This is a genomic window from Lentilitoribacter sp. JB5-8, from assembly GCF_055693385.1.
Map to the genome: position 1 here is coordinate 3,107,712 of NZ_CM146332.1, position 57,671 is coordinate 3,165,382.

The 57,671-nt window shown below is 45.0% G+C and carries 53 protein-coding genes, 1 tRNA gene, 1 other RNA gene and 3 pseudogenes (2 of these 58 cut by a window edge); 30 read left to right on the top strand and 28 right to left on the bottom strand.

The genetic code is table 11. The features are described 5' to 3' along the window. On the top strand, positions 1 to 2,317 hold the 3' portion of the coding sequence (locus tag ACZ1GZ_RS15165; RefSeq protein ID WP_472665727.1) for an AsmA family protein. It extends 1,460 nt beyond the left edge of the window; the window shows 2,317 of its 3,777 coding nt (coding positions 1,461-3,777); its start codon lies beyond the left edge, outside the window; its stop codon occupies positions 2,315 to 2,317. A 26-nt stretch (positions 2,318 to 2,343) separates the two neighbouring features. On the opposite strand, the gene ACZ1GZ_RS15170 is transcribed toward ACZ1GZ_RS15165, so the two are convergent. The 3 genes from ACZ1GZ_RS15170 to ssrA form a co-directional block, all read right to left on the bottom strand. Further along, positions 2,344 to 2,535 carry a DUF4169 family protein gene (locus tag ACZ1GZ_RS15170; RefSeq protein ID WP_472665728.1) on the bottom strand — a complete coding sequence of 64 codons (192 nt, stop codon included), beginning with the start codon at positions 2,533 to 2,535 and terminating at the stop codon, positions 2,344 to 2,346. 9 nt (positions 2,536 to 2,544) lie between these two features. Beyond that, a complete protein-coding gene (locus tag ACZ1GZ_RS15175; protein WP_472665729.1) occupies positions 2,545 to 3,081 on the bottom strand; it encodes an SspB family protein in 537 nt (178 codons plus the stop codon). 137 nt (positions 3,082 to 3,218) lie between these two features. Further along, positions 3,219 to 3,584: a transfer-messenger RNA gene (gene ssrA, locus ACZ1GZ_RS15180) on the bottom strand. A gap of 143 nt (positions 3,585 to 3,727) precedes the next feature. Here ssrA and ACZ1GZ_RS15185 point away from each other — a divergent pair. The 8 genes and pseudogenes from ACZ1GZ_RS15185 (at position 3,728) to ACZ1GZ_RS15220 (ending at position 9,714) form a co-directional block, all read left to right on the top strand. Further along, entirely contained in the window at positions 3,728 to 4,039 is a 312-nt protein-coding gene (locus ACZ1GZ_RS15185; protein ID WP_472665730.1) for a DUF2853 family protein, read from the top strand. 165 nt (positions 4,040 to 4,204) lie between these two features. Then, positions 4,205 to 4,998, top strand: a pseudogene (locus tag ACZ1GZ_RS15190) (thymidylate synthase). Next, positions 4,995 to 5,321, top strand: coding sequence for a hypothetical protein (locus ACZ1GZ_RS15195; protein WP_472665731.1), 327 nt, complete (start codon positions 4,995 to 4,997; stop codon positions 5,319 to 5,321). Before ACZ1GZ_RS15190 ends, ACZ1GZ_RS15195 begins: the two are co-directional and overlap by 4 nt. Next, entirely contained in the window at positions 5,314 to 5,832 is a 519-nt protein-coding gene (locus ACZ1GZ_RS15200) for a dihydrofolate reductase (RefSeq protein ID WP_472665732.1), read from the top strand. Before ACZ1GZ_RS15195 ends, ACZ1GZ_RS15200 begins: the two co-directional genes overlap by 8 nt. 120 nt (positions 5,833 to 5,952) lie before the next feature. Then, positions 5,953 to 7,059, top strand: coding sequence for an FtsH protease activity modulator HflK (hflK, locus tag ACZ1GZ_RS15205; protein ID WP_472665733.1), 1,107 nt, complete (start codon positions 5,953 to 5,955; stop codon positions 7,057 to 7,059). Between the two features lie 2 nt (positions 7,060 to 7,061). Next, positions 7,062 to 7,970: a protease modulator HflC gene (gene hflC, locus ACZ1GZ_RS15210; protein WP_472665734.1), complete on the top strand. Its 909-nt coding sequence runs from the start codon at positions 7,062 to 7,064 to the stop codon at positions 7,968 to 7,970. A gap of 15 nt (positions 7,971 to 7,985) precedes the next feature. Further along, positions 7,986 to 8,171: a DUF2065 domain-containing protein gene (locus tag ACZ1GZ_RS15215; protein WP_472665735.1), complete on the top strand. Its 186-nt coding sequence runs from the start codon at positions 7,986 to 7,988 to the stop codon at positions 8,169 to 8,171. Between the two features lie 67 nt (positions 8,172 to 8,238). Then, complete coding sequence (locus ACZ1GZ_RS15220) at positions 8,239 to 9,714, top strand: Do family serine endopeptidase (RefSeq protein ID WP_472665736.1); 1,476 nt, start codon at positions 8,239 to 8,241, stop codon at positions 9,712 to 9,714. 2 nt (positions 9,715 to 9,716) lie between these two features. Here ACZ1GZ_RS15220 and serB read toward each other — a convergent pair whose 3' ends face one another. Then, on the bottom strand, positions 9,717 to 10,604 hold the full coding sequence (gene serB / locus ACZ1GZ_RS15225) for a phosphoserine phosphatase SerB (protein ID WP_472665737.1): 888 nt from the start codon (positions 10,602 to 10,604) through the stop codon (positions 9,717 to 9,719). On the opposite strand from serB, the gene miaA reads away from it, so the two are divergent. Then, positions 10,603 to 11,505, top strand: coding sequence for a tRNA (adenosine(37)-N6)-dimethylallyltransferase MiaA (gene miaA, locus ACZ1GZ_RS15230; protein WP_472665738.1), 903 nt, complete (start codon positions 10,603 to 10,605; stop codon positions 11,503 to 11,505). The two genes, serB and miaA, sit on opposite strands and share 2 nt — an antisense overlap. Here miaA and ACZ1GZ_RS15235 read toward each other — a convergent pair whose 3' ends face one another. Beyond that, a complete protein-coding gene (locus tag ACZ1GZ_RS15235; RefSeq protein WP_472665739.1) occupies positions 11,506 to 13,425 on the bottom strand; it encodes an ATP-binding protein in 1,920 nt (639 codons plus the stop codon). It abuts the gene before it with no gap. A gap of 352 nt (positions 13,426 to 13,777) precedes the next feature. Between ACZ1GZ_RS15235 and ACZ1GZ_RS15240 the strand changes: the two are divergent. The 8 genes and pseudogenes from ACZ1GZ_RS15240 to ACZ1GZ_RS15275 all read left to right on the top strand — a co-directional run bounded on the left by ACZ1GZ_RS15240 (position 13,778) and on the right by ACZ1GZ_RS15275 (position 23,928). Continuing rightward, positions 13,778 to 15,534: pseudogene (locus ACZ1GZ_RS15240) on the top strand (acetolactate synthase 3 large subunit). 16 nt (positions 15,535 to 15,550) lie between these two features. Further along, positions 15,551 to 16,132 (top strand): acetolactate synthase small subunit, encoded by a 582-nt coding sequence (gene ilvN, locus ACZ1GZ_RS15245; RefSeq protein WP_472668324.1) that lies wholly within the window; start codon positions 15,551 to 15,553, stop codon positions 16,130 to 16,132. Positions 16,133 to 16,143: 11 nt separating this feature from the next. Further along, positions 16,144 to 16,950, top strand: coding sequence for a mechanosensitive ion channel family protein (locus ACZ1GZ_RS15250; protein ID WP_472665740.1), 807 nt, complete (start codon positions 16,144 to 16,146; stop codon positions 16,948 to 16,950). 68 nt (positions 16,951 to 17,018) lie between these two features. After that, the gene (locus ACZ1GZ_RS15255; protein WP_472665741.1) at positions 17,019 to 18,146 is read left to right on the top strand and encodes an ATP-dependent DNA helicase; all 1,128 of its coding nucleotides are present in this window, start codon (positions 17,019 to 17,021) and stop codon (positions 18,144 to 18,146) included. A gap of 34 nt (positions 18,147 to 18,180) precedes the next feature. After that, positions 18,181 to 18,912, top strand: coding sequence for a DUF2259 domain-containing protein (locus ACZ1GZ_RS15260; RefSeq protein WP_472665742.1), 732 nt, complete (start codon positions 18,181 to 18,183; stop codon positions 18,910 to 18,912). 87 nt (positions 18,913 to 18,999) lie between these two features. Next, the gene (locus ACZ1GZ_RS15265; RefSeq protein WP_472665743.1) at positions 19,000 to 20,271 is read left to right on the top strand and encodes a DUF3422 family protein; all 1,272 of its coding nucleotides are present in this window, start codon (positions 19,000 to 19,002) and stop codon (positions 20,269 to 20,271) included. A 58-nt stretch (positions 20,272 to 20,329) separates the two neighbouring features. Further along, on the top strand, positions 20,330 to 22,786 hold the full coding sequence (locus ACZ1GZ_RS15270; protein WP_472665744.1) for an ATP-dependent helicase: 2,457 nt from the start codon (positions 20,330 to 20,332) through the stop codon (positions 22,784 to 22,786). 110 nt (positions 22,787 to 22,896) lie between these two features. Next, complete coding sequence (locus ACZ1GZ_RS15275) at positions 22,897 to 23,928, top strand: Fe(3+) ABC transporter substrate-binding protein (protein WP_472665745.1); 1,032 nt, start codon at positions 22,897 to 22,899, stop codon at positions 23,926 to 23,928. Positions 23,929 to 24,292: 364 nt separating this feature from the next. On the opposite strand, the gene ACZ1GZ_RS15280 is transcribed toward ACZ1GZ_RS15275, so the two are convergent. Beyond that, the gene (locus ACZ1GZ_RS15280) at positions 24,293 to 24,673 is read right to left on the bottom strand and encodes a hypothetical protein (RefSeq protein WP_472665746.1); all 381 of its coding nucleotides are present in this window, start codon (positions 24,671 to 24,673) and stop codon (positions 24,293 to 24,295) included. A 97-nt stretch (positions 24,674 to 24,770) separates the two neighbouring features. Here ACZ1GZ_RS15280 and ACZ1GZ_RS15285 point away from each other — a divergent pair, with 97 nt between their 5' ends. Together ACZ1GZ_RS15285 and ACZ1GZ_RS15290 are read left to right on the top strand one after the other, a co-directional pair. Beyond that, the gene (locus tag ACZ1GZ_RS15285) at positions 24,771 to 25,625 is read left to right on the top strand and encodes a LysR family transcriptional regulator (RefSeq protein ID WP_472665747.1); all 855 of its coding nucleotides are present in this window, start codon (positions 24,771 to 24,773) and stop codon (positions 25,623 to 25,625) included. Positions 25,626 to 25,781: 156 nt separating this feature from the next. After that, on the top strand, positions 25,782 to 26,660 hold the full coding sequence (locus tag ACZ1GZ_RS15290) for an AraC family transcriptional regulator (RefSeq protein WP_472665748.1): 879 nt from the start codon (positions 25,782 to 25,784) through the stop codon (positions 26,658 to 26,660). Positions 26,661 to 26,805: 145 nt separating this feature from the next. On the opposite strand, the gene ACZ1GZ_RS15295 is transcribed toward ACZ1GZ_RS15290, so the two are convergent. Then, positions 26,806 to 27,321 carry an AAA family ATPase gene (locus ACZ1GZ_RS15295; RefSeq protein ID WP_472668325.1) on the bottom strand — a complete coding sequence of 172 codons (516 nt, stop codon included), beginning with the start codon at positions 27,319 to 27,321 and terminating at the stop codon, positions 26,806 to 26,808. Positions 27,322 to 27,404: 83 nt separating this feature from the next. Next, positions 27,405 to 29,027: an ABC transporter permease gene (locus ACZ1GZ_RS15300; RefSeq protein WP_472665749.1), complete on the bottom strand. Its 1,623-nt coding sequence runs from the start codon at positions 29,025 to 29,027 to the stop codon at positions 27,405 to 27,407. A gap of 155 nt (positions 29,028 to 29,182) precedes the next feature. On the opposite strand from ACZ1GZ_RS15300, the gene ACZ1GZ_RS15305 reads away from it, so the two are divergent. Continuing rightward, on the top strand, positions 29,183 to 29,518 hold the full coding sequence (locus tag ACZ1GZ_RS15305) for a protein tyrosine phosphatase family protein (RefSeq protein WP_472665750.1): 336 nt from the start codon (positions 29,183 to 29,185) through the stop codon (positions 29,516 to 29,518). A gap of 4 nt (positions 29,519 to 29,522) precedes the next feature. On the opposite strand, the gene ACZ1GZ_RS15310 is transcribed toward ACZ1GZ_RS15305, so the two are convergent. Together ACZ1GZ_RS15310 and ACZ1GZ_RS15315 are read right to left on the bottom strand one after the other, a co-directional pair. Continuing rightward, positions 29,523 to 30,038, bottom strand: a complete 516-nt coding sequence (locus ACZ1GZ_RS15310; RefSeq protein ID WP_472665751.1) for a hypothetical protein — start codon at positions 30,036 to 30,038, stop codon at positions 29,523 to 29,525. A gap of 9 nt (positions 30,039 to 30,047) precedes the next feature. Next, positions 30,048 to 30,950, bottom strand: coding sequence for a hypothetical protein (locus ACZ1GZ_RS15315; RefSeq protein WP_472665752.1), 903 nt, complete (start codon positions 30,948 to 30,950; stop codon positions 30,048 to 30,050). Positions 30,951 to 31,112: 162 nt separating this feature from the next. Between ACZ1GZ_RS15315 and uvrB the strand changes: the two are divergent. Continuing rightward, positions 31,113 to 33,593 (top strand): annotated as a pseudogene (uvrB, locus tag ACZ1GZ_RS15320) (excinuclease ABC subunit UvrB); the annotation flags it as partial. A 14-nt stretch (positions 33,594 to 33,607) separates the two neighbouring features. Here uvrB and ACZ1GZ_RS15325 read toward each other — a convergent pair. Beyond that, on the bottom strand, positions 33,608 to 33,757 hold the full coding sequence (locus ACZ1GZ_RS15325) for a hypothetical protein (protein ID WP_472665753.1): 150 nt from the start codon (positions 33,755 to 33,757) through the stop codon (positions 33,608 to 33,610). Between the two features lie 270 nt (positions 33,758 to 34,027). Here ACZ1GZ_RS15325 and ACZ1GZ_RS15330 point away from each other — a divergent pair, with 270 nt between their 5' ends. Together ACZ1GZ_RS15330 and ACZ1GZ_RS15335 are read left to right on the top strand one after the other, a co-directional pair. After that, positions 34,028 to 34,546, top strand: a complete 519-nt coding sequence (locus ACZ1GZ_RS15330) for an RNA polymerase sigma factor (RefSeq protein WP_472665754.1) — start codon at positions 34,028 to 34,030, stop codon at positions 34,544 to 34,546. Then, positions 34,543 to 35,295, top strand: coding sequence for an anti-sigma factor family protein (locus tag ACZ1GZ_RS15335; RefSeq protein WP_472665755.1), 753 nt, complete (start codon positions 34,543 to 34,545; stop codon positions 35,293 to 35,295). The genes ACZ1GZ_RS15330 and ACZ1GZ_RS15335 overlap by 4 nt, the downstream gene beginning before the upstream one ends. A gap of 32 nt (positions 35,296 to 35,327) precedes the next feature. Here ACZ1GZ_RS15335 and ACZ1GZ_RS15340 read toward each other — a convergent pair. Further along, positions 35,328 to 35,404 (bottom strand) — tRNA-Ile (locus ACZ1GZ_RS15340). 152 nt (positions 35,405 to 35,556) lie between these two features. Between ACZ1GZ_RS15340 and ACZ1GZ_RS15345 the strand changes: the two genes are divergently transcribed. Continuing rightward, positions 35,557 to 36,285, top strand: coding sequence for an SIMPL domain-containing protein (locus ACZ1GZ_RS15345; protein WP_472665756.1), 729 nt, complete (start codon positions 35,557 to 35,559; stop codon positions 36,283 to 36,285). Between the two features lie 53 nt (positions 36,286 to 36,338). Here the strand turns inward: ACZ1GZ_RS15345 and ACZ1GZ_RS15350 are convergent, their stop codons facing one another. The 3 genes from ACZ1GZ_RS15350 to ACZ1GZ_RS15360 all read right to left on the bottom strand — a co-directional run bounded on the left by ACZ1GZ_RS15350 (position 36,339) and on the right by ACZ1GZ_RS15360 (position 37,861). Beyond that, positions 36,339 to 36,713: a hypothetical protein gene (locus ACZ1GZ_RS15350; RefSeq protein WP_472665757.1), complete on the bottom strand. Its 375-nt coding sequence runs from the start codon at positions 36,711 to 36,713 to the stop codon at positions 36,339 to 36,341. Between the two features lie 104 nt (positions 36,714 to 36,817). Beyond that, complete coding sequence (locus tag ACZ1GZ_RS15355) at positions 36,818 to 37,240, bottom strand: secondary thiamine-phosphate synthase enzyme YjbQ (RefSeq protein ID WP_472668326.1); 423 nt, start codon at positions 37,238 to 37,240, stop codon at positions 36,818 to 36,820. A gap of 3 nt (positions 37,241 to 37,243) precedes the next feature. Then, entirely contained in the window at positions 37,244 to 37,861 is a 618-nt protein-coding gene (locus ACZ1GZ_RS15360) for a glutathione S-transferase (RefSeq protein WP_472665758.1), read from the bottom strand. Between the two features lie 216 nt (positions 37,862 to 38,077). On the opposite strand from ACZ1GZ_RS15360, the gene ACZ1GZ_RS15365 reads away from it, so the two are divergent. Together ACZ1GZ_RS15365 and ACZ1GZ_RS15370 are read left to right on the top strand one after the other, a co-directional pair. Beyond that, complete coding sequence (locus tag ACZ1GZ_RS15365; protein WP_472665759.1) at positions 38,078 to 38,674, top strand: SCO family protein; 597 nt, start codon at positions 38,078 to 38,080, stop codon at positions 38,672 to 38,674. Positions 38,675 to 38,838: 164 nt separating this feature from the next. After that, complete coding sequence (locus ACZ1GZ_RS15370) at positions 38,839 to 39,726, top strand: 50S ribosomal protein L11 methyltransferase (RefSeq protein WP_472665760.1); 888 nt, start codon at positions 38,839 to 38,841, stop codon at positions 39,724 to 39,726. 67 nt (positions 39,727 to 39,793) lie between these two features. On the opposite strand, the gene ACZ1GZ_RS15375 is transcribed toward ACZ1GZ_RS15370, so the two are convergent. Further along, entirely contained in the window at positions 39,794 to 39,967 is a 174-nt protein-coding gene (locus ACZ1GZ_RS15375; protein WP_472665761.1) for a hypothetical protein, read from the bottom strand. 181 nt (positions 39,968 to 40,148) lie between these two features. On the opposite strand from ACZ1GZ_RS15375, the gene ACZ1GZ_RS15380 reads away from it, so the two are divergent. Next, the gene (locus ACZ1GZ_RS15380; RefSeq protein WP_472665762.1) at positions 40,149 to 41,987 is read left to right on the top strand and encodes an aminopeptidase P family protein; all 1,839 of its coding nucleotides are present in this window, start codon (positions 40,149 to 40,151) and stop codon (positions 41,985 to 41,987) included. Here ACZ1GZ_RS15380 and ACZ1GZ_RS15385 read toward each other — a convergent pair. Further along, the gene (locus ACZ1GZ_RS15385) at positions 41,984 to 42,301 is read right to left on the bottom strand and encodes an AzlD family protein (RefSeq protein WP_472665763.1); all 318 of its coding nucleotides are present in this window, start codon (positions 42,299 to 42,301) and stop codon (positions 41,984 to 41,986) included. The two genes, ACZ1GZ_RS15380 and ACZ1GZ_RS15385, sit on opposite strands and share 4 nt — an antisense overlap. Continuing rightward, complete coding sequence (locus ACZ1GZ_RS15390) at positions 42,298 to 43,014, bottom strand: AzlC family ABC transporter permease (RefSeq protein WP_472665764.1); 717 nt, start codon at positions 43,012 to 43,014, stop codon at positions 42,298 to 42,300. The genes ACZ1GZ_RS15385 and ACZ1GZ_RS15390 overlap by 4 nt, the downstream gene beginning before the upstream one ends. A 118-nt stretch (positions 43,015 to 43,132) precedes the next feature. On the opposite strand from ACZ1GZ_RS15390, the gene ACZ1GZ_RS15395 reads away from it, so the two are divergent. Continuing rightward, positions 43,133 to 43,852 (top strand): SDR family NAD(P)-dependent oxidoreductase, encoded by a 720-nt coding sequence (locus ACZ1GZ_RS15395; RefSeq protein ID WP_472665765.1) that lies wholly within the window; start codon positions 43,133 to 43,135, stop codon positions 43,850 to 43,852. 2 nt (positions 43,853 to 43,854) lie between these two features. Here the strand turns inward: ACZ1GZ_RS15395 and ligA are convergent, their stop codons facing one another. From ligA to ACZ1GZ_RS15435, 8 genes are all read right to left on the bottom strand, one after another. Next, positions 43,855 to 45,975 (bottom strand): NAD-dependent DNA ligase LigA, encoded by a 2,121-nt coding sequence (gene ligA, locus ACZ1GZ_RS15400; RefSeq protein ID WP_472665766.1) that lies wholly within the window; start codon positions 45,973 to 45,975, stop codon positions 43,855 to 43,857. 3 nt (positions 45,976 to 45,978) lie between these two features. After that, entirely contained in the window at positions 45,979 to 47,652 is a 1,674-nt protein-coding gene (gene recN / locus ACZ1GZ_RS15405; RefSeq protein ID WP_472665767.1) for a DNA repair protein RecN, read from the bottom strand. Positions 47,653 to 47,666: 14 nt separating this feature from the next. After that, complete coding sequence (locus ACZ1GZ_RS15410) at positions 47,667 to 48,533, bottom strand: outer membrane protein assembly factor BamD (RefSeq protein ID WP_472668327.1); 867 nt, start codon at positions 48,531 to 48,533, stop codon at positions 47,667 to 47,669. 172 nt (positions 48,534 to 48,705) lie between these two features. Continuing rightward, entirely contained in the window at positions 48,706 to 49,659 is a 954-nt protein-coding gene (lpxC, locus tag ACZ1GZ_RS15415; RefSeq protein ID WP_472665768.1) for a UDP-3-O-acyl-N-acetylglucosamine deacetylase, read from the bottom strand. Positions 49,660 to 49,921: 262 nt separating this feature from the next. Then, positions 49,922 to 51,646, bottom strand: coding sequence for a cell division protein FtsZ (gene ftsZ / locus ACZ1GZ_RS15420; protein WP_472665769.1), 1,725 nt, complete (start codon positions 51,644 to 51,646; stop codon positions 49,922 to 49,924). A 64-nt stretch (positions 51,647 to 51,710) separates the two neighbouring features. After that, positions 51,711 to 53,039: a cell division protein FtsA gene (gene ftsA, locus ACZ1GZ_RS15425; RefSeq protein ID WP_472665770.1), complete on the bottom strand. Its 1,329-nt coding sequence runs from the start codon at positions 53,037 to 53,039 to the stop codon at positions 51,711 to 51,713. Further along, positions 53,036 to 53,968 (bottom strand): cell division protein FtsQ/DivIB, encoded by a 933-nt coding sequence (locus ACZ1GZ_RS15430; protein WP_472665771.1) that lies wholly within the window; start codon positions 53,966 to 53,968, stop codon positions 53,036 to 53,038. Before ACZ1GZ_RS15430 ends, ftsA begins: the two co-directional genes overlap by 4 nt. After that, positions 53,956 to 54,882 (bottom strand): D-alanine--D-alanine ligase, encoded by a 927-nt coding sequence (locus ACZ1GZ_RS15435; protein ID WP_472665772.1) that lies wholly within the window; start codon positions 54,880 to 54,882, stop codon positions 53,956 to 53,958. Before ACZ1GZ_RS15435 ends, ACZ1GZ_RS15430 begins: the two co-directional genes overlap by 13 nt. A gap of 168 nt (positions 54,883 to 55,050) precedes the next feature. Here ACZ1GZ_RS15435 and ACZ1GZ_RS15440 point away from each other — a divergent pair, with 168 nt between their 5' ends. After that, entirely contained in the window at positions 55,051 to 55,938 is an 888-nt protein-coding gene (locus ACZ1GZ_RS15440; RefSeq protein ID WP_472665773.1) for a LysR substrate-binding domain-containing protein, read from the top strand. Between the two features lie 7 nt (positions 55,939 to 55,945). Here the strand turns inward: ACZ1GZ_RS15440 and murB are convergent, their stop codons facing one another. After that, on the bottom strand, positions 55,946 to 56,917 hold the full coding sequence (gene murB / locus ACZ1GZ_RS15445; protein ID WP_472665774.1) for a UDP-N-acetylmuramate dehydrogenase: 972 nt from the start codon (positions 56,915 to 56,917) through the stop codon (positions 55,946 to 55,948). A gap of 1 nt (position 56,918) precedes the next feature. Further along, positions 56,919 to 57,671: the 3' portion of a UDP-N-acetylmuramate--L-alanine ligase gene (murC, locus tag ACZ1GZ_RS15450; RefSeq protein ID WP_472665775.1), read on the bottom strand. It continues 657 nt past the right edge of the window; only the last 753 of its 1,410 coding nucleotides appear in the window; its start codon lies off the right edge, out of view — the gene reads right to left on this strand; its stop codon occupies positions 56,919 to 56,921.

Sequence of the window (57,671 nt, forward strand, 5' to 3'; positions counted from 1 at the left end):
CCCATCTATTTCGATAGGGCTGAATGGCAGCGAACTTGATCTCAACAAACTCAACGCGCTGTTGCAGATGGCAAGCCTTGATCAGGATATCGATAATAGCGGCGGTTTATTCGGCCACAACATTATCGCCCAGCTCAACACGGATGTTTTACGATTTGGGAAATATACAGCACAAGATGTGAAGATTATCGCAAGCTGGGAAGATAAAGACCTCACGCTGGATTCAGTTCGTTTCGGAGACTTTTCTGGCATTTCAGGAACCTTAAACGGCACATTAAACGATCTTGATCAATCACCAAAAGGCGCAATAACATTTAATGCAAATGCCAAAGAGGCAGGTGGTATTTTCACCTTACTCAAAGATTTTATTGATGATCCAGAAGTTCTAAAAAGATTCGAGAAAAACAGGTCATCTTTTGGTAATTTGTCATTGTCTGGCGAACTCAGCATTAGCAACAACAATACCCCGGAATTTAAAGCCGCCGGTAAAATTGGCCAATCAGAGTTTGATCTTCGGGCCAATGGCCAAACACTGCTTCCAACGGTGTTTAAAAATGCATCATCGCCCTTTGCCATCAACCTAAATGCTAACAACCCGCAAAGCCAAATCTTACTGGCTCAAATGGGTTTTGATGTCTTACCGTTTGATTTTGAAGAGGCTGCGAATTTAAACCTTAAAATCTCAAGAGGTTTTGATGAAGACTTGGATCTTGATGCAAAATTTAGATCAGGTTCAACCAATATTGATCTGGATGGCTTTATCGATTTACCAAGCACGCAAAACCAGGATGAACCCAAAGGTGTTTTAAACCTAGACATCACCTCCGGCGATATTGAACCTTTGTTATTAACCCTTGGGCAAAACCTTCCCGGCATCGGCTCAGGTCAACCACTTGAATTAAACGCAGCACTCATCGTTGATAACAATTCAATCGAGTTCAACGATCTTGTAGGTAATGCAAGCGGCAACAAGTTTTCAGGCACGCTTGTCGCTGACAGAACTAGTTTGGCACCAAAATTTAAGGGCGAATTATCAATTGATAAAGTTGATACCGAATGGCTCTATGAGCTTGCACTTGGCGTTCAATTTTTAAACTTAGTCGATACAAGCTGGAGCACAACGAGTTTCCTACCCCCTTATGAAACCGCACCAATTTCAGAATTAAACTTAAAGTTAGATGAACTCACATTGCCAGACTTACAAAGCGTGAAAAATGTAACGGCAGACATTAGGACAGAGGCCGGCATTATTGAAATTGAGAGCATTAATGGCTCGTGGTTAAATGGTGATCTTAGCGGCAATTTGTCAATTTCAAATCCCGATGGCAAAGCTTTTGTTAGCCTGGACACAATCATCATGGGTGCAGATGTTGCACCATTAAATTGGCGCAATGAAAACAATGATCCGTTCATTGATGGAACAATCGATATTACAGGTAATCTGGAAGGAACTGGAACTAATTTAACGGAAGTTATCAGTTCTATGAACGGTGGTGGATTGTATAATCTGTCAGACGTTTCAGTGAATGCATTTCAGCCAAATATCTTATCTGACATCTTTGCAAGAACCGATACTGAAGGCTATGACTTACTCCCTGAAAATATCGCACAAGACATCGACACTCTATTACCAAACGGCGCATATGAGATTGAAAGCCTTGCAATACCTTTCACAGTCACAGGTGGTGTCCAACGGATCTCAAGCATCACTGTTGAAAATGAAGCATTCAAACTCACTGGTGCAGGCCGTATTGATCTAGTCAATCAAACAATGACGAGTTCTGTAGATATTTTATATGATGCAGGCCTTGAAGCTCAAACTGGTGCGACACCAGAATATAGTATTGATTTTGACGGTGCTCTTTCAAATCCAAACAAATCGATCAACGCGAACGCGATGAGTAACTTCCTCTCCATTCGCGCATATGAACGCGAAAGACGCCGTGTGGAATTATTACAAGCCAGTATTTTGGAGAAACAAGCATTAAGACGCGAAATTGCCCTTGTGAAGGATCAGCAGTTAAAACGTGAAGAAGAAGCTCGCTTACTCTCCGAAGAGCAAGCGCGTCTTAAGGCAGAAGAAGAAGCGCGCGTCAAAGCGGAAGAGACAGCAAAAGCCGCAGCAGAGGCACAAGCTCAACGCATTGCCGATGAAGCTATTCGCAAAGCTCGCGAGGCTGCAAGTAATACAGTCGCGCCGCAGGAAACGCCAACAATAGACTGGCAAAAATCCGTCGAAGATTTGCTTTCAAACTCGCAAAACAGCGCAGAAGGCGATATCATTATTTTGCCGCTTGATGCACCATCTGACCAATAGTGCATAAAAGCGTTTGTTAGGACGATTTAATCATCTTTTTTAGGTGTAAGTTTTTGCGCATCAACAAACTTAGTTTGTTTTTCATTGAGCGCCCGAGTGAGGTCTTTCTCTTGCTTGGTTCGTCCGAAAGAAATGCGGTTTTGCTCCGCATTTGCTTCCTTTTTTGCACGGTCTTTGCGCTTTCGCGCCATTCTGAGATTTACAACTTCACCAGCCATGCAGTTCCATTACGGTTTTTTGCGGAACGCATCAAGTGACACCACATCGGCACCACCATCATTATCTTCAGATACATCGTTATCTTCAACATCATCAGATGCATCATCGCTTGAAGGTGTTTCAAGCTTAGCAATTTCCTTGCCCGCATCAAGTTCTGCAACCTCGGCACCCTCTTCATCTTCGATGATAAGCGTGTCGAATTCCAATTCAAAATTAACTGATGGGTCGTAAAAACCACGCACGGCTGAAAACGGTACAACAAGTTTTTCCGGTTGGTCAGAGAATGACAATCCAATTTCAAATAAGGTGTCAGTTACTTTAAGGTCCCAAAATTGATGTTGCACGACAATTGTCATTTGCTCAGGATAGCGATCCTGTAATGCGGTTGAAATCCGCACACCCGGCGCATTTGTCAAAAACGTAATAAAGAAATGGTGCTCGCCAGGCAGTTGGCCAGTAGCAGCGGTTTCCATTAGCACTTTTTTTATAACGCCTCGCAAAGCTTCTTGTGCCAAAATATCGTAACGAATGTGGTCTTGCGACATATAGTTTCCTCAAGGTAACGCGTAACTTAAGCTCAAATGAGCTTTAATAATCTTCTCACTGATATATCTATAAAGCGAGTCAATTAATACAATGTATAGCTTAAATACATGAGAAACTAAAATTTTCTGAAAGTTTAAGTGAAGGCTTCTGTTGCCAGGTGCCTTCGAACCCCGCCTAGTCGTGCGAACAACTAGGAGTTCATGTGAAGCTATCGCACCGCATTAAGCAGCGAGACGTGCTTCCGCATAGTTGTTATCATTTGCAACTACAAAGTTAGTCCGATAACGGTGGTACAATGCCGAGAAAAAGTACGATCTTTACGCCCTCGTCGATCCTATTTCGCCCCCATCATAATCTGATCAAAGTTAGCCAGATCAAGTTATGGTGGAGGCGCCGGGTACCGCCCCCGGGTCCGAATGGTTTATTTCACCGCCCATTTATTTCCATAGCTGCATGAAGCAGCATCTCCAATATAAGCCTTATAAGGCTGACTGAAAAGACCTAACGCATTAAAAATATGCAAGTTTAACGAAATAGTTTCGCAATTAATGATTGACTCAAGACCCCCAATTGCCAAACATAGCACTATGATTCAAAAGCACTTGTGCACATGCGCGGGGCATGCAAACAATGTGAGGAGACATTATGAGTGATTATCTAGCAGACGTTCAAAAATACGATTCAGGCGCAGATGAAGCTATCGTAACTAAAATCGTAAAACATTTGGGCATTGCATTACGCAACAGAGATTCGTCAATGGTCGCATGTTCTGACACAAAGGAACTGGATCGCGTTGTAGAAAAATGGTGCGGTAAAAAACTTGGCGTCACAGGGGATGCAGCTGAAAATGCAGTTGCTAAAACATGTGAAACAATGAGCGCGGACAAATCAAAATCTCGCGTGACCTTTTACTACCTTGTCGCAAAAGAGCTGGGCAAACTTGGCGAACTTGCATAAAACACCGTAAAAATAGTTTTTAAAAGAAGCCTTGCAGATTTGCAGGGCTTTTTTGTTGAAGCGAACCCACTTCCTGTGTGAAGTTTGCTGCAAGTATTGTCTGGCCCTTGTCTTGCGCAAAATTTAGCTTAGCTTCAGCATTACGATTCTCAAGGTGGCGAAAATATGCAGCAATATCATGATCTCTTAAAACATGTCATGGAAAACGGTGTTGATCGTAATGATCGAACAGGCACGGGTACGCGTTCCGTTTTTGGCTATCAAATGCGCTTTGATATCAGCGAAAAATTCCCTGTTTTAACCACCAAAAAGCTGCATCTACGCTCAATCATCCACGAAAATCTGTGGTTTTTGGCAGGTGATACCAATATCAAATATCTCCAAGATAATGGCGTGAGTATCTGGGATGAATGGGCAGATGAAAATGGCGATTTAGGCCCTGTCTATGGCGCGCAATGGCGTTCATGGCCAGCTCCCAACAATCAAACCGTCGATCAGATTACAAAACTCGTTGATAGTTTAAAGAATAACCCAGATTCGCGTCGGCACATTGTAACCGCGTGGAACCCAGCACAAGTGGATGATATGGCCCTCCCCCGTGTCATTGCCTATTTCAGTTCTATGTTGCCAATGGAACCCTATCTTGCCAGCTTTATCAAAGATCAGCGGATATCTTTCTAGGCGTCCCGTTTAACATTGCCTCTTATTCCATGCTGACCATGATGCTTGCGCAAGTATGCGGGCTCAAAGCGGGCGAATTTGTTCACACACTCGGCGACGGGCATATTTATCACAATCATTTTGACCAGGTGGAACTGCAATTATCCCGCACGCCAAAAGAGTTACCGACGATGTGGATTAATCCTGACGTCAAAGACATCTTTTCATTCAAATTCGAAGATTTTAAACTTGAGAATTATGATCCTGATCCTGGCATTAAGGCGCCGGTCGCCGTATGAGTGAAAGCCTTGAACAGATCACGTCGAAAGTCTGGCGTATATCAGAAATTTATGCGCAAAATAACGGTATCAAACGCGATGATGACTGGTATCTGCTTAAATTGTCAGAGGAACTCGGTGAATTAACCCAAAGTTATCTTATGAAAACTGAACGTGGCCGCACCAAAGGGCTTTCGGTCGATGAGATTAGTCAGGACATAGCCGATGAAGTGTCAGATGTGTTGGGCATGCTACTACTGTTCGCAAAACACAATAATATAAATATAAACGCTGCACTTGAACGCAAGTGGTATAAGTATTTACCGGAATATTCTGATGAGTGATATCACGATCTCCATGATTGCTGCTGTTTCAAGTAACGGTATCATTGGCCGCGACGGTGACATGCCGTGGCGATTATCCACCGATCTCAAGCGGTTTAAGGCAGTTACTATGGGCTGCCCGATTATTTTGGGGCGCAAAACATTTCTATCTTTTGGGGGCAGACCGCTTCCCGGACGTCAAAATATCGTAATCTCGCGCAGCAAATACGAAGCTAACGGCATTACGCATTGTTTTAATTTGGAAAGCGCAATTGAAACAGCAAAAGCAACTGCAATTAACGATGATAAAGATGAGATTTTCATCATTGGCGGCGGGCAGATCTACGATTTAGCGATGCCGTTGGCTGATCAACTCTACATCACACATATTGATGCAGAAATCGACGGGGACACCAAATTTCCCAAAATCGAACAAAATGAGTGGGAAATCACCCATCAAGAACATGTTCCGGCGGGTGAAAAAGACAATTACCCCACTGAATATGTGATCTATCGACGCAGAGGAGCGTAAATAGCTGCATAAAGGTTGAAAATATCCATTTGTAGGTAACAAGCGCGTTGAAAGCGGCAATCACGATACCTATAACTAAATAGAACTATATTATGGTTACATAACAGGAAAGAGAACTGAATGCCTTGGAGCAATCAAAATGGTGGAGGCGGCGGCCCGTGGGGCGGCGGCGGAGGTAACAATGGCGGCGGTGGCGGCCCTTGGGGCAATGGCCCAAAACGTCCAAATGGCGGCGGCGGCGGTGGCAACCAGCCAGATGTCGAAGAGCTATTGCGTCAAACACAAGACAAATTTAACAAAGCCGTAGGTGGTGGTGGATCTCCGTTCATCTTCATTTTGGGTTTCATCGTGCTTGCATTCTTATGGGGTACACAAGCAATTTACACCGTTCAGCCCGATGAACGTGGTGTTGAACTTCGCTTTGGTAAACCAAAAGAAGAAGTCGCAATGCCTGGTTTGCATGTGATTTTCTGGCCGGTTGAAACTGTAGAGATCGCAAACATCTCCGAGCGCGAGATCATCTCCGGCAGCACAAATCGTTCAGGTTCAACAGAAGGCTTAATGCTTTCAGGTGATCAGAACATCGTGGATGTTGAATTTAAAGTTCTCTACAACATCTCAGATCCAGCAGCTTACCTATTTAACGTTGCTCGTCCTGAAGATACGCTACGTCAAGTATCTGAAAGCGCGATGCGTGAAATCGTTGGTCGCCGTCCAGCGCAGGATATTTTCCGTGACAATCGTGATGCAATTGCAAACGAAGTTCAGGAGATTGTTCAAAGCGTAATGGATAGCTTCCCAGCTGGTATTTCAATCAACACAGTATCTATCGAGGATGCAGCGCCACCTCGTGAAGTGGCTGACGCTTTTGATGAAGTGCAGCGTGCTGAGCAGGATGAAGATCGTTTTGTTGAGGAAGCCAACCAATATGCCAACCAAAAATTGGGTCAGGCACGTGGTCAGGCCGCGAAAGTTCGTGAGGAAGCAGCTGGTTATAAAGACCGTGTTGTGAACGAAGCGAACGGTGAAGCACAACGCTTTATCTCAATTTACGAAGAATATGCAAAAGCGCCTGAAGTTACACGTCAGCGTCTTTATCTTGAGACAATGGAAGGTGTGCTTGGAAAAGCAAACAAAGTTATCATCGAACAGGGTGGGAATTCGCAAGGTGTGGTCCCTTACCTACCGCTCAATGAGCTTGCAAAACCAAGAACAGGAGGCAACTAATCATGTCTAGCCGTTTACCTTTTTTCTTAGGTGTCTTCGCAGTTTTAGCTGTGATTATTTACTCATCATTGTTCGTTGTGAACGAGCGCGAGCAAGCCATTGTTATCCGTTTTGGTGAAATCCAAAGCGTGAAAACAGAACCTGGTCTATATTTCAAAGTGCCATTCACATTCGCTGATTTTGATAGCGTTCAATATGTTGAAGATCGAACACTTCGTTTTGATCTTGAAAACATTCGTGTTCAGGTTTCAGGCGGTAAGTTCTATGAAGTTGACGCATTTGTTCTTTACAAAATCTCAGATGCTCAGACCTTCAGACAAACCGTATCTGGTGACGTAATCGCTGTTGAATCTCGACTAAGAACACGTTTGAACTCAGCACTTCGTACAGTTTACGGTTTGCGCGGGTTTGAAGCCGCTTTGTCTGCAGAACGTTCATCAATGATGCGTGAAGTACGTGATCAGCTACGCCCTGAAGCCCAAGCGCTTGGCGTAACAATCGATGATGTTCGCATTCGTCGTACTGATCTAACTCAAGAAGTTTCGCAACAAACATATGAGCGTATGAAAGCAGAACGTCTTGCAGAAGCTGAAGCCATTCGCGCCCGCGGTATTGAAGCTGGCCAACGCCTAAGATCAATTGCAGATCGTCAGGTTGTGGAGTTCGTCTCTGCAGCGGAACGTGATGCACAGATCATTCGCGGTGAAGGCGATGCGGAACGAAATGCGATCTTTGCGGATGCATTTAACCGTGACCAAGGTTTCTTTGAATTTTATCGTTCAATGGAAGCTTACGGTAAAGCCATTGAAGCTGATGGCACAACCATGGTCCTGTCACCAGATTCTGAATTCTTCAAATTCTTCAAGAATTCAGCAGGTGAACCACCAGCTGCACCAGTATCTGGTAATTAATAGGAGCCTACCGCCATGCATGATCTCATCGTGGCGGTAGGTCTTTTTTTGGTCATTGAAGGTTTAATCTACGCATTAGCACCCGCCTCAATGAAAAAAATGGCAGAAATTTTGCCACAAATCCCCGATAATAAATTGAGAAATATTGGCCTGATTGCAGTCGTGATCGGTGTTGGGCTTGTATGGCTCATTCGCGGGTGATTAAATAGCATTTAAGGGCGTCGACGCATTTATAATGAGGAACAAAATGAAGTCTAAAGCGATACATATGAGTGAAATTTTAAAGGTCAATGCGTTCGCAGGTTTCGTACTCGCTCTGCTTATCATTTTCGCCAGCATCAACATAGCAAAAGCGCAAGCACCAAACGGTCCAGCATCGGTTGCTGATCTTGCCGAAGGGCTAATGGGTGCGGTTGTCAACATCTCGACATCCCAATCCGTTGAAAGTTCCGGTCAGCGCAACACCCCGCGCAATACCCCGGATGGTCAGCCTTTTCAGGAGTTTTTCGATGATTTTTTCCAAGATCGCGAAAATGGTCGCAGAACACCCAATCAGCAAGTGAGCTCCCTCGGTTCAGGCTTTGTCATTGATGCGGAAGGCACTGTTGTGACCAACAATCATGTGATTGAAAATGCTGATAATATTGAAGTGATATTTGCCGATGGTCGTCGCTTGGATGCCGTCCTTGTTGGCGCTGACCCGAAAACAGATCTTGCTGTATTGAAAGTTGAATCTGATGAACCATTGTCATTTGTACCCATTGGCGATTCGACAAAAATGCGCATCGGCGACTGGGTTATGGCAATTGGCAACCCATTTGGTTTAGGTGGTTCAGTCTCCATCGGTATCGTTTCTGCCATTGGCCGCGATATTAATTCCGGCCCATATGATAATTACATCCAAACTGATGCCGCGATTAACCGCGGTAACTCTGGTGGTCCATTGTTTAATATGGCGGGTGAAGTTATTGGCATCAACACAGCGATTATTTCACCATCAGGTGGATCTATCGGCATTGGATTTTCTGTCCCAACAGAGCTTGCATCAAATGTTATTAATCAACTCAGAGACTTTGGCGAAACACGTCGCGGCTGGCTTGGAGTGCGCATTCAGCCCGTCACCGATGACATCGCTGAAAGCCTGGGCATGGATGAAGCAAAAGGCGCTCTTGTTGCAGGTGTCATCCCAGAAGGTCCGGTTGAAGGCATTATGCAAGCCGGGGATATCATCGTGAATTTTGATGGTAAAGAAGTTGGAACCGTCCGAGATCTACCTCGAATTGTTGCTGAAAGCCCGGTTGGAAAAGAAGTTGATGTTGAAATTTTGCGTAAAGGCGAAATGCAAAACATTAAGGTCACACTTGGCAGACTTGAAGATGGTGAGCGCAAACTTGCAGCAGCTAATGACGATCAACCCGCTGTTACAGAAGAAGAAGAGCCAGCAATTGTCGAACTCATGGGCATGGAGCTGCGCGAATTAACCGACGCCTTGCGTGATGAATTTGCCATTGATGAAAACACCAACGGTGTGTTGATCAATGCAGTTGATGAAGGCTCAAATGCAGACAAAAAGGATGTGCAAGCAGGCAATGTCATTGTTGAAGTTGCACAGGAAGCTGTCAAAACACCGCAAGATGTTCAAAAGATCGTGGACAAATTAAAATCAGATGGTCGCCGAAATGCATTCTTTATGATTGCCAATCCTATGGGTGAATTACGCTTCGTTACCATCCGAATTGAATAGATCTAAATCGCAAAGTCAGTTTTACGATAGCCCTGCAGGTATAGCAGGGCTGTCAAATCCGAATGATTGACCTTAATCTTTGCCTGAGCGGCAACGGTTGGCTTAGCATGTAACGCTACTCCGGATCCGGCAAGTTGCAACATGCCAAGGTCATTAGCGCCATCACCAACGGCAATGGCTTCATCAGGCGTAATTCCAATCTGCGCTGAAATCTCGTTGAGCGCATCAACTTTCGCCTGTTTACCCAAAATCGGATCGCCAACTTTTCCTGTCAGCACGCCAGCTTCTTCCAGCAACAGATTTGAACGATGCTCGTCAAATCCAATTTCCTTGGAGATAGGTCCTGTGAAAACAGTAAAGCCACCCGAGACCAGCGCACAATAAGCTCCATGCTTTTTCATTGTCGCAACAAGTGCCTTCCCTCCCGACATGAGGCTAATGCGGTTTTTAATCACATCATCAACGACATTAAGCGAAAGGCCCTTTAACAGCCCTACCCGCTCGCGAAGCGCAAATTCAAAATCCAGTTCACCATTCATAGCGCGCGCTGTTATTTCAGCCACTTTATCTTTTAGCCCAACTTCAGCGGCAAGCTCATCAATACATTCTTGCTCGATCATGGTTGAATCCATATCCGCAATCAGCAATTTCTTACGGCGAGTTTCAGCATCCTGAATAACCAAATCAATCGGCAAATCGCCAATAACAGCCGATATCGCAGCTTTAGCCTCGGATAAATCACAACCATCGGACAATGCAATATCGCATGCAATGCCATCTGCAAGCCAATACAAACCTGAGGCTGAAGCAGCCGCGCTAGCATCTTCTCCAATCTTTGATGATAAAATTGGATTTGACGGATGGGCTATAAGCGTGGCAACGAAGGGCATGAATGAGATTCTCCAACTAGATAACAACTCAAGCATCCAAATAGCTGGCCCAACCGCCAGCGGCAAGTCCGCGCTTGCAGTTAAATTGGCGCAAATGCACGATGGCGAAATTATCAACGTCGATTCCATGCAAGTTTATGACATTTTAGACGTTATTACCGCGCGACCATCGAAAGAAGAACTCGCAAGCATTCCACACCATCTTTATGGCCATATCCAACCCGGCACAGAATATTCTACAGGTCATTGGTATGACGAGGTTTCAAAGGTGATAGGAGACGTTACATCCCGCGGGAAAATTCCAGTCTTCGTTGGCGGAACCGGGCTGTATTTCAAAGCGCTCAATGGTGGCCTGTCCAAAATGCCTCAAATTCCCGATGACATTCGCAACAAGTGGCGCCAAAGACTTGAGGAAGATGGAATTTCCATTCTCTATGAAGAATTGGTCAAACGCGACCCTGATCTCGCAGCTGAGCTTAAACCAAATGACAAGCAAAGGATCTCACGCGCATTAGAGGTCTTTGAAACGACAGGAAAATCCATCAGGACATTTCAAAATGCTACGGGCGCACCATTAATTGATACTAATCGATCAAAAAAAATAATCCTCATGCCAGAACGCTCAATTCTGCACGAACGTATTAAAACGCGGTTTCATAAAATGATGGATGAAGGTGCGATCGATGAGGTCAAAAACATTCTTGCAGCTGAAATAGATCCCAATCACACATCTATGAAGGCAATTGGTGTCCGCGAAATTGCGAGATATTTGCAAGATGAGATAAGCTTAGATGAAGCTATAGAACTTTCAGTTATTGCAACACGTCAATACGCCAAACGCCAATCCACTTGGTTTCGCAACCAATTGGGATCTGATTGGATTATGATCTCTAAATTGTAGCTATTTGCCCAAGAGACGGTTACGCATCTCTTCCATCTCACGTTCAAGATCGGTCGCACTTCTGTTATCACCAGAATCAGGTGTAACCGGTTTGCGTCGAAGTGTGCTTTTCTTCTTCATGATGGAGCTGAACTTTTGCTCTGTATTTGGGTCCACATCTCGCTCACTCGCGAGCATGGCACTTCGAAGAGACGCGTCTGCTTTTGCTGCCTGCGGCTTGTTGCTCGAACCACCCATGTCAAATCCATCTGATTGGCCAGATTGCTTTTTACCGTTTTCGGTTGAACGCATCTTTTCAACAATGGAGCGCAAATTCAGTGAACTTGCAGTTGATTTAACACCATTCGCACTCGGCAACGCGTAGTTTGGAACGCGCTCAAACATCATGCGCATAGGCACCGCAACCGCTTCACCAAATGCAATCGCCTCACCATTGCCGATGGACGCAAGGAAGCTTGTGGTTGATGTCGATGAGTTTGGCAGAGCCGAACGGATGATTTCCTGATCTCGATCATTAGCCAGACGCATTGCAAACACAGTGGAACATTGAGACAAAATCGTCGGATCTAACTCACCTGGGCGTTGTGTAACAATACCAAGGCTTACACCATATTTACGGCCCTCTTTAGCGATACGCGAAATAGCCTGGCGCGTTGGCAAGAAGCCAAACTTAGAATCTGATGAAATGTAACGGTGCGCTTCTTCACAAACCACAAGAATTTTAATGGCGCCTTCACTCCAAAGTGCAATTTCAAATGCCATGCGACACAAGACAGAAGCAACAGAATCAACAACTTCCGACGGAATACCAGCCAATTGGAAGGTCGTCACCGGTTTTCCATCTCCGGGAATTCTGAAAATTGTACCGATTGTTTCCAAAATCGTGTCACTAATCGTGTTGGATGAGAACATAAATGAATAACGCGGATTATTAATCGCTGAGAACACTCTGTTCTTAAGCTGACGCAAATATGGCTTTTCATTGCGCCCCTCCAAACGTCCAATACGCTCGTCTAAAAGCGCTAGCAAATCAGCCATGCGGTACGGAACAGGTGAATCAGAGGTAATTGAACCATTTTCTTTGCGTTTGCTCAGGCTCGATGGACCATTGCCCTTAAAGGCCTTTTTCGCTTCACCAATCAGGTCGCGAAGTACATTCACTTCATCCATCACTTTGGGTTGTCCGCGGAAAATCACTTCGACAAATTCGTCAAACTTAAATAACCAAAATGGAAGATCAAGCGTTTCTGGGCCAATAGCAATTGAACGATCGCCAAACGCTGGCGCAAACTCGTCATGAGGATCTAACACCAAAACACGTAATTGATCATCAGATTCGATCGCTTTGTTCACGAGTAAAGATAAGGCCGTCGATTTACCAACACCTGTTGTGCCAACGAGCGCAAAATGGCGTGACAACATAGACGACATACAAATGGATGCATCCATCTCAGTATTTTGAGACAATTTACCCACAGCAACGGCATTTTCAGACCCTGCATCATAGATAAGTTTCAAATCATTTGCGCGGATATCATGTGCCGGCGCACCTAAATATGGATATTGGCTAATGCCAGTTGAGAAAATCACCCTGTCTAAATCAGGACGAACCTCGCCAACCAACTCGGCCTCAACATTAAGCGTGTTTGAACCGTCTACATTCCAGTTACCTTCTGGCATACGCATGGAGGAGACGAGTGCAACCACACGGCTCTCACCAACCGCGATCGAAACCAATCGACCTACTGACCAGTTTTGGGAAAATTCGATATCATCTTTTGGAATAACGGAGGCTATTTTGACTTTAGATCCTGAGCAAGATACCACATGACCAAGTATTCGCTTTTTGTCCACGACATCACGCCGCTCTGTTGTCACAGCCAGATTTAGGTTCTTATTGTTTATTGTTATTCCGGACACAGTTTACCCCACATAGTACAAGCTAATGGTCAGAATACGGCATTATTGTTAATAAAAAATTTAGAGGATCCAACGCAGGCACGACAAAAGACTCACCAATTTTTCGCGCAATATGCTGTTGACGCTGCAAGAATTTGCAGTTAATTGTTTTCGTTATGATTTATACGAATGAACTAATTGTGGTGGGTAAGCGCATGGGCAAGATGGTGTAACCATCTGGCGAAAGCTCCCATGCGCAAAACGAAGGCTCCTAAAGGGGCCTTTTTTTATGACTTTTAATTTGCAGTGAACAAGATCAAAGAGAACAAAAATGACTGGTACAGAACAGGAAATAGCGGGCGATGAACACCAAATGACTGGTGCAGAGATGGTCCTTAAAGCACTTGGCGAAAATGGCGTTAAACACGTCTTTGGATATCCCGGTGGTGCTGTGCTGCCAATCTATGATGAGATTCATCAGCAAGAAGAAATTGAACATATCCTTGTCCGCCATGAACAGGGTGCAGGCCACATGGCTGAAGGTTATGCGCGTTCAACCGGCAAACCGGGTGTTTGTTTGGCAACATCTGGACCGGGCGCAACCAATGTTGTGACTGCTCTGCAAGACGCATTGATGGATTCTATCCCAATGGTATGTCTAACGGGTCAGGTCCCCACTGCACTTATTGGCTCTGACGCTTTCCAAGAATGCGACACCGTTGGCATTACCCGACCTTGTACAAAACACAACTGGCTGGTCAAAGATGTGAACGAATTAGCTCAAGTTATTCATGAAGCATTTCATGTAGCAACAAGTGGTCGTCCCGGCCCAGTTGTTGTTGATATTCCAAAAGATGTGCAGTTTGCGACGGGTACTTATATACCGCTTAATAAAGCTCCTGCACGCAAAAGCTATCGCCCTGTGAAATCAGGAAATTCTGAAAGCATTCATGAGGCGATCGAACTGATCAAAAATGCAAAGAAACCAATCATCTATTCAGGTGGCGGGGTTATTAATTCTGGTCCTGAAGCCTCAACATTATTGCGAGATTTAGTAAAGCTAACCGGAGCACCGATCACATCTACATTGATGGGCCTTGGCTCTTACCCTGCATCCGGCAAACACTGGCTCGGCATGTTGGGTATGCACGGCACATATGAAGCCAATATGGCCATGCATGATTGCGATGTCATGGTGTGCGTTGGCGCGCGCTTTGACGACCGAATTACCGGACGCATTGATGCCTTTTCACCAAATTCAAAAAAATTCACATCGACATTGATCCATCATCGATAAATAAAAATGTGCGTGTTGATGTGCCAATTATCGGGGATGTAGGTTCAGTTCTTGAAGACATGGTTCGTATCTGGCGCGCTGATGCAGCTGACTTAAAAGAGGAACGTCTTGCAGATTGGAATGCGCAAATTAATCAATGGCGCGCACGTAATTCTCTTGCCTTTGCCGACAATGATGATGTGATCATGCCGCAATATGCGATTAAACGTCTTTATGAACTTACAAAAGACAAAGACACGTATATCACAACAGAAGTTGGCCAACACCAAATGTGGGCTGCACAATTCTATGGTTTTGAAGAACCAAATCGATGGATGACGTCTGGTGGTCTTGGAACCATGGGTTATGGCTTCCCTGCAGCCATTGGTGTGCAAGTTGCCCATCCAGATGCGTTGGTTATCGATATTGCAGGCGATGCATCTATCCAGATGTGTATACAGGAAATGTCATGCGCGGTTCAGCACGGTTTGCCGGTTAAGATATTTATTCTTAACAATAATTATATGGGCATGGTGCGACAGTGGCAGCAACTACTTCACGGAAATCGCTTATCAAATTCGTATACTGAATCCATGCCAGATTTTGTTAAATTGGCTGAAGCATATGGTGGTGTTGGCATTAGATGTTCAAAACCATCTGAGCTTGATGATGCGATCAATGAAATGATTTCAGTCGATAAACCTGTTATCTTCGATTGTAACGTTGCAACTTTGGCAAACTGTTTCCCTATGATCCCATCAGGTAAAGCTCATAATGAGATGTTATTGCCAGATGAAGCAACAGACGAGGCGGTCGCCAATGCAATCGACGCCGCTGGCGCAAAACTCGTTTAAGAAGGAGAGCCTTGATATGAATGCACAGCAAAAACCAACAGGTTCAGCCTATTTTCTCAGCAATGTTGAGCAAGAAATCGTTTCGCGCACCCTATCAGTTGTTGTTGATAACGAGCCGGGCGTATTGGCCCGCGTGATTGGTCTGTTTTCAGGACGTGGCTATAACATTGAAAGCCTGACTGTATCTGAAACGCAAAATGAGCGTCACCTCTCGCGCATCACAATTGTAACAAGCGGTACAGCCAATGTGTTGGCGCAAATCAAAACGCAGCTTGAACGCATTGTTCCAGTTCATCGAGTTGTTGACCTGGATGCAAAAGCAAAAGAGCTTGGTTACGAAAAGCCAATAGAGCGTGAGCTGGCATTGGTAAAAGTTAAAGGTGAAGGCAACGACCGAATGGAAGCCTTGCGCATTGCAGATGCGTTTAAAGCTGAAGTCGTTGATGCAAATCGTGATCACTTTATCTTTGAAATCACAGGTCGTGTCTCGAAAGTTGACCAATTTATTGATATTATGAGATCACTCGGTGCGATTGAAATTTGCCGCACAGGCATTACCGCAATGAACCGTGGATCAGATGGTATCTGGGGTAAATAGGACAAAAAACGATGGATGTGTTGATTGATAGTTTAGGCGAATTCGGGCCGTTTATTTTAAACGTCGCCAAAGCAATCTTGTTCTTGATTGTTGGCTATCTGGTCGCACAAATGTTCAAACGCATTGTGCGCCGACAAATTGAGCGCAATTCTCGCCTAGACCCAACCATCTCAAATTTTGTTGCATCCATTTTATATTGGGTAATTATCGCAGCCGTTTTAATTGTTGTCCTTCAGCTCTTTGGCTTCCAGGCGACAAGTTTGGTAGCAATTTTGGGCGCCTCAACACTAGCCATTGGTTTAGCACTGCAAGGCACTTTAAGTGACGTGGCTTCTGGTGTTTTGCTCATCGCATTCCGGCCATATAAAATTGGTCAGTTTGTAGATATTGATGGAACAACAGGCACGGTTCAGGAAGTGACTTTATTCACAACCGAACTCGTCACACCAGATAATGTTCAAGTAATCATGCCCAATTCAAAGGCTTGGGGTGCTATTATCATGAACTATTCAGCGCATAATACGCGTCGTGTTGATCTGATCTTTGGCATTGACTATGGCGACAGCGCAGATAAGGCCATGGCTGTTATCCAAAAAATTGTTGACGCCGATACGCGTGTGTTGAAGAACCCTGAAACATGGATGCGTGTGACTAATCTTGGCGATTCATCAGTCGACATTACCGTCAGAATTTGGGCTACATCTGCTGATTATTGGGATGTAAAGTTTGATACAACAAAAGCCGTCAAAGAGGCATTTGACGAAAACGGCATTTCTATCCCCTACCCGCATCAGGTTGAAATTTCTAAAAAAGCCTAGTCGAAAATACGCGTTGATTCACCGCTTTGGTATTGCCTATTTTTGCGAATCCTGCGACGTGAATTGCCATGGAATTTTCACCACAACAAGATGAAGCTTTAAAAGCTGTTTCGAAATGGTTGCGCGAGGGTCAATCACCAATTTTCCGTTTATTCGGCTTTGCTGGAACGGGAAAAACAACTCTTGCACGCCACTTCGCTGAGCATGTTGATGGGGATGTACTTTTTGCCGCCTTCACGGGGAAAGCCGCTCAGGTGCTGCGCTCTCGCGGGGCAAGCAATGCCAACACCATTCATTCCCTGATTTACCGCCCGCGTGGCGAAGAAGAAGTTGAAGATGAAACAACGGGCAAAACATCTATTGCTCCGATGTTTGGCATTAATCGCCAGAGCCCTGTTGCGAAAGCAGCACTTATTGTAATTGACGAATGCTCTATGGTTGATGAAGAGCTTGGCCGCGATCTTTTAAGTTTTGGAACACCAGTTTTGGTATTGGGTGATCCTGGCCAATTGCCGCCCATTACAGGTGGTGGTTATTTTACCGAACACGAACCCGATTTTCTCTTAACCGAGATCCATCGACAAGCGCGTGATAATCCGATCATCGATTTGGCAATGCAAGTGCGTCAGGGCAATGAGCTCATGCATGGTGATTATGGCACCACACAAATCATCTCCAAAAAAGATGTCACACAAGATCTTGTTCTAAGCGCTGATCAGGTTTTGGTTGGCACAAATAAAACCCGCAAGCGTTATAATCAACGATTGCGCGTGCTCAAAGGATTTGACCAGCCCTACCCACAATCGGGCGACAAACTGGTATGTTTGCGAAACGATCCTACAAAAGGTCTGCTGAACGGATCTTTGTGGCAAGTTATGACAGCTTCAAAAGAAACGACCAAACCAGGAATCAATATATTATTGCGTCCAGAAGACGATGATATGGGGCGTGGTTCTGCAAAAGTGCGACTATTAAAAGCTGCATTTGAAGATTCAACGGTTGAAATCCCCTGGAGTACCAAAAAACGCTTTGATGATTTTGATTATGGCTATGCACTCACAGTTCACAAAGCGCAGGGCTCGCAATGGAACAATGTGGTTTTGTTTGATGAAAGCTGGGCATTTAGAGAAACCTCCGAACGCTGGCTTTATACCGCAATCACTCGCGCCGTAGAAAATCTGACCATAGTGCGTTAAAGTGAAGCCCAACTTGTAAAAAAGGATTTGAGAGATGAAGCGACTTACACAACTCACAACACTTTTTACAATATTGCTGGTTACGACAATGAATGCATTTGCGGGTGACTTTGCAGAATTTCGTTCGCTGGGGTTTTCAAAAGACGGCACAGTATTCGGCTTTGAACAATTTGGCGTGCAGGATGGGTCAGGATTTCCCTATGCTGAACGATATTTCATCGACACCACAACCGATCGCTACGTTAAAGGTACGCCATTTCGCATTCGTATTGAAGATGAAAACGCAACGTTATTTCAAGCCCGTCAAATGGCAAAAGACGCCAGTCAAACTGTGATGGCTAAATATGGTATCGGTGCTGAATATGCATCGATCCTTGCGTTTAATCCATCAACTGAAAAATCTGCCGAGCCCTACTCCATCAGTTATCAAAACTTCAGTTATGAACCCAATCCAAATTCACCCAATGAATTAACACTTGAGCTCATCGACCTAACGCCGTCTAAAGATTGTGAAAACATCACCCCTGATGCAAAGGGATTTAAACTTACGCTTTCTAATAAGGATGCAAATTCATCATCAATTATCCATCAGGATAAATCGGTTCCCAAAAGCCGCAACTGCCCAATTGATTATCATATTGGTGGTGTATTGGCGATGAACCGTTTTGATCAAACCCCTGTATATATTTATTTGGTTTTGGTCCGTTCATTTGGCTTTGAAGGGCCTGATGGGCGCTGGATCGCAATCGCAAAACGAGGATCATAATTCTCTCGCGACAATTTGCGCATTCCCAATAGGGTTTCCAAGCGCGCATCTAGGTATATAACTTTGCGCTATCTAAGAGGCGATAAGATGAGCGATAATCTAAATACACCCAACGATATCAAATGGTCTTATCACAAAGACAGACAAGCTGCGATTGACGAAGTACATGCGCGTCCTGCATCTGATATTTTGTCGCCTGCCGTTGTTATGCATATCGCATTTACCTGCTCACCAGACAGTTTGAAAGCTCTTTACACCGATCTAATTGGCGAAATTACCGATGAAGTGCCGCGTCATGCAATCGGCCAAGTCGGCAATATTGAAACGAAAATTGAGCTTCATACTGAATTTACAGCCTGCACACTTATCGCCAATAACAGCACGGACAAAACGGAAATTGAACAAACCTATCGGCGCGTTTTGTCAGCCCACAACATCAAGATTTTGTCAAAATGCATGGTCGTTATTGTTTCAACGGCAAAAGAACTTGCAAAACAGATACCATTTGGCAAACGTGTTTTTGGCGGCATGATGCGCGGATCATTACAGGTGCAATCCACCTTAATGCCAGATGATTGGAATACAATCACCTATGCAGTATTGCCAGAAAAAAACGGACCAAACGAGTTGGGACGCAGAATTCAACGCCTTTATGAGCTTGAAACTTACCGTATTATGGCGCTCATTGGCTTACCAATGGCGCGACGAATTTCTGGCCGATTAACCGAATTGGAAGACGAACTAAACGCCCTGACCTCCAAGCTGGAAAATGGAGAGGCAGAGAGCGAGTTTGATGATCAGGACCTATTTAAGAAGCTATCTCAGCTTTCCGGACAACTTGATAATATAAGATCTGAAACACGTTTTAGATTTTCAGCCAGCAACGCTTATTTTGAAATTGTCGATGCTCGCATGAAAACGCTCACAGAAGTTGAGCATGGTGATTTGCAATCTATTTCGGGCTTTTTGCGCTCTCGGTTGGAACCAGCGCGAGCCACTATAATCAGCGTTGAACAACGGCAGAAAATTTTAACCGAAGATATTTCAAGAGCACTCACTTTATTGCGTACGCGCATCGACATCGAATTGAGCCAAGGTAATCAGGCGTTACTTAAATCACTTGATGGACGACACCGCCAACAACTCTTGCTTTCCCAAGCCGTGGAAGGCTTATCATCGATCGCGATCACCTATTATGCTGTGAGCTTGCTATCGTATTTCCTAAAACCAATTGATAAATCCGGCACTTTGCCATTTTCATATATGTATATAATTGCGCTGGCTGTACCGGTTGTTTTGTTCACGGTTTGGTTCGCAATCCGTCGATTGCGGTTAAAACTGCATAAAAGCGATGACTAAGCCTTGCTTTTAACTGTTTAACCTAGCAATTCGCTTACGAATCACTACATTTAAGCCGATGAGCGGATATGATGATGATATTCCATTTTTTGGAGACGAACCAAGCGAACCTGCCCCGAAAAAATCTGGGCTAGGAATTGCTGCACGTGCAATGGCCGCACGGCAAAAACCTCAATACCTTGATAATTTAAATGCAGAACAATCCGATGCAGTTGAAAGCATCGATGGTCCCGTCTTGGTTCTTGCTGGTGCAGGAACAGGAAAAACGCGCGTATTAACCACTCGCATTGCACACATTTTAAATTTAGGATTGGCTTATCCGTCACAAATCCTTGCCGTGACTTTCACCAATAAAGCAGCGCGCGAGATGAAAGAGCGGATTGCAGCTCTTGTGGGAGGCGCTGTTGAAGGCATGCCTTGGCTTGGTACATTCCACTCCATCGGTGTTAAGATGCTGCGCAAACATGCAGAGCTTGCTGGGTTAAGAACAGATTTTTCAATTCTCGATACAGATGATGTCATCCGGCTTATCAAACAGCTTATTCAAGCGGAAGGCATTGATGACAAAAGATGGCCAGCGCGCCAGTTTGCAATGCTCATTGATGGTTGGAAAAACAAAGGCCTTGCACCGCATGAAATTCCTGAAGGCGATGCGCGCGCATTTGCAAATGGCAAAGCGCGAGAACTATATGCCGCTTATCAAGACCGCTTAAAAACATTAAACGCCTGTGATTTTGGTGATCTACTTTGCCATCCGATCCGCATATTGCGCTCAAACCCGGATGTCTTAGCTGAATACCAACAAAAGTTCCGCTATATTTTGGTAGACGAGTATCAAGATACCAACACCTCACAATATATGTGGCTGCGTTTGCTGGCCCAACGTCCGAACAAACAGGGTGAAAGACCAAACATTTGCTGCGTTGGTGATGATGATCAGTCTATTTACGGCTGGCGCGGCGCCGAAGTTGAAAATATCTTGCGTTTTGAGAAAGATTTTCCTGGTTCAAAAGTTGTTCGCTTGGAACAAAACTATCGCTCAACCGAACATATTTTAGGTGCAGCCGGGCATTTGATTAGCCATAATGAAGGCCGATTGGGCAAAACCCTTTTCACTGATCAAAAGGACCCTGATGATGATAAGGTTATGGTCCACGCCGCATGGGATTCTGAGGAAGAAGCACGTGACATTGGCGACGAAATTGAACAGCTTCAACGTAACAATCACAATCTAAACGACATGGCCATTTTGGTTCGCGCATCTTTTCAAATGCGGGAATTTGAAGATCGCTTCGTTACCCTTGGCTTAAATTACCGGGTCATTGGTGGCCCGCGTTTTTATGAGCGCTTGGAAATCAGAGACGCAATGGCGTATTTCCGCATTGTCAGCCAACCTGCAGATGATCTTGCCTTTGAACGCATTGTGAACACACCAAAACGTGGATTGGGTGATGCAACCATTCGCCTCATTCATGATTATGCCCGTTCACGCGGAATACCTATGTTCGCTGCAGCGTGTGAAATGGTGCAAACGGATGAGCTGAAACCGCGCCCGCGAAAATCGCTCACCGAAGTCGTCAACAATTTCCAACTCTGGCAATCGCTACTCGAGAAGATACCGCATACCCAGTTGGCCGAACAGATTTTGGAAGAATCTGGCTATACAGAAATGTGGCAAAAAGATCGCTCCGCTGAAGCCCCTGGGCGCCTCGACAACTTGAAAGAACTTATCCGCTCTATGGAAGAGTTTGAATCCATGCGCGGATTTTTAGAGCATGTGTCCCTTGTGATGGATGCTGAGCAAAACGAAAACCTTGATGCCGTAAATATTATGACGCTTCATTCCGCCAAAGGTCTTGAGTTTGAAACGGTCTTTCTCCCCGGTTGGGAAGAAGGATTATTCCCGCACCAACGTTCACTCGATGAAGGTGGTCGTTCTGGTCTGGAAGAGGAGCGCCGGCTCGCTTATGTCGGCATTACTCGCGCTAAACAACGATGCCATATTTGGTTTGTGTCGAACCGACGCATCCATGGCCTGTGGCAATCCACAATCCCTTCCCGTTTCTTAGACGAGTTACCAGAAGCCCATGTGGAAGTATCGGAAATGGATAATTCATATGGTGGCTACAATCGTGGCCATTCAGGCGGCACATACGGTGCTTCTCGCTTTGATAGTCAGGAAGGCTTTGGTGGCAATACCTATCAAACACCTGGCTGGAAACGCGCGCAGGCTAACAATTCCGATGCCCTTCGCAACAATTGGGGTTCAAGATCAGGTCATGCTGTTGAACGGGTATCATATGGCGAAAGCGGCCCCCGTTCGCGCACAATTGAAGGTGAACTTGTTGCCAAATCAACGACCGACGCACCCTCCAAGTTCTCAAATGGTGACCGGGTTTTTCATTTAAAATTTGGCAATGGGAACATCGTCAATATTGATGGCAATAAACTAACGATCGACTTTGACCGCGCTGGGCAAAAGCGTGTGTTAGACAGCTTTGTTGAACCAACTTAATATATACATGACTTTTTTTATCAAGTTTATTTGGTTTTTCAATTGACTTTAACGCGCCCTGCTCATAAACATGACAAAACAAGTCATCTTTGAATATGTAGGAAAAAACGATGCCCTTAAACTTGAAAAAATCTTTGGCTATGCTTGCAGGTATTGCTGCGATTACGATTACAACGTCAGCAGCTCAAGCGGATGGTGAAGTCAACATCTATTCATCACGCCATTATGACACTGATGAGCGCCTTTATTCTGATTTCACAGAAGCAACTGGCATCAAAGTTAACCGCATTGAAGCTGGCGCAAGCGAATTGCTTGAGCGTTTGAAAGCCGAAGGCGCAAACAGCCCAGCTGATGTTGTGTTAACGGTTGATGCAGGTAGATTATGGGCATTCCAGCAAGAAGACTTGTTCCAATCTATCAATTCAGCAAAACTGAACGACGTAATTCCAGCAAACCTTCGTGATGAAGATGGCAATTGGTATGGTATTTCGCAGCGCGCACGTGTGATCTTCTACGATAAGGCTGAAGTTGCAAATCCACCACAAACTTATGCAGATTTGGCTGACCCACAATATAAAGGCATGATTTGTGCACGTTCGAGCACAAACATTTACATGCTGTCTTTGCTAGCTTCACAAATTTCGCACAATGGCGAAGATGCAGCAAAAGCTTGGGCTCAAGGTCTTTTGGACAATCTAGCGCGTGACCCACAAGGTGGTGATACTGATCAGCTTCGCGGAATTGTATCTGGCGAATGTAAAATTGCTGTCAGCAATACATATTACTTTGCGCGCTCAATCCGTAAGGAAGTCAAAGGTCTGTCAGGTAGCACTGACAAAATCGGTTGGGTATTCCCTGATCAAGATGGCAACGGAACACATGTAAATATCTCAGGCGCTGCGGTTGCTAAAAATTCTAAAAACAAAGAAAACGCAATCAAGTTCATCGAATATCTAACAGGCGAGCAAGCTCAAAATTATTTCGCTGCAGGTAACGATGAATATCCAGTTATCGAAGGTGTTGCGTTATCGTCTTCTGTTCAGCAACTTGGCACATTTAAAGCTGATGATCTTGGCCTTGAAGAGCTTGGCAAGAACCAAGCTGCAGCTCAGAAAATCTACAACGAGATCGGTTATAAATAATCGACGTTTCTGGTCACCGATCCAGAAAACTCAACCAGCCTTTGCTTAATTGCCAAGGCTGGTTTTTTTGTGGCTTATGTTAAGATCTCAGACACTCAATAGACATGCACATTGCTCCGGATGGTGCCAATTGCGGAACGTAAAATAACGGACATCATTCGTTTCGTAATATATTTTATCGGTACAGAATTTAAAAATTACTTCACCATCTGCCAGCATTAGCTAGCACTAATCGATACAACATAGAAAACAAACCGCACTTGGTCGCGATATTCAAACACACTCAGCTCTGCTGGTGCATTCTGAGTGTGCTTTTCATTGACTTGTTTCCAAATCCCATGCGTCGGGGCAAAATTGATAAAAACTACTGATTTGTTATCAAACCTACCATTCCAAAAAGTGCTATGATTAAGAACAATATCGCCGGTGGGAATGAAAATGGATTATGTGATAAACGAACCGCAACGACAGCTCCCCAAACCGTCAAAGCTAAAGCCATACCAGTCACGAAGTAAATCAAAGACATTTCTTGTTTCAATGCTCCATAGACAAATCCTGCGGCCATAAACAACATTAAGATGCTGTTAGATTCCCAAGAAAACGTCATTGTAGTGCGTGGCCCATCGGCAATAGAAAGATTGGATAAAAAAGGTTTAGCATTTGCAGCCGTACCGATAAAAATATGAGCTAGGCAGGCAAGAAGTGAGACTGCTCCAGCTGCGTAGAAAGAAATAATTTGTATCATCTAAACATCCTTTAATTGATATCGAAATCAGTCATACAAAACAAAAAACAGCCACGATACTTGCGAAAGAGGAAGTTTATGTTGCATAAGTGCAAATATGTATGATTGGGATGATTACAGATATATTCTGGCTATTTCTGAAGCTAAGAGTTTACCCGCTGCGGCGAAGGATCTTGGAGTAGCCGTGTCCACAGTCATGCGGCGACATGAAAAAATCCAAGCCAAATCGGATTTGCCTATTTTTATAAAGACTGAAAACGGCTATCAATTAACTGAAATGGGAAGCAAACTAAAGCTAATTGCTCAATCCATGTCAGATCAGGCATTACTAGCAGAAAGCTACCTCAGAAATTCGCATGAATCGCTTCAAGGTCGGTTTAGAATTAGTGGAAGTGAGGTCATTGTTCCTTTCTTTCTCTCTCGTCACATTCCTGAAATTCAAAACGAAAATCCTGAGATTGAGATAGAACTCGTTGTACAGGATAAAAGCCCAAGCCATGTGGCTCAAGAGTTTGATTTGTCATTTTGGCCAAAGTGCCCTTCAAATCCAGAATTGTTTGGACGCAAACTTACCGATCTTAAATGGGCTGTTTACGGCAGCAAATCTTCCAGACCGGAATCGAAGTTGATAGGTTTTACGGGCGGGGATGGTGCTAAACTTGCCATGAGTTTGCAAGAAGCCAACCATGGGAAGTCAGAAACTAAAACGTCTGCAAATAAGCTCATTACAGCGGCTGCGCTTGCAGCATCAAACGGCCCCCTCGCTTTTCTGCCCTGTTTACTCGGAGAAAGTTGGCCAAACTTGGAACGAAAATCTGACCCAACAGATCACGAAATCGGAGAATTATGGGTGGTTTATCGAAAAGAACTCCGGCACACCAAGCGAATTAAGTACATGCTCTCTAAGTTAATTGCGGCTGCGAAAAATGATGCCAAGCTCTTTTTAGGGTAGTCAAAGAACATTACGCGCGGTTATGAACTTCGCTGAGATTGGTTTGACGCATCCAATTTGCCATTCAATAAATTTGAAGAATATCAAACCGAAGTATAGCAATACCTGCAAAGACCGACGTGTTATGTTTCTTTAAATTTTTTTAGGAACGGGTCGATGTCAAAAGAAAAACCATTTGAGAATTATCAAGCAAGGCTAGATCGCGTCATTTCATATATTTATGATCATCTGGATGAAGATTTGAATCTAGATTTATTAGCAGATGTCGCTTGCATGTCGCGGTATCATTGGCATCGGGTTTTTCGCGCGATGACTGGTGAAACACTTTTGAGAGTTATTCGTCGATTGCGTTTAAATAAAGCGGCTAATGCACTAATCGATAGCCAATTAACTGTGCATGAAATCGCCAAGCAACATGGTTATAAAAATTTGGCAAGTTTCTCTAGGGCATTTAAAACTGAGCATGGATTATCTCCCAATGAGTTCCGCGCGTTGGGCTCGAATGTCGAAGATACCGTAAAATTTGCAATTGAGCAGCATGATACTTACCCCGTCAAAATTCAAAATCTTGAAGGTTTTAGTGCGGCTGGCGCAATGCATTTAGGCCCATATAATAGGGTCGGAAAAGCATTCAAGGATTTGGGTGGGGTCCTGGCCGCAAATTCTTTATTCGAAAAAGTTGACTCCCTCTTTGTCATCTACCATGACACACCAGATTGCAGGCCTGCGGAGAAACTCCGCTCGCATGTGGCAGTTTCTATTCAGAAAGATTTTCCGAAAAATCTTGGCGAACTTGACTATTTCGATGTGGAGGGTGGTAGATTTGCAATCCTTGAACATAAGGGGCCGTATGCTACATTAAAGACTGCATATAGTTGGCTATATGGTTCTTGGCTTCCAAGTTCTGGTGAGGAGCCAAGGGATCTACCACCATTGGAAGTTTACATAAACGATCCGAGACAAACTCCTTCAACCGAACTACGAACTGATATTCGTTTGCCCCTGGTCTCAAGAAAAGAGAAACAGGTTTGTTAGTGATGCCCGCAACAGGCCAAAAATAGAAAATTACTTATTTCAAACGCATGTCTGCTTTTGCCCTTGTGGCGGACGATGAAAGTACTTTGTCGAAATATGCAGTATTTTGCATGAAACTAAGCTCGCTAGCAGTAAGCTTATCCAGTTACTTAACTGAGGCGATAATAGTATTCACACTATCTTCCATACTAAATGCTTCAGGAAGAATGACCTCGCCTTGCGTATGCAGATAGTCTTTTTGCAGAAACCAACTCTTCATTTCTTCAACACCAAATTCATGCCTGTTAGGTTTAGTTTCGTGGCGCCGCAGGGTCTCTTCAAAGGACACATCCATATAGAATACCGCAGTATCGAAATCATTTACCAAGCTATTCAACATCTGACCGTATTTCTCAAAAGCTAGAATGCCCTCGAGAATGACTTTAAAACCCAATTGAGAAGTCAACCGGACAGTTTGATCAAGCAAATTAACAATAGCTGTATTTTCTGCACAATCTTTCTCTTTCAATACTATTCTTCGAAAATAATCCTGCTCTATCAGTGCGACCTTGCCGTCCAAAAGTTTACGCACCTCTTTTGCAACGGTACTTTTCCCTGACCCCGAATTACCGCGTATGATAATGAGCTGTGACATGATCGGCAAAATGACGAATAGAAGCATCTTGGTCAAGTTTATCTGTCAACTTACGCAAAAAGCAGACAAGCAGCATAAACTCAGCAAAGTATCATCATTATCATAATAGCTTATCTATGTCCGCGATTAAGCGTAACGCACAGCAAGATCACGGGCAATAATCCAAATAAAACGATCAGCAAAGACGGTACAGCAGATTGCACAAGTCGCTCGTCAGATGCCAAGCGATAAGCCTGAATAGCCAGCGTATCAAAATTAAATGGTCGCATGATTAAAGTGGCTGGAAGCTCCTTCATCACATCCACAAATACAATCAGCAGCGCAGTCAACAAACTTGGACGCAATAACGGCAAATGAATTTGAAAAAAGATGCTGCTGGTTGTTTTACCCAACGTACGCGCGACATTATCGATATTGATCTTGATAGAAGAAATACCTGTGTCAAATGCATTAAGCGCAGCGGCCATGTATCTCACCATGTAAGCAACAATCAAAAGTGTGATGGATCCTGTGAATAATAAACCGGTCGAAAAGCCCAAATATTCACGTGCCCATGCATCAATAACATTGTCTAAATTTGCAAAGGGCACAAGCAATCCGATTGCAATGACACCACCTGGCACTGCGTAACCAATCCCTGCAATAATCGTTGCAAATTTGGAAGCCCTGCTTGGCGCAATACGTGCACAAAACCCGATAATGGTTGCGCCAATGACAGTGACCACAGCTGCAATGGAAGCAAGAATTATGCTATTTTCCATAAAGCCAAGATAGCGTGAACTTAACGGCGATTGTCCTGAATCCAAAGCCATGTTGAACAAAACGATGATTGGAATAACAAACCCTATCAGAACCGGAAGGAAACAAACTAATGTGGCGCCGATCGCTGGCAATCCATTTAGTTGAACACGTTTGGCAAGTTCGACTTTTTTTCCAGCCGGATGACGCTTTGCTGCGCCCCGCTGAATGCGCTCAAGAGTGGCGAATAATAGCGCAACCATCAACAAGCATAATGCCAATTGCGCAGCAGCAGCCCGATCCCCCATGGCAAACCAGGACCGATAAATACCAGTTGCAAAGGTCGGTACGCTGAAATGGGCAACGGTTCCAAAGTCAGCAATAGTTTCCATCAAAGCAAGGATCACTCCACCGGCAATTGCGGGTCTTGCCATCGGCATGGACACACTTAAAAACGCGCGGAATGGCGTTGAACCTAGCGTGCGCGCAGCATTATATGCTGTTGAAGATTGACGCAAAAATGATGCGCGTGCCAACAGATACACATAAGGATACAGCACAAATATCAGCATCGCTGCTGCGCCGCCAAGCGAACGAATTTCTGGAAACCAGTAATCGCGAGGCCCCCATCCAGTTACATTGCGCAACGCAGTTTGAACGGCGCCTGGATGATCGAGCAAATCTGTATATGCATATGCAAGTACAAAAGCTGGAAACGCCAATGGAAGCGCAAGCGCAATTTCTAAAATACGGCGCCCGGGGAATTTATAAGCAACAGTGAGCCATGCGGTTGATGTGCCGATTATAGCCGTCCCTAAACCAACATAGACAACCAATTGCACAGTATTCCAAATGTAACCGGGTAAGACTGTTGAAAACAAACTGCGCCAAGTATCCAAGGTTCCACTAAACGCAGCAATCACCGCAGCAACCATAGGCAATAGGCAAACCGCTGAAACGACCCATGCTGCAAATTTTAAACGACGATACTTCAACAATTGCCCCAAAACACAATAAAATAGGTGATTTTATAATTCTTGACTATTCTAAGAAGGTATATCGGTCAACAGTCAGCTTTGCTTAGCCATGATCTTATTGACGAAACATCGCTTAAGACCTAAAAGAAAGCAAAATCTTGAAGGAATTTACCATGGATATTCGCGCCGTTACCGAAACTTATGCAGTGTCTGAACAAATCACTGTCGAAGACATTGCAGAGATTAAAAATCAAGGTTTTAAATCCATTGTGTGCCATCGCCCCGATGATGAGCAACCTGGACAACCCGCATTTGCTGATATTGCAGCAGCAGCGCAAGCAGCTGGTCTGACAATTCGTCATATTCCGGTGACCAGCGCTGGTTTAACGATGGATGCTGTGAATGAAATGGTTGATGCGGTTGAAGAGATGGATCAACCAATGCTTGGCTATTGCCGTTCAGGTGCACGTTCAACTGCTATTTTCAAAAACGCAGAAGCAAAAATGTAATTCGTTACGTCCAATTCTTCGCGATTGCTTTTTTCACATTTCGAATGCGTGCTTTAATCGCTGGCGGCTCCGTTTCCTCTGCCACATCAAAAACCACTGACAGTCCTTCACGATATTCGGGATAGGTATTTGCAAATTCATAAAGGCCATTATAGGACCATGCGCGCACAAACTTATTCTCATGCTCAGTGTTTTGGCGAATAAATGACATCATCTTATGCTTTTGCTGCACAGGCACGGTGATTAGCGGCAATATTTGCAAAATATGTAATATACTTTGCCAAGGCATTGCGCGCCCGATCAGCTCACAAAACAAATGGATTTGATCATTATTCATTTCAGCTTTTTGCTCTAAAGCGTGTTTGATCAACCACGTTGCACCTTGAGAACAATCCACATCAATTGCGATCTTAAGCAGCTCATTTAGAAATTCATCAGCAGCTAAATATCTCTCATAGATATCTGAGATATCTTGCTTTGATTTTCCATCCCACTGCTTAATATCGTCTTCTAAACTCATATGAGTGTCTTAGTAGTCGCGCGTGATTTCAAAAACCTTGCCATCGCTTGTACCGACAGTAAACATCAGATCTTCACCACCTCCACGGGAGGCAATTGCTTTATTAATTCCGGAAGGCAATTCAACGCGATCAATTTCTACCAATTTGCCATCCTGAAATCCGATCATCCGCAAGATGGATCGATCATTGGATGGTACTGCGACATCGACAAAACCATTGCCGTCCATGTCTGCAACGGCAGATAGACGCATTTCGCGTGAACCAATCACGTGATTTGAAAACCCAGAAATCTTGTCAATCTCTTCAAATTTGCCATTGTCATAGCTATAAAAATAAAGATGCCCACCGATATGAGGCGTGCGCACAAAAGCAACCTGCTGTCCGTCACCACCGGTAAAATTGGCGATCCCAGCAATATTCAGCCAGCGGTTTGCGCGTCCGTGATAACCCGTTGTGGCACGCTCAACTATGGCACCATTTTCAAGCCCATAAATCGTCACTCCTGCGCCATCTGTGAGCGAAGCTTTGATCGTGACAATTTCAATTTTACCATCGCCATCAAGATCCTTTAGGCGCGGATAGCGATCTTCAAAAACAGTTTGTTGATCAAGGTCATATCGCACGATTTCGCCATCTGATTTCTCAACAGCAAGGCGACCAGCTTCAATCGCATCGCCCAAAATACCATGCCCGTATCGCGAAGTCGGAGCTTCATACCATGCACTTAAAATATCGCCACGACCAATTGTTTTCGCAATCAATCCGTCGGGCAACCCATCTTCAACTAGCTCTCGATCTTCCTCAACAATATCAGCAGGATAGAGACTGCCTGACACCGATTTTACCTTCCACTCATCTGCAAAAACGCCGTGTGGAAGCACCAACAAAAACAATAAAATCATACCACGCATCATCAAAATCCTCATTAAAATCTGTGAGGCAAATTTACGCGTAAAACCAAAATCAGTGCAAATAAACTTTATATGATCTCATCAAAAAATTATCTTATAAAAGTTATGGAATATTTTCCTATACACCTTCACAATCCATGCGAGTCGCCCTATATTGCGTGAATGGCTAAAACACCGAAAAAACCATCCCAAAACCCAACTGGATTTGAAGAAGCACCTCAAGCTGATTTTGAAGGCGCTCCATTATCTGAGAACATCAGCGATTGGGCTGATGAAATGCAGCGTATGGCAGAAGCGGAATCTGTTCCAGACCGCAGAAAAGTTGCGTCGGAAGCGGGTAAGCATCGTAAAAGAGCTGCAGCGAAACCAACGGAGGCGCGTTCAGCACGAGGCACATCAATTGGTGGCACAAACGATCCGAAAAAACGTGCGGCTGCAGGCCTTAATCCCGTTGCAGGCATGGATGCAAGTGTTGAAGAGGCCGCCGAACTCGCCCAGCCTGGAAACACAGCCACCGTTCAAGCACTCACCGATCTCATAACATCGGGCAATCCATTATTTAAAAACGGCAAGCTTTGGACACCCCATCGCCCTGAGCGCCCAGCAAAGTCTGAAGGTGGTTTGCACTTAAAGATGGAAACAGAATACAAGCCCGCTGGAGATCAGCCAACAGCGATTAAAGATCTGGTGGAAGGCGCCAATGAAAATGAACAAACGCAGGTACTTTTGGGTGTAACCGGTTCTGGTAAGACGTTTACCATGGCAAAGGTGATTGAAGAGACGCAAAGACCTGCAATTATCTTGGCACCCAACAAAACTTTGGCAGCCCAGCTTTATTCTGAATTTAAAAACTTCTTTCCCAATAATGCGGTCGAATATTTCGTTTCATACTACGATTATTACCAGCCAGAAGCCTATGTGCCGCGCACTGATACGTTCATCGAAAAAGAATCGACAGTTAACGAACAGATTGACCGGATGCGCCACTCGGCAACGCGAGCACTATTGGAACGCGATGATGTGGTGATCGTTGCTTCTGTCTCCTGTATTTATGGTATCGGCTCGGTGGAAACTTATTCCGCCATGAGTTTTGAAATATCCGTTGGTGAACAAATCGACCAACGCCAATTGTTAGCTGACCTGGTCGCACAGCAATATAAGCGCCGCGATATGGATTTCCAACGCGGCTCGTTCCGTGTGCGTGGCGATACGATTGAAATCTTCCCTGCTCACTTAGAGGATGCAGCTTGGCGGATCTCCATGTTTGGTGACGAGATTGAAACAATCACTGAGTTCGATCCCCTCACCGGCAAGAAATTTGGCGATTTGAAATCGGTCAAAATGTATGCCAATTCGCACTATGTGACCCCGCGCCCAACTCTCAACCAAGCGATCAAATCCATCAAGACGGAGCTCGCCCACCGCTTGGAAGAGTTGGAAAAAGCCGGTCGCTTGTTAGAAGCTCAACGCCTCGAGCAGCGCACGCGCTTTGATCTTGAGATGATGGAAGCAACAGGTGCTTGTCAGGGGATTGAGAATTATTCACGCTACCTCACTGGTCGCGCGCCGGGTGAACCGCCACCCACATTGTTTGAATATATCCCAGATAACGCGCTCATCTTTATTGATGAAAGCCATGTGACCATCCCGCAAATTGGCGCGATGTATCGTGGCGACTTCCGCCGCAAAGCAACTCTCGCTGAATATGGCTTCCGCTTGCCAAGCTGCATGGACAACCGCCCCTTGCGCTTTGAAGAATGGGATGCCATGCGCCCGCAAACAATCGGGGTTTCGGCCACACCCGGCAATTGGGAAATGGAACAATCTGGTGGCGTATTTGCCGAACAGGTTATTCGCCCCACAGGTTTGATTGATCCACCAGTACAAGTGCGCCCAGCCACAAGTCAGGTTGATGATGTCTTGGGTGAAATTCGCCTCACCGCGGCTGAAGGTTATCGCACATTGGTGACGGTTCTCACCAAACGCATGGCCGAAGACTTAACCGAATATCTTCATGAGCAAGGTGTGCGCGTGCGCTACATGCACTCAGATATCGATACACTCGAACGCATTGAAATCATTCGTGATTTACGCCTTGGCGCATTTGATGTTTTGGTTGGCATTAACCTGCTGCGTGAAGGTTTGGACATACCTGAATGTGGGTTTGTTGCTATCTTGGATGCGGATAAAGAAGGCTTTCTACGATCAGAAACATCTCTGGTGCAAACCATTGGCCGTGCTGCGCGTAATGTCGATGGTAAAGTTGTGCTCTATGCTGACAAAGTGACAGGCTCGATGGAGCGCGCGATGGCTGAAACCACCAGACGTCGCGAAAAACAAGTTGCATATAACGCTGAGCATGGCATCACACCAGAAAGCGTGAAGGCCAAGATTTCCGATATTCTCGACAGTGTATACGAACAAGATCACGTCAGAGCAGATGTTTCAGGTAAGGACGGCAAAGGCTTTGCTGAAGAAGGCCACATGGTGGGCGCAAATCTGCAGGCCCACCTGGAAGCGCTTGAAAAACAAATGCGTGATGCAGCAGCTGATCTCGACTTTGAAAAAGCCGCGCGTCTACGCGATGAGATTAAGCGCCTGAAGGCAAAAGAGCTGGACATCTTGGAAAACCCAACCGCGAAATAAGGCTTAAGCGATTATTTCAATAATAAAGCCAATTTGGTGAGTGAAGTCGGTGCTGGGCTCATATTATAAGCCAGCGGGCACTCGCCGTCTTCAAATTGCCATGTTGGATTGTTGAGCATCATTTCGCATTTTGCCATGCGCGCACCATTGGGTGTGTTCATGCAAATCTTTGATCCAACTGGAACATAGTTCCCGAAATATCGGCACTCGCATTTTCTTTCGGCAAAACTAGCTGTCGGGGCCATGATGACTGCCCCAAGAAACAAACCCATAAGATGTTTGTTTATCTTTGACATAAGTTAAGCTTATCACGTTTTGTACAAGATGTAAAAATCCCGTGTTGGATCGGATCACATAATCGTAAAAACTCATTTGCTTGTATTACGTCTTGAGTGTCGTTATGTTGCATCAGATTTTTGAGATGGTGCTGGATGTTCTTTAAGAAAAACGCACGAAAAGAGGTTGAGAATGGGATTAAACCAATATTTCCAAGACTTTGGAGATATTGCCTGGTTCTGACTGGCAACAAGGATTGGGCTGATGATCTCGCTCAAGCCGTATGCCTAAAAGCGCTCGAAAAGGCAGATCAATATAAGCCTGGCACCAAACTTGATCGCTGGCTTTTCACCATTGCGCATAACAGCTGGATCAACGAATTACGAAAAAACAAGGTTCGCACCGCAGGTGGTCTGGCTAATATAGATGAAATTGAAATTCCCGACACAAAACCTGATCCGGAATCGAATATTTTGGCCTCTGAAGTGTTAAAGGAAGTAATGGCACTCCCCGAAGCGCAACGTGTTGCCGTAATTTTAGTCTATATTGAAGGTTACAGCTATCAAGAGGCTGCTGATACACTGGACATACCCATTGGAACCGTTATGAGCAGATTGTCAGCTGCCCGAACAAAATTGGCGAACAAACTAAATGATGAAAGTCAGATTGCATGACCGATCAACACAATTTCACAGATGAGCAATTGGTCGCTTTTTTAGATGGCGAGTTTGACCACACGCCAGCAGAAGAGATAAAAGCTGCATTAGCTCACAGCGAGGAGCTGCAGGCGCGTTTGAAACAGCTAACGCTCAATAAGTCTGCAATGTTAGATGCATTTGGTGCACTGAACCAAACGGCGCCAAGCTATGAAGACATAATGGGTGCTGACAACACAAAAGCATCAAATGACAATGTTGGCTTTTTAAAAATTGCAGCCGTTGCCATTATTGCATTTGGCGCGAGCTTCTTTGCATCCTCAATTATCAAACAAGATAAATTGGATAGTTGGCAAGAATATGTGGCCGCTTATCAGGCGCTCTATGCCACAGACACACTTGTTCACGTCAACAATAGCCAAGAAGCCGCGGAAGAAGAACTTCAGCGTGTGGCATCCAAGCTTGAGAAAGACATCTCAATAGCGGATTTGCAAATCCATGAAGGCCTTACATATAAGCGCGGCCAGGTATTGGAATATCAAGGCCGGCCATTATTGCAATTTGCGTTTTTGTCAAAAGAAGGTGCGCCAATTGCACTTTGTATAATGCGTTCACTGACGCAAAAACGCGAAAATATAAGCACGCGAGAAGTGGAAGAAATGCAGTCGGCATATTGGTCAAATGGAAACTTTGATTACATGTTGATTGGCCCGATTGCCGAGCAAGAAATCAAAAGTTTCGCGACAGGATTTTCAGAGCGGTTGTAGGCAATATTTTAGCGGTAACTGTTTTGAAAATTTGGTGGGCCCGGAGGGACTCGAACCCCCGACCAAGCGGTTATGAGCCGCCGGCTCTAACCAGCTGAGCTACAGGCCCCACCATGATGATGTGCATCAAAAACAGCTTATGCCGCAGGATCGTGGACGCGTCTAGTCTAAAAATGTAAAGATCACAATTCTTCGCCCTATTAAACTCACATTGTTTTGCATCTTAGGTCGATAATTGATGAATATATTGGAGCCAAAATTTTGCGAAAACACATCACACTCACATCCTTAGTTTTCTCAGCTATGCTAGCAACAACAGCGCTCGCTTTTGGCGCGGAAGACACAGCTGGCACAATTTCTGTCACTGGCGTTGGAATTATCAATGCAGCGCCCGACATGGCGACCATCAACCTCACAGTCCTGCGCGAAGCTGAAACGGCAAAAGCCGCACTATCTGAAAACAATTCAGCCATGAACGACATTTTAAATTCCATGAAGGAATTTGGGATTGAAGACAAAGATTTACAAACGTCAAACTTTTCCATTCATCCAAGATATATCTATCCCAATAATAACAACCAGATTAAGTCACCTAAAATCGTTGCCTATCAGGTTTCAAACTCGCTGGCGATCCGCATCCGTGATCTCGATAAAGTCGGTGAAATCCTAGATAAATCTGTAAGCCTTGGTGTCAACGAAGGTGGTAATATTTCGTTCGGAAATTCAGATCCCAAACCATTGCAAATGCAAGCGCGCGCGGAAGCGATGAAAAACGCCGTTGAAAAAGCCGAGGTTCTAACCCAAGCCGCAGGCGTTGAAGTTGGTTCAATCCGCCAAATTAGCGAGCAGTCGTTTAATCCCGCACCACAACCAATATTGCGTGCGCAAGTTGCTAAAATGGCAATGGCAGAAAGCGATGCGGTTCCAATTGCCAGCGGTGAAAATAGCTATCGCATAACAGTCAATGTAACTTTTGAAATAGATCAATAAATACAAAATACCCCGGCACGCGAATACCGGGGTTTTTTATCGAGATGGTTTTCTTACCAAACAGCGCGTCGTGCAATAACAGGACATCCGCGATTATTGGCAAAGACAACCTTAACACGGTGGCCGCGCTTATAGCCTCTCACCACGAGCTTATGACGATTAGCATAGCTAATTTTTGCATATCTCACGCCGTATTTGTGGCGCGCTTTATCAACCGCTTTTCTTGGTGAACAATAGTAATTGCGTGGCTTTGGCGCGTGGTAATGTTTGCGATGGTGTGGGTGCGCTCGAACCACAGGACCATGGCCATGGTAACCATAGCGAAATTCAAATGTTACACCAGCCGCTGATGCAGTTTGTGCGCTGGCACCGAGCGTTGCGATAGATATGATGATTGCGATAAAGCTTTTCTTTAATTGGTTAAACATAATAGACCTCCAGGATTTGCTTGGTCTAAACCTATTTAAAACCAACTGAACCAAATCAGAACTTGCCGTTCATATTCGGTTCATCAAAATTTAAATGATAAACTTCAATCACTTATGTGCAATATTACCTGTCTTTCATGTGGATAATCGCGATGTTCAAACACGTAAACCCCCTGCCAGGTTCCTAGTAACGGTCGATTATTAGCAACAGGAATAGATAAAGACACAGGCATCATGGCAGCCTTTATATGTGCGGGCATATCATCAGGGCCTTCCATTGTATGGCGAACCCAACTCATGGAGGGATGATCAGTTCGCGGAACCAGTCGTTTAAAAAAACTATCAAGATCAAACCGAACGTCAGGATCTGCGTTTTCTTGTATAAGAAGCGAACATGATGTGTGCCTGACAAATACCGTCAGAAGCCCACTTTCAACACCCGCATTTTGCACAAACTCAACCACTTCATGGGTAAACTCGTAAAGCCCAGAACCGTTTGTGCGAATAGTAACGGTCTTTTGCATGATTTATCACTCCATTTCACTGGAACCAAAATATGTTGGTTGATCACCCTCGTGCCATTGCGGATATTTTTCCATGATATCTAGGAAACGCTCTGATTGCACAAATTTATCAAGTGCTCGAACTACTTTTGGCCAAGTCTGGTTATCAAACCAATCCTTATCTACATTTGCAAATTGTCGCACAAAGGGAAAAATCGCCAAGTCTGCAAGCGAAATACGTTTGCCATATAAAAATGTATTTCCGTTGGAGAGCATGTCTTCGAGCAACATCAAATATTCCGACGCGATTTTGCGCTCATCCTCCACATCAACATTTTCATGTCGATTAGCATATTTATAGCGATCAAGCGCCGTTTTAAATGGACCGTCAAACTGCGCAATCAAAGAAAGCATTTCATCCAAACTTGCACCCTCTTGATCGAGCATTTGCTCAGGGTCGTTGTGTTGAAGCGCATGCAACATGACATCCAGGCTTTCATCGACGACAACACCATCTGGCAAAATCATCACAGGTACCGTTGCCTTTGGTGACACCTCAACCATGTGCGCAGGCTTATCACGCAGAACTATTTCTCGAAGTTCAACGCTCAACTGACTTGATCGAAGTGCTAATCGCGCGCGCATTGCATAAGGGCATCGACGAAAGGAATAAAGTATGGGCGTGTTTTGATGTGTGTTCATGAAACCAAATTTTGTATTCTTGATATGCTTTTAAATACTGCCTTGTTTTTTCATTGGCAATCAGAGTTCACTTAAACGTGATGAGGTGAGGCACTTTGACATCAAGACTTACAAACTATCAATCGATAAGTTGCAAAAAAATTAAACCATAGGGAAATCATGAAGACGTTTCGTATTATACTTTGGTCACTCATCGCGGTTATAGCCGTTGGCATGGTTGCGCTCAGCTTTGATTGGCACAAAGGGACAACATCAAATGAAACCGCATTTGGTGGCCCTTTTAAACTGGTTGATCAAACAGGGGCAGAAATTACCGAGGCTGCTTTTGCAGAAAAACCTGCTGCGGTGTTCTTTGGCTTTACACATTGCCCGGAAATTTGCCCCACAACGCTTTATGAACTTGACGGCTGGTTGGATGCAGCGGATCCCTCAGGTGAAAAAATCAACGGATATTTTGTCAGCGTCGACCCTGAAAAAGATACCGTCGAAGTGTTAGACACTTATATTAGCAACGTATCTGACCGCGTTAAAGGTATTACTGGGCCATTAGATGACGTCTCTGCCATGCTGCGTGACTTCAAAGTGTATTTTAAAAAGGTACCATTGGACGCAAATGATCCAACTGGCGATTACACCATGGATCATACGGCATCTGTGCTTTTGTTCCACAATGGTGGCCAATTTAAAAGCACCATTGCCTATGGCGAAAACCCTGATACAGCAATCCAAAAACTAAAAAACTTAATCGAGGGCTAGTTTAAAAACCCTTGGCGCTAAATCTTATTGAGGATGGCGCGTTTAAAAAGACATCCTCAATTTAAGATAAAGCTACTCCCCTACTTTACCTCTTGTAAAAGCCATGCCAAATAGACCCCACGAAAGCGCGACAGCATTTTCTAACGCGCTAAAAGGGATATTTCATGCCGCAAATCCGATTACACGTCACAACAGATGAAGAAACAGCTCATCAGCTTCTCGATCTTTTAGAGGTGGAGTTTGAGGAAGATGGTTTTGCAATTTCCACCACAGAAATTGATGAAGACGAGAAGATTTGGAATGCATCTGTCTATGTTGATGACCAGACAGAAATCGACGCCCTACAACGTCTTAAAAAGGTGCTGGCAACATCTGATCTGGATTTAAATATTGGAACAGAAACACTTCCTGATATCGATTGGGTGACCCACACATTGGAAGGTTTAACACCTGTTGAAACCGGAAGGTTTATCATTCATGGCTCTCATGATCGAGATGTAGTCAAACCCCATCAGCTCTCAGTCGAAATCAACGCTGCCCAGGCATTTGGTACCGGACATCACGGCACCACAGCCGGTTGCCTTGAAATGATTGAAACGATTGGAAAAAAGTCTCATGACAGTTTACGCGGTTTTGCCCCAATTCTAGATTTGGGTACAGGTAGCGGCGTTCTTGCAATTGCCGCCGCAAAATTAGGGCGAAGCTCTGTACTCGCAACAGATATCGATCCAATTGCCACACATATTGCGCAACAAAACGCAAAGTTTAATGAAGTTGGAAATTTGATCGACTGCCAAACTGTCAATGGTTTTGGCTCACCGATTTTTGCCCAAAAAGGACCATTTGGTCTAATCATCGCAAATATTTTGGCGAGACCATTAATGCGCATGGCACCTGAGATCGCGAAAAACTTAAAGCCTGGCGGCACAGTGATCTTATCCGGTATTTTGTCAGAACAACGCTATAAGGTTTTATCAGCGTTCAACAATCAAGGCCTTGCCCATCAACAAACAATCTGGCGCAATGGCTGGGTTACAATTGTGCTAAAATAATTTAAGCACAAAAATAAAAAGCGGCCAGAAGGCCGCTTCAATAATCGTGTACTAAACTCAATTGGTATTAGACACCGTAAGGCTGATAACCTTCTTTGCGAATTTCTTCACGCGTACGGCCAATTGACTTTAGTGTCGCATCGTCAAGACCGATTAGTGTGCCATTAACATAACGACGAACCTGACGTTCGCGTGCGTAGATCATGCGCTCAAATGCAGATTTCAAAAGTGTGTTTGCCATTTTCAAATTTCCTTCTGTGGTTCATTGCCACCCGATACAGTTTCAATATAGCGCAAAAAAATAATTGTGCAGCGCAATATAAGTATATGAGCTATGCACGTAATGCATAGGTAAAAATGCTGTATTTTATTTAAGCCTCACGTTATGTTCAGCGCTGAATTATTCGCGACTAGGATTTGAAATGTTTCAACAATTTGCCACTCTCTCTCATCCAGAAACTGCCAAGGCTCGAGTTGAGGCACTCAGACAAATGTTTGATGCATTGGAGATTGACGCTGTCCTAGTCCCAAAAAGCGATGAATATCTTGGCGAATACATTCCCCATTGCGCAGAACGCTTAGCATGGCTTACGAGCTTTACAGGATCCGCAGGTTCCGCTCTTATCTTAAAAGAAAAAGCTATTGTTTTCACAGATGGTCGCTATACCTCTCAAGTTGCCAAACAATGTGATGCTCAAGTATTTGGTTTTGAAGACTTGGTTTCCAATCCACCATCGAAATGGATCAAAAAGAATGCACCCAACGGTTTGCGCCTTGGCATCGATCCTTGGATATTGCCCAGTGCCAGCGTTCAGAAACTAGAAGAAGCATTAGAGACAATTGACGGCAAACTGGTGATCTTAAAAGACAACCCAGTTGATGCCGTTTGGGAGGATCAACCCTCAGCTCCATTGGAGCCTTTATCCATCCAACCTGACAAATTTAGCGGCAAACTGGCTAAGATTAAAATAAAGGAACTAAAAGAAGAGCTTGATAATCAGGGTGATGACGCAACAATTGTTGCAGACCCCACTGCCATTGCCTGGCTGTTTAACATTCGCGGTAATGATGTCATGCACACCCCGGTCGTATTATCACGCGCGATTATATTTAAAGACCAGATTGCGCAATTATTTATCGACAAACGCAAATTGAGCATAGAAGAAGAAGCCTATCTAAATCAGCTTGCTGACTTACGTCCGCCGAGTGAATTCGAAACAGCTCTGTCTGAACTTGGTGAGAAACAGCTAGTTGTTAGTTTGGATGCGAATTCTGCATCTCATGCGATCTCTATGACACTTAAGGCGCATGGCGCTAGTGTGATCAATCGCGATGATCCGATACAATTACCACGCGCGGTTAAAAATACGGCTGAGATCGATGGCAGCATTTTGGCGCATAAGATCGATGGTGCTGCAATGGTGAGTTTTATTTTTTGGCTCAAGTCCCAATCACCTGAAACACTGGACGAAATTAAAGTCGCCAAGAAGCTTGAAGCAATCCGAAGCGAATATGGCACAAAACACGGGAATGAGTTGAAAGATATTTCATTTGATACAATATCCGGCTCCGGTCCTCATGCAGCGATCATTCATTACCGCGTAGATGAAGATAGCAATCGGGATTTGAAAAGCGGCGAGATGATCTTAGTAGATTCAGGTGGCCAATATGAATGTGGCACAACTGATATCACTCGCACAATCTCATTAGGGAATGTGCCAGAAGAGCAGAAAAAGTATTTCACTCTTGTGCTCAAAGGCATGATCGATATCTCGCTTTTACGTTTTCCCAAAGGAACCCGCGGTATTGATATTGATGCATTTGCGCGTGCAGCATTATGGAAAAATGGCGTAGATTATGCCCATGGCACGGGGCATGGCGTTGGTAGCTATTTATCCGTACATGAAGGTCCGCAAAACATCTCCAAGCGTTCAATGGTTGAGTATCAGCCGGGAATGATTGTATCCAATGAACCAGGCTATTACAGAGATGGCGGCTTTGGCATACGGATTGAAAACCTAATCTCAATTCATGAGCCGCGCTCTATTGAAGATGGCGAGATAGACATGATGGGATTTGAGACCCTTACGCTTTGCCCTATCGACAAAGAACTGATCCTACCGAGCCTCATGACAGGCGAACAAATCGCTTGGCTCAACAATTATCATGCAAAGGTCCGCAACGTGCTTACTCAGTATATCGATGATGAAGCTACCCTTACCTGGCTCAACGCACAAACCTGTCCGCTAAAAGCTGATTAAAGCCCAATCGCTCTCAAAGCGATGATCAATATCCAACCCATGAAGAAAACTTTCATCATGGAAAGGCGTAATGACGCGATTACGGCTAGAATAACGGTGATGATTTCAGCCCATCCGCCAGTCAAAACAGCTGGCACCACAATTGCCGTCACAACAGCCGCTGGCACAGCGTTTAACCCTGCTTCCACACGTGGGTGAATGGTTTCAAACCGTGAGAGGATTAAATGACCTGATACCCGTGTGAAATATGTAATGAGTGCCGCAAAAATAATGATCCAAACATTATCCGATAGACCTAGAAAATCACCCATCATTGTTCTGGTGCCTTTCTATTCTGCCCTCTATTCTGGGTTGGCCAACATGCAGCCACCAAAATTCCAAATACGCCACCCACGCTCACATGCCAGGGCGAGCCCAGCGTGAGAAAGGCAACAGATGAACTGACCGCACTTGCCGCAACCACTGGAACGAATAATGACCGTCCGCGAAAGGACATCAAAAGCGCAAGAAAATAGATCGAAAGCAAAAAGGTAATACCAAGCGCCTCGGTATTTGTAATCAAACTTCCAAATACAGCGCCCAGCCAAGCTTCTGCGACCCAAAATACATAAAGCGGGATTGCCATGCCCATATACCAAGCGAATGTGAGCTTTTCTCCCCGTTCACCACGTTGTTCACTCGCCGCAAATTGCGGGTCGGTCATAAAGAAAAAAGCAATAGCCTGTTGGGATGGTGACATGTGATTGAAATAGCGCCCAAGGGTCGCTGAGTATAAAACATGGCGAAAATTCACAGCAAAGATCGACAAAAGTATCAACCAAGGCGCAATGCTTTGTCCAAAAAGCTCTATACCAACCATCTGACTGGCGCCTGCGAACACAAGCGCACTCATTAAAACGGCTTCTGAAATAGTGAACCCGTTATCAATCGCCAATGTCCCAAACAACAATCCAAATGGAGTTGCCGCAATGACAACCGGAAATCCGTCTTTTGCACCTCGCATAAATTGTGAAGTTTTTTCTGACATCGCACCCCTCGCTCAAAGAGTGAGCATTGTCACCAAACCGCACACTAGTCAACTCGTAATACTACGCGAAACAAAACCGAAATTTGTATAAACACGTATGAAGATCAAAGGATGTAAAATGGCAAAAAACGTTACAATTATTGGTGCGAGCGGCGGCATTGGTGCGGCTATTATCAACCAGCTGAGCAATAATCCAGACATTGATCATATTTTGGCATGCGCGCGAACAGAGATTTCACCGCAATCTTCAAAAATAAAATATCAAAAACTTGACCTAACAGATGAAACAACAATTCGAGATGCAGCAGAGCGTGCCAAAGAAATTGGACCCCAGGATCTGGTTTTCATCACAACAGGTTTTTTGCATAACAACGATGTTAAACCCGAAAAAGCCATCCGCGATTTATCTATCGAAGGCTTTGAGAAAAATTTCGCAATCAACACCATCGGGCCAGCACTAGTCGCCAAACATTTCTTGCCGATCATGCGCAAAGATGAAAGATCAGTCTTTGCGTGCCTATCCGCCCGTGTTGGCAGCATATCAGACAATGGCCTGGGTGGATGGTATGCTTATCGCGCCTCTAAAACGGCGCTTAATATGGTCCTCAAAAACCTCAGCATTGAAGCCGCACGTCGATACAAACAAATGATTATTCTCGGTCTTCACCCCGGAACAGTTGATAGCAAGTTATCAGAACCATTTCAGGGTAATGTATCAAAAGAAAAGCTTTTCACACCACAATATTCTGCCGAAAAGTTGCTAAGCGTGATTGAAAACGCGGTTATTGAAAATACTGGTGACATTATCGCATGGGATGGCGAACGGATTGAGTACTAAACTTAATCGCGTCCGATCAGCGTAAACCACTCATTTTCAGTGATTGTTTTAATACCTAGATCGGTTGCTTTTTTAAGTTTGGAGCCCGCTCCCGGGCCTGCCACCAACAAATCTGTTTTCTTAGAAATAGAGCCAGCAACTTTAGCACCTAATTGCTCCGCCATGGCTTTGGCTTCATCGCGTGACATGCGCTCAAGCTTACCGGTAAACACCACAGTCTGACCAGCAACTGGACTATCTGCCGAAGGTGCTTCAGCATCTAAAATATCAAGTTCAGCAATCAAGTCATCAACCATTTTGCGATTATCATCTCGTCCAAAGAACTGACGCATCGCATCAACAACAGCAGGTCCAATATCATCAAGAGCTAGCAGTTCCTGAAGTGCTGCTTCATCACCCTTTATGATCAACATTATTGCTTCCTCAAAGGACGCCCAATTGAGATAAGCACCTGCAAGTGTTTTACCTGTCGCTTCACCCACATGGCGAATACCAAGCGCAAAGATCAATTTCGCCAGCGGTATTGTTCGCTTATCTTCAATGGCATCAAACAGCTTTTGTGCAGATAAATCACCATAACCATCACGGTTCTTCAGTTTGGTGAAATTGGCTTCGTCGCGTTTAGCAAGGGTGAAGATATCGGCAGGTGAATTGATATAAAGGCTCTCATCCTGATAAAAATATTCAATCTGTTTGTCGCCAAGCCCATCGATATCAAAGGCTTTACGAGAGACAAAATGCTTCAGATGCTCCTTGCGCTGATAAGGACAAGCAAACTCACCTGAACAACGGCGCACAACGCCCGCAGCACCTGTCGCAGTCTTTTCCTGAACGACTGGTGATTTGAGTTCACATGGGCATATGGACGGAAATTCAAAGATCTCCGCATCATCTGGTGAGGACACCACTTCAAGTACTTTAGGGATCACATCCCCTGCCCGCTCGATACGAACCGTATCGCCAATTTTAACACCCAGACGCTCAAGCTCTTCCGCATTGTGCAGTGTTGCATTTGTCACCACAACTCCACCTACAGTGACCGGTTCCAATCGCGCAACTGGCGTAAGCGCACCCGTGCGGCCAACCTGAATATCAATCGCTTTGAGTAGGGTCGATGCTTTTTCCGCCGGAAATTTATGCGCAATGGCCCAGCGTGGTGATCGTGAGATAAACCCAAGCCTTGCCTGAAGCGCTAAATCATCAACTTTATAAACAACGCCATCTATATCATAAGGAAGCTCTGGGCGTTCCTCTTCAATCTTTGAATAATGCTGCAGTAATGCTTCAATATCATCAAAACGCTGCATCAAGGGGTTAACTGAAAAGCCCCAGGATTTATAAAGCTCAACCATGCCCATCTGAGTAGTCGCGGGCATTTCAGGCGCGACTTCACCCCATGCATAAGCAAAAAACTTAAGTGGTCGAGAAGCCGTGATCTTTGCGTCCAGCTGTCTTAATGATCCGGCGGCTGTGTTCCTTGGGTTCACATAAATCTGTTTCCCAAGTTCTGCTTGCTTTTCATTAAGCGCAAAGAAATCATCGCGTCGCATATAAACTTCGCCGCGAACTTCCATGATATCCGGCACATTTGCATCTTCTGGCAATTGTTGCGGGATCTCAGAAATGGTTTTAACATTCTCAGTTACATTTTCGCCAACAGCACCGTCACCGCGTGTTGCTGCAGAAACCAGTGTACCATTCTCATAGCGCAATGACATTGATAGGCCATCAATCTTTGGCTCCGCAGTCAACGCAACTTTATCAGAAGCCCCGAGCGATAAAAATCGACGTATACGGGCTGCAAAATCTCGAACATCCTGATCGTTAAAAGCGTTATCAAGCGAGAGCATCGCAACATTATGCGAAATTTTTGAAAACCCAGACGCAACTGGTGCACCAACCTTATTAGATGGTGAATTTTTCAGCTTCAACTGAGGAAATTTTGCCTCGATCTCTAGGTTCCGACGTTTAAGCGCGTCATAGTCAGCATCAGTAATCTCAGGCGCGTCATTGGTATGATAGAGCCGATCATGGTAGGCCATGAGATCAGCCAAGCGTTCCAGTTCAATCCTCGCCTGTTCAGCAGTGAGTAAAGAGACCTCTAATTCAGAAAGATCCGACATTTTTTATCCGTTACTTGCAAGCAGCTGAGCGGCAGCCGCACGTGCTTCATCTGTAATAGTAGCACCCGCGAGCATGCGGGCAATTTCTTCCTGACGGCCATCTTGATCAATCGCTCTCACGTTTGTAGACAACATCACATCATCAGCCTGTGCTTGGGATTTTGAGATCAATAAATGCGTCTTTGCGCGCGCAGCCACTTGCGGCGCATGGGTGACAGAAAGCACCTGTATAGATTGAGACAAACGCGCAAGCCGCTTGCCAATTGCATCTGCAACAGCACCACCCACACCTGTATCAATTTCATCAAACACCAAAGTCGGAGCAGAACCACGATCCGCCAATGCAACTTTCAACGCCAATAAGAAGCGGGATAATTCACCTCCAGAGGCAACCTTCATGATAGGCCCAGCACGCGTGCCCGGATTTGTACGAACATGAAATTCTATCAGGTCAATGCCATCTGCCCCGGCATTATCCTCATCACTTTGTATATCAACTATAAATTCGGCCCGCTCAAGTTTCAGCTCGGGCAACTCCGACATTACTGCTTCAGAAAGCGCTTGAGCTGTATTGTGGCGTTTTTCGGACAATAGTTTTGCACCTTGGATGAAATCAGCCTTTGTGGTTTTTACATTTTCCTCAAGCTGGAACAAAAGCTCTTCACCATCATTAATCGCCGCAAGATCTGCGATCATGGTAGCCGCTAATTCCGGAAGATTGGCAACAGGAACATTATATTTACGGCTGGCAGCACGAAGGGCAAACAAGCGCTCTTCTGTCTCTTCTAATTCGCGCGGATTAAACTCACATTCACGCAACGCGATCTCAACCGCACTTTGCGCCTCTGATAATCCATCCAATGCGCTGCCCAATGCTTCAATTGTATCTTCAAGCAAACCAGGTGCTTCAGAGTTCTTTCGCTCAAGCCTGCGCAATAGCTGGTTAAGGGCAGGAACAGGGGAATGATGGCCGCTCAATGATTCTTGCGCTTCATTAATATCTGTGGCGATCTTTTCCGCCTTCATCATTTTTGAGCGGCTCTCTGCCAATTCATCCTCTTCACCATCCTGAGGTGATAAGGTTTCCAATTCATCCACTGAAGCTTTTAGCCAATCCGCTTCTCGCGCTGCTTCTTCAATGCGTTGACGTTGAGATTTTAACTCTTTCTCTGCTGCACGGTACTTTTGGTACAAGCTTGAAACTTCCTCACGACTAAGGGTCAGTCCACCAAAAGCATCCAAAAGCATTTTATGGGATTGAACATCAACCAGAGCACGATCGTCATGTTGGCCATGAATTTCTACCAAATGTGTTCCAAGGGCTTTTAAAAGCGATACACTGCTTGGCTGGTCATTTACAAACGCACGCGAACGGCCATCAGCATTTTGAACACGCCGAATAATCAGTTCTCCGTCGTCGGAAATTTCATTTTCTTTTAAAACAGAACGTACGGGATGATCTATCGGAAGGTCAAATACTGCTGTGATTTGGCCTTTGTCACACCCCTGGCGAACCAATGAACCATCACCCCGCCCGCCTAGCGCAAGCGACAAACTATCAAGTAAAATAGACTTGCCTGCCCCGGTTTCACCGGTCAAAACAGATAGCCCATGATCGAAGGATAAATCCAGCTTATCAATCAGAACTATGTCACGTATAGAAAGTTGAGCCAGCATCCCCCCACCCCAGGTTAGGAAGGAGTCCCAAGTGCCACTCTACGTGCAGCGCGTGATATCCAAGATCCTTTATTTTCACGAGGCTCCAAACCACCAGTTTGCAATAGTTTATATGAATCTGCATACCATTGACTGTCAGGATAATTGTGCCCCAAAACAGCAGCTGCGGTCTGCGCTTCACTTGTTAAGCCCATTGCGTAATATGATTCGACCAATCGCGCCAAGGCCTCTTCCACCTGTCGTGTGTTACCATATTGCTGAACAACAACTTTATAGCGGTTTACCGAAGCCAAATATTCTTTGCGTTCTTGGTAGTAACGGCCAATTTGCATTTCTTTACCAGCAAGCTGATCACGCGACTTTCTGATCTTCGCTTTCGCATCATCGACGTATTCTGATTCTGGATAACGATCCACAACCTCTTGCATCGCAGCTATCGCGCGAGCCGATGCGCGTTGATCACGTGTCACATCTGGAATTTGGCGGAAATAAGCTAAACCAATGATATATTGCGCGTAAGCAGCGTCAGGATCATTTGGATAAAGGTTCAAGAAACGGCGCGCATTGGTAATTGCCTCAGTTGAGCGACCAGAGCGATATTTCGCAAATGCGTTCAAAACGAGAGCTTTACGCGCATATTCAGAAAACGGGTGTTGACGGTCAATTGCATCAAATTTCTTGGTTGCTTCCGTCATTTTGCCGGCATTCATGTTAGCCAGCGCCTGATTATAAAGCACATCGGCCGGCTCAACAGTATCGACAAGCGAATTAATGTCGATATCCGGATCAGACTGACATCCGGCCAGAACCATAACACTTAGCAAAATCGCAAAGCTCAGACTTGTTTTCGCAAGCATTCTCAATTTGGAGAATAACAACATAACCAATTGACCTTTCTCCAATAAAGGAGTTTGAAACCGAGAGCATTATTTACAGGGTTTTAATCGTAAAATCCATATGCGTCCAACGTCATCTTTCAGCATTGGCACATTTTTATGGCAAAATTGGAAATTAAGTTAATTTAGGCGTGCGTTTTTACCGTCTAGTGAACGATCAAACAGTCCAAGGTGAAAAAACAGGTGAGCTCACGGCTACCAATTCGCCATAGCCACCCTTGCCACGCGTATGTTTTGTCTCAACAATCTCGTATGCATCTTGTTGTGCAAGCAATTTGCGAAGTGCCATAGCATTTAATTTGTGACCACCGCGATATGAACGGTAACAACCAATAAATTGTGCCCCAGCTAGAGCAAGATCACCGACAGCATCAAGCGTTTTGTGACGCACAAACTCGTCTTCAAAACGAAGGCCTTCCATATTAATAACTTGGTCGTCTTCACCAATCACAACAGAATTTTCAAGTGAAGAACCAAGTGCATGGCCAGATGCCCACAAAAACTCAACATCACGCATGAAGCCAAATGTCCGCGCGCGGCTTAATTCGCGTTTAAAGCTATCGGCGGTAACTTCGCCACACCATGACTGACGGCCAATGGTTGGTGAAGCGAAATCAATATCGATTTCAAAACGAGTACCCTCATGCGGCGTAAACTCAGCCCATGAACCACCCATTTCAGCTCGCACTGCTTTTTTCACACGAATGTAGCGACGACGCTCTTCAAGTTTGACAACACCTGTTGCTTCGATCAACTCAACAAACAATGCCGAACTGCCATCCATGATTGGAACCTCACCACCGTCGATCTCGACAATGATATTATCAATACCCATCGCGTAGAGCGCTGCCATGAGGTGCTCAACAGTCGCAACAGAACGATCTGGAGCATCACCAAGCAAAGTACAGAAATCTGTTGAACCAACCTGTGAAGAAACTGCACGTAATGTGCAAACAGTTTGCGTACCGCACATGCGCTTAAATACGATGCCGGTATTTGAATCTGCAGGTATGAGAGAAATTGTTACATTAGAACCACTATGAACGCCAACACCGGAAAGTGTCGCAGGCCTAGAAATCGTAGCCTGAAATTCATTCAAATCATAATGCATTAAACTGCCCAATTCGATCTTTACGCAACACAGTCGAACGAAATTATACGACGCATCTTTGTTGCCACTCACACTTAAATTTTAAGAGGCGTCCCCCGCCACAATGCTTAAAATATGCTGAATCGTGATTCTTTCCAAATCACGCTTTATTTCCAAATGTAACGCAATTGTAACATTGGATTACAGCAAGCATTTTTGCCAAAATGAAAACGCAGCCACACCATAGTGTAGCTGCGTTTCAAAATCATTAAGATTTTAACTATTATCTAACCTGGCGACGTAAAAACGCTGGAATTTCAAGCTGTTCGTCCTCAGAAGGAGTTGGCGTTGTTGGTGCAACGCGACCCTGCTGATCCATGTTTCCACGGGCACCTGTCATCGCTGAAGGATCAGATGACAATGGGCGGCGAGGTTGTGGTGATTGTTGTTCAATCGCCTTTTGCGCGGCAGTTGTTACATCATCTTCACCCATGCCGAGGCTTGAACTGATACGTTTGAACAACCCCTTTGCACCTTTTTCTTCAGCTGCTTCGTGGTGGGAAGGTGAATTCACACGATCCATTTCCGCTTTAACTGTCGCAGGGAAGTCTTCAATCTGCGGCATACGGCTCGCTTGAACCGGTACTTCAGGCATTAAACTTTCAGGTGCCGACGTTGGCGCTGGTGCAGGAGTTTGCATCTCAGGCGCTGGCATTGGTGCTGGGGCTGCAGGCTGGGCCATTACCGGAGCAGGTGATGCAACAGGTGCTGGTGCCTCAGTTGTAGCTTCAGGAACAAACAATCTGTTTTGCGGTGTTGCAATTTCAGTTTTTGCAGCAATCTCAAGCTCGCGCTCAATTTCCGCTTCCGCAGACATAATTGTTTCAGCAACTTTATCCTGTGCAACAGGTGCAGCTGGTGCAGGAATTACAGCTTCAACAGCAGGCTTTTCAGCTGCAGCGCTGCGCTGGTTCAATTGTGCTTGCATTGATGCCATTGCCGGACGCATATCAGTTTCAGTACGGCCCGCCATTTGTTCTGCAGAACAATCGATACCTGTTGCAACAACAGATACACGAATGATGCCTTCAAGTGATTCATCAAATGTTGCACCAAGAATAATGTTTGCTTCTGGATCAACCTCTTCGCGAATGCGAGTAGCTGCTTCATCAACTTCAAACAATGTCATATCACGACCACCAGTGATCGAGATCAGAAGACCCTGAGCACCGCGCATTGATGTTTCATCAAGAAGTGGGTTGGCAATTGCAGCTTCTGCAGCGGCCATTGCGCGGCCATCACCTGAAGCTTCACCGGTACCCATCATCGCTTTGCCCATTTCGCGCATAACTGAACGAACATCAGCAAAGTCTAGATTGATCAAGCCTTCTTTGACCATCAAGTCAGTAATACAAGCAACACCAGAATAAAGCACTTGGTCTGCCATGGAGAAGGCATCTGCAAATGTTGTATTCTCATTGGCAATCCGGAATAGGTTTTGGTTCGGGATCACAATCAGCGTATCAACGTTTTTCTGCAGCTCTTCGATACCAAGATCTGCAAGACGCATACGGCGCTGGCCTTCAAAATGGAAAGGCTTAGTTACAACACCAACGGTGAGAATACCTTTTTGGCGTGCAGCTTTTGCAACAACAGGTGCAGCACCTGTTCCTGTACCACCGCCCATACCGGCTGTAACAAAACACATATGCGTGCCATTTAGATGATCATTAATCTCATCAAAGCATTCCTCAGCCGCCGCCGCGCCAATTTCTGGCTGCGATCCGGCACCTAGGCCTTCAGTAACTGCAACACCCAATTGGATGATGCGTTCTGATTTTGACATGGTCAGCGCTTGCGCATCAGTGTTTGCAACAACGAAGTCAACGCCCTGCAATCCAGCTGTGATCATGTTGTTCACGGCATTTCCACCGCCACCGCCAACACCGAACACGGTAATGCGTGGTTTTAGTTCAGTAATATCCGGCTTCTGAAGATTAATAGTCATTTTAGCCGTTCCTTCCTTGGTTTTTGTTGCCCTGACGCATTGATTTGGTACCGCAACCTTGAAATTAAAAACTCTCTTTGAACCACTGGCCCATCTGAGCCAATCGTCCGCTTGTTCCACTTGCCGCTGCCAACATAGTCCCTTCAGAACCATGGGCTTCGATATCTGCCACTTGGGGGTAAATCATTAATCCAGATGCTGCTGAAAAGGCTGGCCCTTTCACCGCTGCAGGCAATCCGGAAACTCCTAAAGGTCGACCGATCCGAACATTGCGTGCCAAAATTCGTCTAGCACTGTCGGCCAACCCAGTAAGTTGACTTGCACCACCTGTTAAGATCACCCGCTTTCCGACAATCGGTGCATAACCTGATTGTTGAATTCGATCGCGAACTAACTCAAGTGTTTCCTCAACGCGCGCTCTTACTATGCGTGCGACCATAGCTTTTGAAACTTGCGCGGAGTGATCGCCCATTTCATCGCCGATTGGCGGGATAGAAATGACGTCTTTATCATCACATGCTGACGGCAAGGATGAACCATGCATCACTTTAATGCGCTCAGCATCTTCAAAACGTGTTGTCAGCCCGCGTGCCAGGTCCATTGTGACATGGTGTCCGCCCAAAGCAACAGCGTCAGCAAAAATGAACTTACCTTCATTAAAGACTGAAATTGTTGTGGTTCCACCACCTAGGTCCACACATGCGCAGCCCATTTCAGCTTCATCTGATACCAAAGATGCAAGACCGGATGCATATGGTGTTGCCACCATCGCTTCAACGGTTAAATGCGCGCGGTTAACACACATTTCTAAGTTTTTAAGAGGTGAACGATCCGCGCTTAGAACATGAAGATCAACACCAAGCTTATCACCATACATGCCTTCTGGATCAATAATCCCGCGCTCGCCATCAAGCGCATAACTGGTTGGCAATGAATGCAAGATCGAACGTTCGTGGCTTAGCGTGCGCTTCGTCACCAAGTTTACAACCTTTGTCAGATCACTATGAGCAACTTCTTCACCACCCAAATCAATTGATGCAGTAAAGATTTCACTCTTTAATCGGCCGGCTGTCACGTTGATAATAAGTGAGTCAACCGTCACACCTGCCATACGTTCAGCGGTATCAACAGCAGATCGAACTGAATTTTCAACCTGCTCAATATCCATAATAACGCCAGCTTTAACACCGCGTGATTTTTGGTGCCCAATTCCAATGATTTCAACTTTATGCGTGCGATGCGCCAACACTTCGCTATCAGATAAAGGTGTTAAACGGCCAATAAAACAAACTGTTTTAGACGAGCCAATATCCAGCACAGTCACAATTGTAGGCCGCTTGTTAGATAACGGTTTTAGGCGTGGCAGCGAAGATTTTTGACGGAATAAGCTCATGACTTCTTCCGCTTCTTAAGTTCTTTGGTGCGCTCTAAAAGAGCTGACTTTCTGCGTTCCAGAGCTTCTGGGGTCAAACGAATTGTTACGCGATCTGCGATACGAAGATCGACTTGAGCAATATCTCGGCGCAAAACTTCTTGAGCTTCATCAAAGGCTTTAAAATGAGCAAGAGCGGCATCAACACCCTGTTCTGGAAGATGCAAAGTCACGCCATTTTTCAATCGTAGGTCCCAGCGACGATCCGCAACTCGGATAATTGCTTTTGCTTCACTTAAGAATGATGGCCATCGAGAAAGCGTATCATACATGCGGGCCGCATGAATTTCAGCGCCAATACCGACAAAGAATGGAAGATCGGTGTTGCGAACGCCATCGTAATTTTCAATCACATCCCCATCGCGCTCAATCAGGGAAAGTTGGTCACCATGCTGCCAGATCGCAAACGCTTGGCGCTCTTCAATCTTCACATGCAAGGTTGCCGGATATTTTTTCAACAATTCAACATGTTGAACCCAAGGAAGTTCGGAAAGCTGCGCATGTGCTTTCGCCAAATCAAGTGTTAAAAGCGAAGATGTTTCATCTAGTCTCAACTCCTGCAAAATATCGATATCAGATGTTTCAACATTGCCAGAGACTTTAATTTCTTCAATCGCAAAACCAACGGCCGATGTCATTGTGCGTAAAGCGATCTCGCTATGTCCGCCTGCAACGGAACCATAGCTGAAGACACCTGCAAAGAATGCCAATGTCGCAAATGTTCCAAGATGGTTTGGGATTTTCTTATGGCCAGACAAAATATCCGCGCTGGCGCGTGTCGAGCGGCGAATAAGTGGTCTTAAAAGACGACGCGCGAAAGTTTGCTCTCCGCTTCCCAATGAAGCTGAGCTACCTTTCAAGTCAAAGATTTTTTCAATCAACGAGAGCACGAAGCGTCTTCCACCATCCAACTAACTAATTCTTCGAAACTATGCCCAGCATGCTGAGCCAATTCAGGCACAAGAGAAGTTTCTGTCATTCCAGGCTGTGTATTTACTTCCAGCCAAATGATCTCTCCATTCTCGGAAAATCGATCATCATAACGAAAATCTGAACGACTAACACCACGACATCCGATCGCCTTATGGGCCTTCAAAGCCAATGTCTGAATCTTTTGGTAAATATTTGGTAAAATTTTCGCCGGACATTGATGTTTTGAACCACCTTTTTTGTATTTGGCGTCAAAGTCGTAGAAACTTGAGCCTTCTGCAAAAATTTCGGTCACACCAAGCGCAACATTTCCCATAACTGCACAGGTTAATTCTCGCCCATAAACGAATCGTTCCGCCATGACGCGATCGCCATATGTCCATTCATCAGATGTGATAATTTGCGGAGGGTGAGATTGCCCTTCTTTAACCATAACAACGCCAAAGCTTGAGCCTTCAGCAACGGGTTTTACAACATATGGCGGCTGAATTGGATGCGTTGATTTAAAATCATGACGGTCTAGTACTTTCGCCTCCGCAACCGGAATACCTTTGGATTTGGCGACAATTTTGGCCTGTTCTTTGTCCATTGCTAGCGCCGACGCCAAGACACCAGAATGCGTATATGGAATTTCCATATATTCCAACAACCCTTGTACAGTTCCATCTTCTCCAAACGGACCATGAAGCGCATTAAAACAAACATCTGGTTTTATTTCATGTAAAATCTGCGATAAATTTCGGTCAACATCGACGCGCGTGACCTTGTAACCTGCACGTTCTAAACCTGCTGCGCAGGCTTCGCCGGACGAAAGACTGACTGGGCGTTCTGACGAAAAACCGCCATATAGAACCGCAACATGTTTATCAGGCATCATACCCTCCGGAAAATTCCGTCCTTAAATAGGTTAAAATCGCATTTTGTAATACTGGAGAATACGCGAGATATAGATAATAAAATCTTAACGAAAAGAAAATTTTAACCAAAGTTAACAATAAGAAAAACTAGCAATTAAAAGATTTTTCCATTAGTATTTCTGATTATGCCAACCTTTAAACAACTCAAATATTTCCAGGCTGTTGCGCGCTTCAACCACTTCGGCAAAGCTGCTGAACATTGCGCGGTAAGTCAGCCAGCGCTTTCCATGCAAATAAAAGAATTGGAACGCGAACTAGATATTTTGCTGTTTGAGCGAAATAATAAACGCGCGATCATTACAAAACACGGCTTAGAATTACTCGCTCGGAGCCGTAAAATCACCGAGCAAATGCGCGAATTGACCGAATATGCGCAAAGTACGAAAGACACACTGCAAGGAACATTACAGCTCGGCGTTATTCCCACAATTGCGCCGTATCTTTTACCCAAATTGCTGCCGAGTATTCGCAACGACTTGCCGAACCTTAATCTCGTATTGCATGAGACTCAAACGCATCTTCTTCTTGAAAAATTGGAAGATGGCGAACTTGATTTGCTCATTTTGGCGCTTCCAGTTGAAAATAACTCAATTTCAACAATGCCAATTATGGAAGATAAATTTTTGTTGGCAATGCCGCCAGACCATGAAAGCAGCAATGACGCCTACGCAACACCGGATCTGTTTGCAAATGGAGAGCTGATGCTTTTGGAAGAAGGTCATTGCTTGCGTGAACAGGCACTGACCTATTGCCATTTGCGCGAAATATCGAGCTTTGCAACATTTGGGGCTTCAAGCTTATCAACACTTGTGCAAATGGTTGGAAATGGTTTGGGCATGACACTGCTACCTGAAATCAGCTTACCAGTGGAAAACAAATCGCAAGAGGTTAAAGTCATGCGCTTTGGTGATCCCGAACCCAGCCGTACCATCGGTTTGGCTTGGCGCGCTAGGTCCCCACGCGCAAAAGAATTTCGAGAATTAGGAAAGTTGGTTAGTAAGGCGTTTTTATAACCAATTACTACAGCATCTGCCCCATAAAAGCTTCAACATTTTGACCTGGTGTGAAGTCACCTAGACGTCTGATTTCCCACTCCAGCCGAATACCAGAATGTAACAACACTTTCTGGCGAACCGTCTCACCAAGTTTTTCCAAATCATAAGATGTGGCAGGCCCAGTATTGATCATGAAATTACAGTGCATGGGCGACATTTGAGCGCCACCAATCGTTAACCCGCGGCAACCAGCTTCATCAATAACTTTCCAAGCTGAATGGCCGGGAGGGTTTTTAAAGGTCGACCCACCGGTTTTTTCTTTAATTGGTTGAGATGTCTCGCGATGATGCTGTACCGCATCCATAGCGTCTTTAATCTCATCTTTGGACGTTTGTGGACCTTCAAACACAGCTTTGGTGAAAATCAGATCTTTAGGAGCGCCTGATTTACGATATGAATATTTCATATCCTCGTTGGTTAGAATGTGTTTCTTGCCAGTGCGATCAATTGCATGAACTGCAACCAAGCAATCCTTCGTCTCATGACCATTGGCACCCGCGTTCATGCGCAACGCACCACCAATTGCACCGGGTATTCCGTGATAAAAATGCAACCCGCCAATTCCAGCATCAAGAGCCGCAGCAGCTACTCGTTTATCAGGACATGCAGCGCCTGCCGTAAGCTGTGTCGGTGAGATCTGTTCTGTTTGACCAAAACCTTTGGCAGAAAGGCGAATAACGACGGCGTTTAACCCACCATCTCGCACCAACAAGTTCGATCCGACCCCAATTGGTAATACTCGGGCATTTTCCGGCAAGAGGGATAAAAAATTGGCAAGATCATCTTCGTCCGCTGGTTGGAACATCACAGCAGCAGGTCCACCGGTGCGAAACCAGGTGACTTGCGATAAAGGTGCTTGCTCGGTAATGCGACCTTTTATATCACTTAACTTATCACCCAAGTCTGAAACTAAGCTTGTGCACTCATAGCTGCTCATTTTAGCTCCCATCCAGGCTTTGAAGTTCCTTCGGCAAAGCTGCCGCCCATTGGGTGATATTACCTGCCCCAAGACACAATAAGAAATCTCCGTCTGTTCCAATTGTTTTAATCATCGGAGCTAAATCTGCAGGACCATCAATCAATCTAACATCGCGATGACCACCAGTCTTCAAGCGAGAGGCAAGACTTTTTGAGTCAGCACCCTCAATTGGCTCTTCGCCAGCTGCGAAAACCGGTGCTAAAATCACCGTGTCCGCATCGTTAAAGCAGGATGAGAAATCATCAAACAGGCTTTCCAAACGTGAATATCTATGCGGTTGTACCACGGCAATAACTTTACCCTCGCATGCATCCCGCGCAGCTTTTAATACAGCTTTAATCTCAACCGGATGATGACCGTAATCATCAAATATATCCATGCCGTTCCATGAACCAACATGGGTGAAACGGCGTTTAACGCCACCAAATTTAGATAAACCGGCGGCTATCTCTTCAGTTGTCATGCCCAGTTCAAGCGCAACGGCAATCGCAGCTGTTGCATTGGATACATTATGCAAACCAGGCATTGGCAATGTCAGACCTTCCACATTCACAACATCGTTTGTACCACGTCCGCGGATTTCAATGTCAAAAGTGGAAGTGCTGCCCTTTTGGCTCAGGTTTAAAAATCTCACGTCAGCTTGCGGGTTTTGACCATAAGTGACAACACGACGGTCCGAGATGCGGCTCGCAAGTGCTTGCACTTCAGGGTG

Coding starts and splice junctions, on each gene's coding strand:
- ACZ1GZ_RS15170 (WP_472665728.1), bottom strand. CDS start 2,535: ATGGCTGGTGAAGTTGTAAATCTCAGAATGGCGCGAAAGCGCAAAGAC.
- ACZ1GZ_RS15175 (WP_472665729.1), bottom strand. CDS start 3,081: ATGTCGCAAGACCACATTCGTTACGATATTTTGGCACAAGAAGCTTTG.
- ACZ1GZ_RS15185 (WP_472665730.1), top strand. CDS start 3,728: ATGAGTGATTATCTAGCAGACGTTCAAAAATACGATTCAGGCGCAGAT.
- ACZ1GZ_RS15195 (WP_472665731.1), top strand. CDS start 4,995: ATGAGTGAAAGCCTTGAACAGATCACGTCGAAAGTCTGGCGTATATCA.
- ACZ1GZ_RS15200 (WP_472665732.1), top strand. CDS start 5,314: ATGAGTGATATCACGATCTCCATGATTGCTGCTGTTTCAAGTAACGGT.
- hflK (WP_472665733.1), top strand. CDS start 5,953: ATGCCTTGGAGCAATCAAAATGGTGGAGGCGGCGGCCCGTGGGGCGGC.
- hflC (WP_472665734.1), top strand. CDS start 7,062: ATGTCTAGCCGTTTACCTTTTTTCTTAGGTGTCTTCGCAGTTTTAGCT.
- ACZ1GZ_RS15215 (WP_472665735.1), top strand. CDS start 7,986: ATGCATGATCTCATCGTGGCGGTAGGTCTTTTTTTGGTCATTGAAGGT.
- ACZ1GZ_RS15220 (WP_472665736.1), top strand. CDS start 8,239: ATGAGTGAAATTTTAAAGGTCAATGCGTTCGCAGGTTTCGTACTCGCT.
- miaA (WP_472665738.1), top strand. CDS start 10,603: ATGAATGAGATTCTCCAACTAGATAACAACTCAAGCATCCAAATAGCT.
- serB (WP_472665737.1), bottom strand. CDS start 10,604: ATGCCCTTCGTTGCCACGCTTATAGCCCATCCGTCAAATCCAATTTTA.
- ilvN (WP_472668324.1), top strand. CDS start 15,551: ATGAATGCACAGCAAAAACCAACAGGTTCAGCCTATTTTCTCAGCAAT.
- ACZ1GZ_RS15250 (WP_472665740.1), top strand. CDS start 16,144: ATGGATGTGTTGATTGATAGTTTAGGCGAATTCGGGCCGTTTATTTTA.
- ACZ1GZ_RS15255 (WP_472665741.1), top strand. CDS start 17,019: ATGGAATTTTCACCACAACAAGATGAAGCTTTAAAAGCTGTTTCGAAA.
- ACZ1GZ_RS15260 (WP_472665742.1), top strand. CDS start 18,181: ATGAAGCGACTTACACAACTCACAACACTTTTTACAATATTGCTGGTT.
- ACZ1GZ_RS15265 (WP_472665743.1), top strand. CDS start 19,000: ATGAGCGATAATCTAAATACACCCAACGATATCAAATGGTCTTATCAC.
- ACZ1GZ_RS15270 (WP_472665744.1), top strand. CDS start 20,330: ATGAGCGGATATGATGATGATATTCCATTTTTTGGAGACGAACCAAGC.
- ACZ1GZ_RS15275 (WP_472665745.1), top strand. CDS start 22,897: ATGCCCTTAAACTTGAAAAAATCTTTGGCTATGCTTGCAGGTATTGCT.
- ACZ1GZ_RS15280 (WP_472665746.1), bottom strand. CDS start 24,673: ATGATACAAATTATTTCTTTCTACGCAGCTGGAGCAGTCTCACTTCTT.
- ACZ1GZ_RS15285 (WP_472665747.1), top strand. CDS start 24,771: ATGTATGATTGGGATGATTACAGATATATTCTGGCTATTTCTGAAGCT.
- ACZ1GZ_RS15290 (WP_472665748.1), top strand. CDS start 25,782: ATGTCAAAAGAAAAACCATTTGAGAATTATCAAGCAAGGCTAGATCGC.
- ACZ1GZ_RS15295 (WP_472668325.1), bottom strand. CDS start 27,321: ATGCTTCTATTCGTCATTTTGCCGATCATGTCACAGCTCATTATCATA.
- ACZ1GZ_RS15305 (WP_472665750.1), top strand. CDS start 29,183: ATGGATATTCGCGCCGTTACCGAAACTTATGCAGTGTCTGAACAAATC.
- ACZ1GZ_RS15310 (WP_472665751.1), bottom strand. CDS start 30,038: ATGAGTTTAGAAGACGATATTAAGCAGTGGGATGGAAAATCAAAGCAA.
- ACZ1GZ_RS15315 (WP_472665752.1), bottom strand. CDS start 30,950: ATGCGTGGTATGATTTTATTGTTTTTGTTGGTGCTTCCACACGGCGTT.
- ACZ1GZ_RS15325 (WP_472665753.1), bottom strand. CDS start 33,757: ATGAACACACCCAATGGTGCGCGCATGGCAAAATGCGAAATGATGCTC.
- ACZ1GZ_RS15330 (WP_472665754.1), top strand. CDS start 34,028: ATGTTCTTTAAGAAAAACGCACGAAAAGAGGTTGAGAATGGGATTAAA.
- ACZ1GZ_RS15335 (WP_472665755.1), top strand. CDS start 34,543: ATGACCGATCAACACAATTTCACAGATGAGCAATTGGTCGCTTTTTTA.
- ACZ1GZ_RS15350 (WP_472665757.1), bottom strand. CDS start 36,713: ATGTTTAACCAATTAAAGAAAAGCTTTATCGCAATCATCATATCTATC.
- ACZ1GZ_RS15360 (WP_472665758.1), bottom strand. CDS start 37,861: ATGCGCGCGCGATTAGCACTTCGATCAAGTCAGTTGAGCGTTGAACTT.
- ACZ1GZ_RS15365 (WP_472665759.1), top strand. CDS start 38,078: ATGAAGACGTTTCGTATTATACTTTGGTCACTCATCGCGGTTATAGCC.
- ACZ1GZ_RS15370 (WP_472665760.1), top strand. CDS start 38,839: ATGCCGCAAATCCGATTACACGTCACAACAGATGAAGAAACAGCTCAT.
- ACZ1GZ_RS15375 (WP_472665761.1), bottom strand. CDS start 39,967: ATGGCAAACACACTTTTGAAATCTGCATTTGAGCGCATGATCTACGCA.
- ACZ1GZ_RS15380 (WP_472665762.1), top strand. CDS start 40,149: ATGTTTCAACAATTTGCCACTCTCTCTCATCCAGAAACTGCCAAGGCT.
- ACZ1GZ_RS15385 (WP_472665763.1), bottom strand. CDS start 42,301: ATGATGGGTGATTTTCTAGGTCTATCGGATAATGTTTGGATCATTATT.
- ACZ1GZ_RS15390 (WP_472665764.1), bottom strand. CDS start 43,014: ATGTCAGAAAAAACTTCACAATTTATGCGAGGTGCAAAAGACGGATTT.
- ACZ1GZ_RS15395 (WP_472665765.1), top strand. CDS start 43,133: ATGGCAAAAAACGTTACAATTATTGGTGCGAGCGGCGGCATTGGTGCG.
- ligA (WP_472665766.1), bottom strand. CDS start 45,975: ATGTCGGATCTTTCTGAATTAGAGGTCTCTTTACTCACTGCTGAACAG.
- recN (WP_472665767.1), bottom strand. CDS start 47,652: ATGCTGGCTCAACTTTCTATACGTGACATAGTTCTGATTGATAAGCTG.
- ACZ1GZ_RS15410 (WP_472668327.1), bottom strand. CDS start 48,533: ATGTTGTTATTCTCCAAATTGAGAATGCTTGCGAAAACAAGTCTGAGC.
- lpxC (WP_472665768.1), bottom strand. CDS start 49,659: ATGCATTATGATTTGAATGAATTTCAGGCTACGATTTCTAGGCCTGCG.
- ftsZ (WP_472665769.1), bottom strand. CDS start 51,646: ATGACTATTAATCTTCAGAAGCCGGATATTACTGAACTAAAACCACGC.
- ftsA (WP_472665770.1), bottom strand. CDS start 53,039: ATGAGCTTATTCCGTCAAAAATCTTCGCTGCCACGCCTAAAACCGTTA.
- ACZ1GZ_RS15435 (WP_472665772.1), bottom strand. CDS start 54,882: ATGCCTGATAAACATGTTGCGGTTCTATATGGCGGTTTTTCGTCAGAA.
- ACZ1GZ_RS15440 (WP_472665773.1), top strand. CDS start 55,051: ATGCCAACCTTTAAACAACTCAAATATTTCCAGGCTGTTGCGCGCTTC.
- murB (WP_472665774.1), bottom strand. CDS start 56,917: ATGAGCAGCTATGAGTGCACAAGCTTAGTTTCAGACTTGGGTGATAAG.